General features: G+C 73.5%; 46 protein-coding genes and 2 pseudogenes (2 of these 48 cut by a window edge). 30 read left to right on the forward strand and 18 right to left on the reverse strand.

Features of this window, described 5'->3' with window-relative positions; translation table 11 throughout:
- Positions 1–748: the 3' portion of an ABC transporter ATP-binding protein gene (locus O7606_RS24290; RefSeq protein WP_281596311.1), read on the forward strand. The gene continues 290 nt to the left of window position 1, outside the view; the window shows 748 of its 1,038 coding nt (coding positions 291–1,038); its start codon lies off the left edge, out of view; its stop codon occupies positions 746–748.
- Positions 741–1,751, forward strand: a complete 1,011-nt coding sequence (locus O7606_RS24295; RefSeq protein ID WP_281596312.1) for a dipeptide ABC transporter ATP-binding protein — start codon at positions 741–743, stop codon at positions 1,749–1,751. The genes O7606_RS24290 and O7606_RS24295 overlap by 8 nt, the downstream gene beginning before the upstream one ends.
- Positions 1,752–1,941: 190 nt before the next feature.
- Here the strand turns inward: O7606_RS24295 and O7606_RS24300 are convergent, their stop codons facing one another.
- Entirely contained in the window at positions 1,942–2,289 is a 348-nt protein-coding gene (locus O7606_RS24300) for a chorismate mutase (RefSeq protein WP_281596313.1), read from the reverse strand.
- A 283-nt stretch (positions 2,290–2,572) separates the two neighbouring features.
- Between O7606_RS24300 and pcrA the strand changes: the two genes are divergently transcribed.
- Complete coding sequence (gene pcrA / locus O7606_RS24305) at positions 2,573–4,990, forward strand: DNA helicase PcrA (protein ID WP_281596314.1); 2,418 nt, start codon at positions 2,573–2,575, stop codon at positions 4,988–4,990.
- 24 nt (positions 4,991–5,014) lie between these two features.
- On the opposite strand, the gene O7606_RS24310 is transcribed toward pcrA, so the two are convergent.
- Together O7606_RS24310 and O7606_RS24315 are read right to left on the reverse strand one after the other, a co-directional pair.
- Entirely contained in the window at positions 5,015–5,758 is a 744-nt protein-coding gene (locus tag O7606_RS24310; RefSeq protein ID WP_281599857.1) for a M23 family metallopeptidase, read from the reverse strand.
- Between the two features lie 349 nt (positions 5,759–6,107).
- Entirely contained in the window at positions 6,108–6,824 is a 717-nt protein-coding gene (locus O7606_RS24315; protein ID WP_281596315.1) for a M23 family metallopeptidase, read from the reverse strand.
- 409 nt (positions 6,825–7,233) lie between these two features.
- On the opposite strand from O7606_RS24315, the gene O7606_RS24320 reads away from it, so the two are divergent.
- The 3 genes from O7606_RS24320 to sucD all read left to right on the forward strand — a co-directional run bounded on the left by O7606_RS24320 (position 7,234) and on the right by sucD (position 10,225).
- Positions 7,234–7,638: a cobalamin B12-binding domain-containing protein gene (locus O7606_RS24320; RefSeq protein WP_281596316.1), complete on the forward strand. Its 405-nt coding sequence runs from the start codon at positions 7,234–7,236 to the stop codon at positions 7,636–7,638.
- Between the two features lie 518 nt (positions 7,639–8,156).
- Positions 8,157–9,335: an ADP-forming succinate--CoA ligase subunit beta gene (gene sucC / locus O7606_RS24325; RefSeq protein ID WP_281596318.1), complete on the forward strand. Its 1,179-nt coding sequence runs from the start codon at positions 8,157–8,159 to the stop codon at positions 9,333–9,335.
- Between the two features lie 2 nt (positions 9,336–9,337).
- A complete protein-coding gene (gene sucD, locus O7606_RS24330) occupies positions 9,338–10,225 on the forward strand; it encodes a succinate--CoA ligase subunit alpha (protein WP_281596319.1) in 888 nt (295 codons plus the stop codon).
- Between the two features lie 60 nt (positions 10,226–10,285).
- On the opposite strand, the gene O7606_RS24335 is transcribed toward sucD, so the two are convergent.
- Positions 10,286–10,543 carry a DUF4190 domain-containing protein gene (locus O7606_RS24335; protein WP_281596320.1) on the reverse strand — a complete coding sequence of 86 codons (258 nt, stop codon included), beginning with the start codon at positions 10,541–10,543 and terminating at the stop codon, positions 10,286–10,288.
- Between the two features lie 159 nt (positions 10,544–10,702).
- On the opposite strand from O7606_RS24335, the gene O7606_RS24340 reads away from it, so the two are divergent.
- The gene (locus O7606_RS24340) at positions 10,703–12,079 is read left to right on the forward strand and encodes a DUF6350 family protein (protein ID WP_281596321.1); all 1,377 of its coding nucleotides are present in this window, start codon (positions 10,703–10,705) and stop codon (positions 12,077–12,079) included.
- Between the two features lie 135 nt (positions 12,080–12,214).
- Here the strand turns inward: O7606_RS24340 and O7606_RS24345 are convergent, their stop codons facing one another.
- Positions 12,215–12,826 carry a hypothetical protein gene (locus tag O7606_RS24345; protein WP_281596322.1) on the reverse strand — a complete coding sequence of 204 codons (612 nt, stop codon included), beginning with the start codon at positions 12,824–12,826 and terminating at the stop codon, positions 12,215–12,217.
- A 31-nt stretch (positions 12,827–12,857) separates the two neighbouring features.
- Complete coding sequence (locus tag O7606_RS24350) at positions 12,858–13,148, reverse strand: CD225/dispanin family protein (RefSeq protein ID WP_281596323.1); 291 nt, start codon at positions 13,146–13,148, stop codon at positions 12,858–12,860.
- A 207-nt stretch (positions 13,149–13,355) separates the two neighbouring features.
- On the opposite strand from O7606_RS24350, the pseudogene purN reads away from it, so the two are divergent.
- From purN to O7606_RS24365, 3 genes and pseudogenes are all read left to right on the forward strand, one after another.
- Positions 13,356–13,970 (forward strand): annotated as a pseudogene (purN, locus tag O7606_RS24355) (phosphoribosylglycinamide formyltransferase); the annotation flags it as partial.
- Positions 13,971–13,973: 3 nt separating this feature from the next.
- Positions 13,974–15,545, forward strand: a complete 1,572-nt coding sequence (purH, locus tag O7606_RS24360; protein ID WP_281599858.1) for a bifunctional phosphoribosylaminoimidazolecarboxamide formyltransferase/IMP cyclohydrolase — start codon at positions 13,974–13,976, stop codon at positions 15,543–15,545.
- A 185-nt stretch (positions 15,546–15,730) separates the two neighbouring features.
- Positions 15,731–16,021 (forward strand): hypothetical protein, encoded by a 291-nt coding sequence (locus O7606_RS24365; protein ID WP_281596324.1) that lies wholly within the window; start codon positions 15,731–15,733, stop codon positions 16,019–16,021.
- Positions 16,022–16,095: 74 nt separating this feature from the next.
- Here the strand turns inward: O7606_RS24365 and O7606_RS24370 are convergent, their stop codons facing one another.
- Positions 16,096–17,694, reverse strand: a complete 1,599-nt coding sequence (locus tag O7606_RS24370) for an ABC transporter substrate-binding protein (protein ID WP_281596325.1) — start codon at positions 17,692–17,694, stop codon at positions 16,096–16,098.
- 274 nt (positions 17,695–17,968) lie between these two features.
- Between O7606_RS24370 and O7606_RS24375 the strand changes: the two genes are divergently transcribed.
- The 3 genes from O7606_RS24375 (at position 17,969) to O7606_RS24385 (ending at position 21,309) form a co-directional block, all read left to right on the forward strand.
- Complete coding sequence (locus O7606_RS24375) at positions 17,969–18,826, forward strand: bifunctional methylenetetrahydrofolate dehydrogenase/methenyltetrahydrofolate cyclohydrolase (RefSeq protein WP_281596326.1); 858 nt, start codon at positions 17,969–17,971, stop codon at positions 18,824–18,826.
- Between the two features lie 122 nt (positions 18,827–18,948).
- Positions 18,949–19,899, forward strand: a complete 951-nt coding sequence (mdh, locus tag O7606_RS24380; protein WP_281596327.1) for a malate dehydrogenase — start codon at positions 18,949–18,951, stop codon at positions 19,897–19,899.
- A gap of 192 nt (positions 19,900–20,091) precedes the next feature.
- Positions 20,092–21,309, forward strand: coding sequence for an NADP-dependent isocitrate dehydrogenase (locus tag O7606_RS24385; RefSeq protein WP_281596328.1), 1,218 nt, complete (start codon positions 20,092–20,094; stop codon positions 21,307–21,309).
- 244 nt (positions 21,310–21,553) lie between these two features.
- Here O7606_RS24385 and galT read toward each other — a convergent pair whose 3' ends face one another.
- The 4 genes from galT to O7606_RS24405 form a co-directional block, all read right to left on the reverse strand.
- A complete protein-coding gene (gene galT / locus O7606_RS24390; protein WP_281596329.1) occupies positions 21,554–22,678 on the reverse strand; it encodes a galactose-1-phosphate uridylyltransferase in 1,125 nt (374 codons plus the stop codon).
- Entirely contained in the window at positions 22,675–23,499 is an 825-nt protein-coding gene (locus O7606_RS24395) for a DeoR/GlpR family DNA-binding transcription regulator (RefSeq protein ID WP_281596330.1), read from the reverse strand. The genes galT and O7606_RS24395 overlap by 4 nt, the downstream gene beginning before the upstream one ends.
- A 285-nt stretch (positions 23,500–23,784) precedes the next feature.
- On the reverse strand, positions 23,785–25,314 hold the full coding sequence (gene cysC / locus O7606_RS24400; RefSeq protein WP_281596331.1) for an adenylyl-sulfate kinase: 1,530 nt from the start codon (positions 25,312–25,314) through the stop codon (positions 23,785–23,787).
- A gap of 86 nt (positions 25,315–25,400) precedes the next feature.
- Entirely contained in the window at positions 25,401–25,994 is a 594-nt protein-coding gene (locus O7606_RS24405; protein WP_281596332.1) for a DM13 domain-containing protein, read from the reverse strand.
- 145 nt (positions 25,995–26,139) lie between these two features.
- Between O7606_RS24405 and O7606_RS24410 the strand changes: the two genes are divergently transcribed.
- The 4 genes from O7606_RS24410 to O7606_RS24425 are packed head-to-tail and all read left to right on the forward strand — an operon-like array spanning position 26,140 to position 29,602.
- Positions 26,140–27,054, forward strand: coding sequence for an ABC transporter ATP-binding protein (locus tag O7606_RS24410; RefSeq protein WP_281596333.1), 915 nt, complete (start codon positions 26,140–26,142; stop codon positions 27,052–27,054).
- The gene (locus O7606_RS24415; protein WP_281596334.1) at positions 27,047–27,979 is read left to right on the forward strand and encodes an ABC transporter permease subunit; all 933 of its coding nucleotides are present in this window, start codon (positions 27,047–27,049) and stop codon (positions 27,977–27,979) included. Before O7606_RS24410 ends, O7606_RS24415 begins: the two co-directional genes overlap by 8 nt.
- Complete coding sequence (locus O7606_RS24420) at positions 27,979–28,890, forward strand: ABC transporter ATP-binding protein (protein WP_281596335.1); 912 nt, start codon at positions 27,979–27,981, stop codon at positions 28,888–28,890. Before O7606_RS24415 ends, O7606_RS24420 begins: the two co-directional genes overlap by 1 nt.
- A 1-nt stretch (position 28,891) precedes the next feature.
- Entirely contained in the window at positions 28,892–29,602 is a 711-nt protein-coding gene (locus tag O7606_RS24425; RefSeq protein ID WP_281596336.1) for an ABC transporter permease, read from the forward strand.
- A gap of 62 nt (positions 29,603–29,664) precedes the next feature.
- Here the strand turns inward: O7606_RS24425 and valS are convergent, their stop codons facing one another.
- The 5 genes from valS to O7606_RS24450 all read right to left on the reverse strand — a co-directional run bounded on the left by valS (position 29,665) and on the right by O7606_RS24450 (position 38,772).
- Entirely contained in the window at positions 29,665–32,229 is a 2,565-nt protein-coding gene (gene valS, locus O7606_RS24430; protein WP_281596337.1) for a valine--tRNA ligase, read from the reverse strand.
- 655 nt (positions 32,230–32,884) lie between these two features.
- On the reverse strand, positions 32,885–34,717 hold the full coding sequence (locus tag O7606_RS24435) for an ABC transporter ATP-binding protein (RefSeq protein ID WP_281599859.1): 1,833 nt from the start codon (positions 34,715–34,717) through the stop codon (positions 32,885–32,887).
- A gap of 77 nt (positions 34,718–34,794) precedes the next feature.
- Positions 34,795–36,693, reverse strand: a complete 1,899-nt coding sequence (locus O7606_RS24440) for an ABC transporter ATP-binding protein (RefSeq protein ID WP_281596338.1) — start codon at positions 36,691–36,693, stop codon at positions 34,795–34,797.
- A gap of 37 nt (positions 36,694–36,730) precedes the next feature.
- Entirely contained in the window at positions 36,731–37,237 is a 507-nt protein-coding gene (locus tag O7606_RS24445) for a methylated-DNA--[protein]-cysteine S-methyltransferase (RefSeq protein WP_281599860.1), read from the reverse strand.
- A 14-nt stretch (positions 37,238–37,251) separates the two neighbouring features.
- The gene (locus tag O7606_RS24450) at positions 37,252–38,772 is read right to left on the reverse strand and encodes an AlkA N-terminal domain-containing protein (RefSeq protein ID WP_281596339.1); all 1,521 of its coding nucleotides are present in this window, start codon (positions 38,770–38,772) and stop codon (positions 37,252–37,254) included.
- Positions 38,773–39,037: 265 nt separating this feature from the next.
- Here O7606_RS24450 and O7606_RS24455 point away from each other — a divergent pair.
- The 4 genes and pseudogenes from O7606_RS24455 to O7606_RS24470 all read left to right on the forward strand — a co-directional run.
- Positions 39,038–39,376: pseudogene (locus O7606_RS24455) on the forward strand (hypothetical protein); the annotation flags it as partial.
- A 199-nt stretch (positions 39,377–39,575) separates the two neighbouring features.
- Positions 39,576–40,310, forward strand: a complete 735-nt coding sequence (locus tag O7606_RS24460) for a peptidase E (RefSeq protein ID WP_281596340.1) — start codon at positions 39,576–39,578, stop codon at positions 40,308–40,310.
- A gap of 294 nt (positions 40,311–40,604) precedes the next feature.
- Positions 40,605–41,690: a redox-regulated ATPase YchF gene (ychF, locus tag O7606_RS24465; protein ID WP_281596341.1), complete on the forward strand. Its 1,086-nt coding sequence runs from the start codon at positions 40,605–40,607 to the stop codon at positions 41,688–41,690.
- 155 nt (positions 41,691–41,845) lie between these two features.
- Positions 41,846–42,727, forward strand: a complete 882-nt coding sequence (locus O7606_RS24470) for an LPXTG cell wall anchor domain-containing protein (RefSeq protein WP_281596342.1) — start codon at positions 41,846–41,848, stop codon at positions 42,725–42,727.
- Positions 42,728–43,272: 545 nt separating this feature from the next.
- Here the strand turns inward: O7606_RS24470 and O7606_RS24475 are convergent.
- Positions 43,273–45,459 (reverse strand): N-6 DNA methylase, encoded by a 2,187-nt coding sequence (locus tag O7606_RS24475; protein WP_281596343.1) that lies wholly within the window; start codon positions 45,457–45,459, stop codon positions 43,273–43,275.
- Between the two features lie 93 nt (positions 45,460–45,552).
- On the opposite strand from O7606_RS24475, the gene O7606_RS24480 reads away from it, so the two are divergent.
- Positions 45,553–45,720, forward strand: a complete 168-nt coding sequence (locus tag O7606_RS24480; RefSeq protein ID WP_281596344.1) for a hypothetical protein — start codon at positions 45,553–45,555, stop codon at positions 45,718–45,720.
- A gap of 160 nt (positions 45,721–45,880) precedes the next feature.
- On the forward strand, positions 45,881–46,456 hold the full coding sequence (locus tag O7606_RS24485) for a hypothetical protein (protein WP_281596345.1): 576 nt from the start codon (positions 45,881–45,883) through the stop codon (positions 46,454–46,456).
- Here O7606_RS24485 and O7606_RS24490 read toward each other — a convergent pair.
- Positions 46,404–47,690 carry a protein kinase gene (locus O7606_RS24490; protein ID WP_281596346.1) on the reverse strand — a complete coding sequence of 429 codons (1,287 nt, stop codon included), beginning with the start codon at positions 47,688–47,690 and terminating at the stop codon, positions 46,404–46,406. The two genes, O7606_RS24485 and O7606_RS24490, sit on opposite strands and share 53 nt — an antisense overlap.
- A gap of 183 nt (positions 47,691–47,873) precedes the next feature.
- Between O7606_RS24490 and O7606_RS24495 the strand changes: the two genes are divergently transcribed.
- The 7 genes in view from O7606_RS24495 to cas6e are tightly spaced (at most 48 nt apart) and all read left to right on the forward strand, a layout consistent with a single transcriptional unit that may run on beyond the window.
- Positions 47,874–49,976 (forward strand): UvrD-helicase domain-containing protein, encoded by a 2,103-nt coding sequence (locus O7606_RS24495; protein WP_281596348.1) that lies wholly within the window; start codon positions 47,874–47,876, stop codon positions 49,974–49,976.
- Entirely contained in the window at positions 49,973–52,816 is a 2,844-nt protein-coding gene (locus O7606_RS24500; RefSeq protein WP_281596349.1) for a CRISPR-associated endonuclease Cas3'', read from the forward strand. The genes O7606_RS24495 and O7606_RS24500 overlap by 4 nt, the downstream gene beginning before the upstream one ends.
- 48 nt (positions 52,817–52,864) lie before the next feature.
- Positions 52,865–54,541, forward strand: coding sequence for a type I-E CRISPR-associated protein Cse1/CasA (gene casA / locus O7606_RS24505; protein ID WP_281596350.1), 1,677 nt, complete (start codon positions 52,865–52,867; stop codon positions 54,539–54,541).
- The gene (gene casB / locus O7606_RS24510; RefSeq protein WP_281596351.1) at positions 54,538–55,248 is read left to right on the forward strand and encodes a type I-E CRISPR-associated protein Cse2/CasB; all 711 of its coding nucleotides are present in this window, start codon (positions 54,538–54,540) and stop codon (positions 55,246–55,248) included. The genes casA and casB overlap by 4 nt, the downstream gene beginning before the upstream one ends.
- Positions 55,245–56,369: a type I-E CRISPR-associated protein Cas7/Cse4/CasC gene (gene cas7e, locus O7606_RS24515; protein WP_281596352.1), complete on the forward strand. Its 1,125-nt coding sequence runs from the start codon at positions 55,245–55,247 to the stop codon at positions 56,367–56,369. Before casB ends, cas7e begins: the two co-directional genes overlap by 4 nt.
- Positions 56,366–57,067 (forward strand): type I-E CRISPR-associated protein Cas5/CasD, encoded by a 702-nt coding sequence (cas5e, locus tag O7606_RS24520; RefSeq protein ID WP_281596354.1) that lies wholly within the window; start codon positions 56,366–56,368, stop codon positions 57,065–57,067. Before cas7e ends, cas5e begins: the two co-directional genes overlap by 4 nt.
- A 2-nt stretch (positions 57,068–57,069) precedes the next feature.
- Positions 57,070–57,671 carry the 5' portion of a type I-E CRISPR-associated protein Cas6/Cse3/CasE gene (gene cas6e / locus O7606_RS24525; RefSeq protein WP_281596355.1) on the forward strand. It continues 76 nt past the right edge of the window, so 602 of the gene's 678 nt are visible here — the first part of the coding sequence; its start codon is at positions 57,070–57,072; its stop codon lies off the right edge, out of view.

A 57,671-nucleotide genomic window follows, 5' to 3' on the forward strand; every position in this document is an offset into this window, starting at 1 on the left:
CCCCGAGGCGCAGCGGCGCAAGGTCCGCGCCAACCGGATCGCCATGATCTTCCAGGACGCGCTGTCCGCGTTGAACCCGGTCTTCACCGTCGGGTTCCAGCTCGGCGAGCTGTTCCGCAAGCACCGGGGCATGTCCCGCAAGGACGCCAAGGCGCGCGCGATCGAGCTGCTCGACCTGGTGAAGATCCCGGCCGCGAGGCAGCGGGTCAACGACTACCCGCACCAGTTCTCCGGCGGCATGCGGCAACGGGTCATGATCGCCATGGCGCTGGCCCTCGACCCCGAGGTGCTGATCGCCGACGAGCCCACCACGGCGCTGGACGTGACCGTCCAGGCGCAGATCATGGCCCTGCTGGCCGAGCTCCAGCGGGAACGCAACATGGCCCTGGTGCTGATCACCCACGACATGGGCGTGGTGGCCGACGTGGCGGACCGGATCTCGGTCATGTACGCCGGCCGGGTCATCGAGGAGGCCGGGGTCGACGACATCTACGGCAGCCCGGCCCACCCGTACACCAAGGGCCTGCTGGAGTCGATCCCGCGGCTGGACATCAAGGGCCAGGAGCTCAGCGCCATCAAGGGGCTGCCGCCGATGTTGACGAACATCCCGCGTGGCTGCTCGTTCAACCCGCGCTGCCGGTACGCGCAGAACGTCTGCCGGGCCGACCCGCCGCCGCCGCTGTACACGGTGTCACCGGACCGGACCGCCGCCTGCCACTTCTGGAAGGAGGTCAAGGGCGATGAGTGATCTCGTACTCGAGACCCGTGACCTGGTCAAGCACTTCCCGCTGACCCGGGGCATCGTCTTCAAGAAGCAGGTCGGCGCGGTCCGCGCCGTCGACGGGGTCAGCATCGAGCTGCGCCGGGGGGAGACCCTCGGCATCGTCGGCGAGTCCGGCTGCGGCAAGTCGACGCTGGCCCGGCTGCTGGTCGGCCTGGAGACGCCGACCTCGGGCGACCTGTTCGTCCAGGGGCGGAACATGTCCACGATGGGCGCGACCGAGCGGCGGAAGGGTCGCCGCAACATCCAGCTCGTCATGCAGGACCCGTACACGTCGCTGAACCCCCGGATGACCGTCGGCGACATCGTCGGCGAGCCGTTCGAGGTGCACCCGGACGTGCTGCCGAAGGCGAAGCGGCGGGCCCGGGTGCAGGAGCTGATCGACCTGGTCGGGCTCAACCCCGACCACATCAACCGGTACCCGCACCAGTTCTCCGGCGGTCAGCGGCAGCGGATCGGCATCGCCCGGGCGCTGGCGCTCAACCCGGAGATCATCCTCTGCGACGAGCCGGTCTCGGCGCTGGACGTCTCCATCCAGGCCCAGGTGGTCAACCTGCTGGAGAAGCTCCAGGCGGAGTTGGGGCTGTCGTACATCTTCATCGCCCACGACCTGTCGGTGGTCCGGCACATCGCCGACCGGGTCGCGGTGATGTACCTCGGCAAGATCGTCGAGATCGGCACCGAGGACGAGATCTACGAGCAGCCGACGCACCCGTACACCCAGGCGCTGCTCTCGGCGGTGCCGGTCCCCGACCCGAAGCTGCGCGGGCTGCGGGACCAGATCGTGCTGACCGGCGACGTGCCGTCACCGGCCAACCCCCCGTCCGGATGCCGGTTCCGCACCCGATGCTGGAAGGCGCAGGACATCTGCGCCGAGCAGCCGCCGGCCCTGGAGGCACGGGAACACTCCGCTCACCCGAGCGCGTGTCACTTCGCGGAGCCGCGCGACGTGGTCCACGCCAACGGGTAGCCCGTGACGCCGCCGGCCCGGCCACCCGTACCAGGTCGACGGTGAAAGGAAGTGCCTCCTCAGTGTCCGGGGCGTCGGTCGAGACTCGGCCGGCGCCCCGGACCTGTTGGGCGCCCCCGGCGCGGGCGGTCGACGACGGGCCCGCGGGGCGTGCCGAACGACCGGGCCGCCGCGCCCCACGCGCCGCGGGTCAGAGCGGGCCGCGACCGGCGCGCAGCAGCAGCAGCGCCAACTGGACGCCGTCGGCCCCCAGCGCGGCGCGGAAGCGCTCCAGGATCGCCTGCTCCCGGGAGAGCACCAGCCGGGTGCCGCCGGAGGCCATCCGGGTCCTGCCGACCTGCTGCGACAGCCCGGCCCGTTCCTGCCAGAGATCGATCAGGGCCTGGTCGATCTCGTCGATGCGTTCCCGGATGGCGACGATCCGGGCCGCCGCGTCCGGCTCCTGCGTCCCGGTGCGTACGTCCAGCGGGTGCTCCTGGACGTCGGAGCGCTCTGTCCGGACCGGTTCGCCGTTCTGCTCCATCACGTCTGTCATCATCGGGTACCTCTCGCACGGTGGTGCCCGGTGCCCGGATCCCGGGACGAAAAAGCCCCGGACTCCAGGAGCCGGGGCCTTCGTAGGTCTGATCGATCAGGCGCTACCTACGGCTGCCGGACTCCCGCAGCCGTAGTAAAAGGAGAAGCGCTGGTCGAACACGTCGTCGAGTATGCCCAGCCGGCGACGCGCCGCGCAAGCGTTTCCCGGCGGCCCGGCGGGGAAGCGGGCCGCCGGAGAGCCGACGGGCGGGAATGTCGGGCGGTCGGCATAGACTCGCCGTGCGATGCATGCTCTCTTCGAAATCCCGCCGTCCCAGTCCGCGTCGGAGTCTCCGGCCGCCGTGCCCCGTCGGGCCGGCGCCGGCGCCGCCCGGCCCGATCCGCAGGCCCTCCTCGCCGGGCTGAACGGGCCGCAGCGGGAGGCGGTCACCCACGCCGGGTCACCACTGCTCATCGTCGCCGGCGCCGGCTCGGGCAAGACCCGGGTGCTGACCAGCCGGATCGCCTACCTGCTCGGCGCGCGGGACGTCCACCCCGGCGAGATCATCGCGATCACCTTCACCAACAAGGCCGCCGGCGAGATGAAGGAGCGGGTGGCCCACCTGGTCGGCCCGCGCGCCCGGCTGATGTGGGTGTCGACGTTCCACTCCGCGTGCGTACGCATCCTGCGGGCCGAGCACGAGCACGCCGGGCTGAAGTCTTCGTTCTCCATCTACGACGCCGACGACTCCCGCCGGTTGATGCAGCTCGTGGCCCGTGAGCTGGATCTCGACCCGAAGCGCTACCCGGCACGCGGGCTGGCCGCCCAGGTCTCCAACCTGAAGAACGAGCTGGTCGACCCGGAGGAGTTCGCCGGCCGGGCCAGCGGGCCCAACGAGCGGGCGCTGGCCGAGGCGTACACGCTCTATCAGCGGCGGCTGCGCGAGGCGCACGCGTTGGACTTCGACGACCTGATCATGACGACGGTGCACCTGCTCCAGTCGCACCCGCACGTGGCGGAGAGCTACCGCCGTCGGTTCCGGCACGTGCTGGTCGACGAGTACCAGGACACCAACCACGCCCAGTACGTGCTGATCAAGGAGTTGGTCGCCGGCACCGAGGGGATCGCGCCGGCCGAGCTGTGCGTGGTCGGTGACGCCGACCAGTCGATCTACGCGTTCCGGGGCGCGACGATCCGCAACATCCTGGAGTTCGAGCGGGACTTCACCGACGCCCGCACCATCCTGCTGGAGCAGAACTACCGCTCCACCCAGACCATCCTCAGCGCCGCCAACGCGGTCATCGACCGGAACACCTCCCGCAAGCCGAAGCGGCTGTGGAGCGACGCCGGGGCCGGCGAGCAGATCGTCGGGTACGTCGCCGACACCGAGCACGCCGAGGCGGACTGGGTGGCCCGGGAGATCGACCGGCTGGTCGACGCCGACGAGACCCGCCCCGGTGACGTGGCGGTCTTCTACCGCACCAACGCCCAGTCGCGGGTCTTCGAGGAGGTCTTCATCCGGGTCGGCCTGCCGTACAAGGTCGTCGGCGGGGTGCGCTTCTACGAGCGCAAGGAGGTCCGGGACGCGCTGGCCTACCTGCGCGCGGTGGCCAACCCGGACGACACGGTGAGCGTACGCCGGATTCTGAACACTCCCCGCCGGGGCATCGGCGACCGGGCCGAGGCGTGCCTGGAGGCGCTGGCCGGGCGGGACAGGATCTCCTTCGGGGCGGCGCTGCGCCGGGCGAAGGACGCCCCGGGCATCTCCACCCGGGCGGCCAACGCCGTCGCCGACTTCGTCGCGCTGCTCGACGGGGTACGCGAACTCGCCGCCACCGGCGCCCCGGAGGAGGTCCTGGAGGCGCTGCTGACCCGCTCGGGTTACCTGTCCGAGCTGGAGGAGAGCCTGGACCCGCAGGACGCCGGCCGGGTGGACAACCTCCAGGAGCTGGTCAGCGTGGCCCGCGAGTACACCGAGCGGATCGAGGCCGGCGGCGCGGAGGACGAGCGGCCCACCGTGGCCGGTTTCCTGGAGCAGGTCGCCCTGGTCGCCGACGCCGACCAGGTGCCCTCCGACGACCCGGAACACCAGGGCGTGGTCACCCTGATGACCCTGCACACCGCCAAGGGGCTGGAGTTCCCGGTGGTGTTCCTCACCGGCCTGGAGGACGGCGTCTTCCCGCACCTGCGCACCCTGGGCGACACCCGGGAGCTGGAGGAGGAGCGGCGGCTGGCGTACGTTGGCATCACCCGGGCCCGGCAGCGCCTCTACCTGTCCCGGGCGGTCACCCGGACGGCCTGGGGGCAGCCGGCCTACAACCCGCCGTCGCGCTTCGTGGCGGAGCTGCCGACCGAGCTGGTCCGCTGGGAGCGCACCGAGGGCTCGTACACCTCGTGGGGTGGTGGGGGCGGCGGGGTCGGCGGGCGCGCGGACGCCGCGGACCGCTTCGGCCCCGGTCGGGGCGGCGGCTTCACCGGCGGTACGCCGCGGGCGGCGCAGCTCGCCAAACGGCTCGGCGTGGACGCCAGTCGACTCACCACCGCCAGCGAGTTGCCGCAGGGCCCGAAGGTGGCGGTCGGCGACCGGGTCAACCACCAGCGGTACGGGCTGGGGCGGGTGGTCCAGGTCGAGGGGCACGGGCCGGGCGCGCGGGCGCAGATCGACTTCGGTGACCAGAAGATGTGGCTGGTGCTCCGGCACGCCCCGATCGAGAAGCTCTGAGGCGCGCCGGAGCGCCGTCGCCGGTCAGCAACCCAGGTCGACGCCCCGGGCACGCATGAACGGTGCCGGGTCGATCTGGTTCCACATGCTGCCCTCGTGCACCTCGAAGTGCAGGTGCGGGCCGGTGGAGTCGCCGGTGGAGCCCTCCCGGCCGATGGTCTTCCCGGCGTCGACCTTCGCGCCGACCGCCACGGTCGCCTGGCTGAGGTGGGCGTAGTGCGTCAGGTAGCCGTTGCCGTGGTCGACGACGACGGAGGTGCCGTACCCGTCGCCGGCGTCGCCGGCCTTGGTCACCGTGCCGGCCGCGACGGCGCGGACCGGGGTGCCGGCCGGCAGGGCCAGGTCGATGCCGGCGTGCAGCACGCCCCAGCGTGGCCCGTAGCAGGACGTGACGGCCGCGCCGGGCATCGGGTTCACCCAGGCGGCTTTCGGCTTGCTGGTGGCGCTGCGGGTCGGCTTGGGGGCCGCGGTGGCCTTGCGGGTGGCCCGCGGCTTCGTGCGGGCGCTGGCGCTCGGGCTCGGGCTCGGGCTCGGGCTGGCGGTGGTCGGGGCGGGCGTCGGGCTGGTCGTGGTCGCCGAGGGGCTGGGGCGGGTGGCCCGGTCGGCCCGCGCGGCGGCTTCGGCCCGTTCCTCGGCGTCGATCGCGACGGCCGACGGGGCGGGGGAGTCGTCGTGGCGGGCCACGGTGACGGTCACGCCGGTGAGGCCGAGGGCGACCAACGCCGCCGCGCCGGCCACCAGGTGCCGGTTGCGGGGCCGCCGGGCCAGCCGGTGCCGGGCCGTCCGGGGGTCCTTTCCGGCGCTGGCGGTGGTCTGCTCGTTCTGGGTGATGTCGTCTTCCTGCACGGTTGACCTTCGAGTCGTCGGCTACGGGACCTGAAAATCCTGAGGTCGACGGGTCGGCTGGGCGTGCCCGGGGCCGGTGGGCCGGACGAGGGTCGCCGGTCGGCTGTCCGGTTCCGTGCCGCTCTCGGGAGTTCCGTCCAGAAAGGTGATCATGCGGTCTGGTGACACCTGCCACATCTGATCAGGTGACGCAGGACACTGTTTCGCCGGGCCGCGCACAGCAAACCGCCCGGATCGGATGATCCGGGCGGTCAACGGGCGATACGGTGGGTCAGGAGGCGGACACGTCGCTGTAAAGTGCCTCGACTTGCAGCTTGATGTCCACTCCGCGTTCCTGGAGCCAGGGCACCGGGTCCAGCGGCTCGCCCTTGACGTGCACCTCGAGGTGCAGGTGGGCGCCGTAGGAGTGGCCGGTGTTGCCGACCAAACCGAGCTGGTCACCCGCCTTGACCTGCTGGCCCTCCTTGACGCTGAGCGCCGAGGAGTGGCCGTAGATGGCTTCGCTGCCGTCGGCGTGCCGAACGATCACCGTGTTGCCGTAACCGCCGTACCAGCCGGCTCTGGTGACCGTGCCGTCGTGGATCGCGACGTACGGGGTGCCCTCCGGGGCGACCAGGTCGATGCCGGTGTGCAGCTTCCCCCAGCGCATGCCGTACGGGGACTTGAAGTCGTAGCCCTGTAGGGGCAGCAGCCAGACCTCGGGCTCGGCGGCCTCGTCGGCGGCCATCCGGGTGGTGTCCCGACTGGCGCGCTCGTCGGCCCCGGCCCGGTCGGCGAGATCCTGGCTGGAGATGGAGGCCTGGCGGAGCTCGTCGAGCACCGACGGACTGACGCTCTTGGCGTCGGGCATCGCGCCGGCGCCGAGGGCGACGATCCCCGCGCCGACGAAGGCGCTGGTGACGACGGCGGCGTAGCGGCTACGGGGTGGGGTGGGTACTCGGCGACGGCCGCGATATCGATCGGGCTCATCCAACAGGCGCTGGCGCACGCACACCCTCCGTTGTCGGGTTTCGATGCGATCGGCCGGGTTCGTGACGCTGACGTGAACTCCGGCTGGCCGCGTCGTCACCCGTCCGTGGACCTGATGACAACCGTGGACACGGTAGCCAACGCCCGGACGCCCCACAAGCCGGAGCGCCACATTGCTAGTCAAATTTGTCCGATTGAAAGGCGACTTGCCCAATTTCGTCACCTTTGCCATTCGTCCTCGTTACCGGCTTTTCGTCGCTCTCCGTAACCACTACGCACCGTGTGTCCGCCTCGCGTTCCACTCGCGTCCGACTCGGTCGGAGTCATGCCGCCCGTCGATGGGACGACAGGCGGATTTCCGGCCGGGGCCCGGCCGGGTTACCGTTCGTTCAGGCAGCGTGTCGCAGAGCCGGGAAAGGTGTGCGCTGATGAGCTCTCGGATTCGGGTCGTCGTCGCCAAGCCCGGCCTGGACGGGCACGACCGCGGCGCCAAGGTGGTCGCGCGGGCCCTGCGGGACGCCGGCATGGAGGTCGTCTACACCGGCCTGCACCAGACCCCGGAGCAGATCGTGGAGACCGCCATTCAGGAGGACGCCGACGCCGTCGGGCTCTCCGTCCTCTCCGGCGCGCACATGACCCTCTTCCGCCGGGTGCTGGAGCTGCTCTCCGAGCGGGACGCGCGGGACATCGTCGTCTTCGGCGGCGGCATCATCCCGGACGCCGACCTGCCCGAGCTGGAGCAGCTCGGCGTGGCGAAGATCTTCACCCCGGGCGCGACCACCCAGTCGATCGTCGAGTGGGTCCGCGAGAACGTCGCGCAGCCGGTCGGCTGACTACCGGGCGGGTCGCGGAAACCGGTGGGCCGCCGAACCCAGTCGGTGGCGGGCCGGTCCGGCCGGCGGGCGACCCCGCAGACGGGGGGAGGGACCGGACGCACCCCTCACACGTCCGGCCCCTCTATGCACGATGCCCCGCCGCCACCCCTCGACCGACAGGGCATCGGCCGTCTCCCGTCATCGCGCCACCAGCGCTCCGACACTTCACCTAACGACGGCTTCCCGCGCCGGTTACGCCCTCCCGCCCGACTGCTTTCCCCGTCCGCGCGGCGGCCGTTCCTCCGCCGCGCGGCGGCCGTCGCCACCGCGGCGGCCGGAAGCCTTCCCGGGCCCGGCCGGGCGGGCCGGAGCGCTGTGCGTTTCCGCACACCACGCACCCGCTCGGTTGCCGGTCGTGCCCTTCTCGTTAGGCTGCCGCAAACAGGCCTGTCTTCTGTGACGACAGGTGTCAGGCACTTTCCAACGCTGGTGGCGGCGCGACGGCGCGCCGCGGAGACGGGACGGGACGCGCAATCGTGGACCTGTACGAGTACCAGGGGCGGGACCTGTTCGAGCGGCACGGGCTCCCCGTGCTCGCCGGCGGCGTCGCCACGACCCCGGAGGAGGCCCGCGCGATCGCCGAACGCCTCGGCGGCCGGGTGGTCGTCAAGGCTCAGGTGAAGGTCGGTGGCCGTGGCAAGGCCGGCGGCGTCAAGCTGGCCGAGGGCACGGACGAGACGGTGGCCCGGGCCACCGACATCCTCGGCATGGACATCAAGGGGCACACCGTCCACAAGGTCATGATCACCGTGACCGCGGACATCGCCGAGGAGTACTACTTCTCGTACCTGCTCGACCGCGCGAACCGTACCTTCCTGTGCATCGCCAGCGTGGCCGGCGGCATGGACATCGAACAGGTCGCCGCCGAGACCCCGGACAAGGTCGTCAAGACCCCGATCGACGCCACCGTCGGCGTGGACGAGGCGAAGGCGCGGGAGATCGTCACCGCCGCCGGCTTCCCCGCCGAGGTCGCCGACCAGATCGCCGGCATCGCCACCCAGCTCTGGCAGGCGTTCGTCGCCGAGGACGCCACCCTGGTCGAGGTCAACCCGTTGGCCCGCACGGCGGACGGCACGGTCCTGCTGCTCGACGCGAAGGTCACCCTGGACGCCAACGCGGACTTCCGGCACCCGGACCACGAGGCGCTCGTCGACCAGGCCACCGTGGACCCGCTGGAGCAGCGCGCCAAGGAGAAGGACCTGAACTACGTCAAGCTCGACGGCGAGGTCGGCATCATCGGCAACGGCGCGGGTCTGGTCATGTCGACCCTCGACGTGGTCGCGTACGCCGGTGAGCGGCACGGCGACGTCAAGCCGGCCAACTTCCTCGACATCGGCGGCGGCGCGAGCGCCGCGGTGATGGCCAACGGCCTGGAGATCGTGCTCTCCGACCCGTCGGTGCGGAGCGTCTTCGTCAACGTCTTCGGCGGCATCACCGCCTGCGACGAGGTCGCCAACGGCATCATCCAGGCGTTGGCCCTGCTCGAGGAGCGGGGCGAGCAGGTCACCAAGCCGCTCGTGGTCCGCCTCGACGGCAACAACGCCGAGGCCGGCCGGGCGATCCTGGACGGCGCGAAGAACCCGCTGGTCGAGCGGGTCGACACCATGGACGGCGCGGCCGAGCGGGCCGCCGAGCTGGCGGCTGCGGGGGTCTGACGATGGCGATCTGGCTGACCAAGGACTCGAAGGTCATCGTGCAGGGGATGACCGGCTCCGAGGGGTCAAAGCACACCCGGCGGATGCTCGCCGCCGGCACCCAGGTGGTCGGTGGCGTGAACCCGCGCAAGGCCGGCACCACCGTCGACTTCGACGGCACCGAGCTGCCGGTCTTCGCCAGCGTGGCCGACGCCATGAAGGAGACCGGCGCGGACGTCACGGTGATCTTCGTGCCGCCGCAGTTCACCAAGGGCGCGGTGGTCGAGGCGATCGACGCCGGCATCGGCCTGGCCGTGGTGATCACCGAAGGCGTCCCGGTGCACGACACCGCCGCCTTCTGGGCGTACAACGTGGCGCAGGGCGAGCGGACCCGCATCGTCGGGCCGAACTGCCCCGGCATCGCCTCGCCGGGCGCGTCCAACGCCGGCATCATCCCGGCCGACATCACCGGCTCCGGCCGGATCGGCCTGGTCAGCAAGAGCGGCACGCTGACCTACCAGATGATGTACGAGTTGCGCGACATCGGCTTCTCGACCTGCGTCGGCATCGGTGGCGACCCGATCATCGGCACCACCCACATCGACGCCCTGGCGGCGTTCGAGGCCGACCCGGACACCGACGCGATCGTGATGATCGGCGAGATCGGCGGCGACGCCGAGGAGCGGGCCGCCGAGTTCATCAAGTCGAACGTGACCAAGCCGGTGGTCGGCTACATCGCCGGCTTCACCGCCCCGCCCGGCAAGACCATGGGTCACGCCGGCGCGATCATCTCCGGCTCGGCGGGCACCGCCGAGGCGAAGAAGGAGGCGCTGGAGGCGGTCGGCGTCAAGGTCGGCAAGACCCCGACCGAGACCGCCAAGCTGATGCGGGAGATCATGTCCGCCGGCTGAGCCCGACGTACCCGGCGAAGGGGACCGACCGCCTGGTCGTTCCCCTTCGCCGTCTGTCGGTCAGTTCCAGCCGGGGTAGTTGCCGGTGGCCCGCAGGACCGCGCTACCGATGATGTTGATGACGCCGAAGGCGATGGCCAGCCAGCCGAGGACCTGGGACTGGCCGTAACGGCGGGCGTCCCGGATCGACAGGTAGCCGAAGACGATGCCCAGCAGACCGCAGCAGAACAGACCGAAGACGATGCCGAGCACCCCCCAGAGGGTGGTGCGGTCCCGGCCGGCGGCGGCCGGCGGAGGTGGGGCGTAGGGAGCGGACACGGCATCCTCCGTACGGTCCTGCGGCGACGACCGACCGGCCGCGCCTGCGCCGAGGCTAGACCGGATGGGCCGTCCGGGGCGGAAGGATCACCGAACTCACCACGATCCGACGGGTTATCGGACTGCCGCCGCCGGTCGGGCGTGCCAGAGTAGAACCCGATGTCCGCCAGCGCCCCTGATCAGCCCCGCCGTTCCGCCGGTGCCGACACCGACACCCGGCCCGACCGGCGTGCCGGCCGCCGGCCGCCGGCGCGGCGGCCACCCACCCGGCCGCCGGGGCGGACCGGGGCCGGGCGGGCCCCGCTCGCCGTCGCCGCCGCGGTGGCCGCCGGTTGGGCCGCCCTCACCTCGTACCTTCCGGTCGTCGTCGTGCTCGGGCTCGTGCAGGTCAGCGAGGACGCCGGCTCGCTGGGCGGGGCGGCGCGCGCCGGCCTGGCCGGCTGGCTGCTCGGCCACGGCGTCCCGCTCGCCACCGCCGCCGGCCCGTTCGGGCTCGCCCCGCTGGCGCTCACCGGCCTGGTGGTGTGGCGGCTGATCCGGGCCGGCGTGCACGCCACCCGGGCGCTCGGCGCGCGGGGCAGCGGGGAGACCCGTCCGGCGTTCGTCGCCGCGGGCGCGGTCGCCCTCGGGTACGCGCTGCTCGGCGTGCCCGCCGCGCTGCTCGCCACCCCGGGCGCGGATCCGGTGCGGGCCGTCGGGGTTTTCGGGGCGGTCGCCGGGGCGGCCGCGCTGGCCGGGGCGTTGCGCACCACCGGCGCCGCCGGGGCGTGGGCCCGGCAGGCGCCCGCCGTGCTGCGCGACGGGGTCCGCACCGGTCTGGTCGCCGGGCTGCTGCTGGCCGGCGCGGGCGCGGGCGTGGCCGGGCTGGCCATCGCCACCGGCGGCGGGGAGGCCGCCGACATGATCGGGGCGTACCGGACGGGCGTGGCCGGGCAGGCCGGCATCACCCTGGTCAGCCTCGCCTACGCGCCGAACGCCGCGATCTGGGCGAGCAGTTACCTGCTCGGGCCCGGGTTCGCCGTCGGGGTCGACACGGCGGTCCGCACCAGCGAGGTGTCCGTCGGCGCGCTGCCGGCCGTACCCCTGCTGGCCGGGCTGCCGCGCGGGCCGGTCGACGGAGTGGGCGCGCTGCTGCTCGCGGCGCCGGTGCTGATCGGCATGGCGGCCGGCTGGCTGCTGGCCCGCCGGCTGCTCCGGTCGACCGGCGACGACCGGACGCCGCCCGGCTGGGGGCCGCTGCTCGGCGCGGCGACGCTCGCCGGCCCGGTGGTCGGGCTGCTGCTCGGCGCGGCGGCGGCGGCCTCCGGGGGGCCGCTCGGCGGTGGTCGCCTCGCCGACCTGGGGCCGGCCGCCTGGCAGGTGGCCGCCGTGGCCGCCGCGGTCGTCGCGGTCGGCGCGCTGATGGGGGCCGCCGCCACCCGCGCCTTCACCCGCCCGGACCGCCCCGCCCGCCCCACGTCGTCCCCGTCCGCGCGGCCACCGACCGAGGCCGACGCCCGTCCGCCCGCCCGCCGGGCCAGACCGGTCACCGACTGAGGCCGACCGTCATCTCTTCGATCGTCCCCGGCCACCGACCGGTCCCGGCCGGCGTGCGGGACGGGTGACCGACCGGCGGGTACGGCGACGGGGCGCCCGGCAGGCTCCGGACGCCCCGTGCGACGTGCGCCCCCGTCAGGGCAGGTTCAGCGAATCCAGGTTGAGCGCCGCCCCGACCACCACGTTGACCAGCCCGAGGACGATGCCGACCGCGCCGGTGACCAGGCCGGTGGTGGCCTGACTGCGGTTGTTGGCCAGCCCCTGGGCGGCCTTCTTCTGGCCCAGCACGCCGAGCACCACGCCGGCGATGCCGAGCACGATGCCGAGGGCCGCGCAGCAGATCGCGAACACGATCGAGGTGATGCCGACGATCATGGCGGCCAGGCCGAGCGTGTTGTTCTGCGGCGCCGGCCCCGGACCGTACCCGCCGGCCGGGTAGCCCGGCGCCGCGCCGTACGGCTGCTGCGGCTGCTGCCCGTACGGATCGGAGTACTGCTGCCCGTACGGCTGACCCGAGGTGGGCTGCTGCCCGTACGGGTCGTGCGGCTGCTGCCCGTACGGCGTGCCCGAGGTGGGCTGCTGCCCGTACGGCTGACCCGAGGTGGGCTGTTGGCCGTACGGGTCGTGCGGCTGCTGGCCGTAGGGCGCCTGCGGCGGCTGGGCGTACGGGTCGGAGTACTGCGGCGAGGTCGGGTCCTGCGGCGGCTGCTGGCCGTACGGGTCCTGACCGGGGTTACCGGGCTGCATGTGAACTCCCTTTATTGGGGCTGAGGACGACTCAGACGGTCGTGTCGGCGCTCATGATCGACCCGAGACCGCCCAGCAGGCAGCAGACGAGCGAGATGGCGTACCAGACGAGACCGACGATGAGGGCCCACTTCGACCACTTCTTGCTCTCCGCGGCCGCCGCCTGCGCCCCGGCGTAGTCACCCTGCTGGAGCAGCGGGTTGACCTTCGAGGCGTTGATCAGGGCGGGGATGGCCAGCGGCCAGAACAGGAAGATCGCGACGATCGACATGGTCATGTTGTTGTCGACCTGGGGCGGCTGGGAAGGGTATCCGGGCTGCATCGAGTATGACTCCTTGTTCGGGTGACCGGACCGGTTGCGTGACGTGCGGGGAAGCCACCGGCACGGGTCGAGGTTCGAGCGTCGGCAGAGTACCTGTTCGGTGCGACTTCTGCTGGCGCTGACCTGCGGTCGTCCCACGGTCGGGGCCGACCGGCCCGGATGCCGGCCAGCGGAAGGGCCGCACGGGTTGCCCGATAGGGTGACCGGGTGACCGAGCCCGCGTCCGTCGCCCGCATCGTCGTCCTCGTCTCCGGCTCCGGCAGCAACCTCCAGGCGTTGCTCGACGCCGCCGCCGACCCGGCGTACGGCGCCCGGGTGGTCGCGGTGGGCGCGGACCGGGACGGCATCGCCGGCCTGGACCGGGCCGCCGCCGCCGGCGTGCCCACCTTCGTGGAGCGGCTGAAGGACCACCCGACCCGCGAGGAGTGGGACGCCGCGCTCGCCGCCCGGGTCGCCGCGCACCGCCCCGACCTGGTGGTCTCCGCCGGTTTCCTGAAGCTCGTCGGCGCGCGTTTCCTGGCCGCGTTCGGCGACCGCTACCTCAACACCCACAACACCCTGCTGCCGGCCTTCCCGGGCATCCACGGCCCCCGCGACGCCCTCGCGTACGGCGTGCGGATCACCGGGGCCACGCTGTTCTTCGTGGACGCGGGCACCGACACCGGGCCGATCGTGGCCCAGGTCGCGGTGCCGGTCCGGCCCGACGACGACGAGGAGACGCTCACCGAGCGGATCAAGGTCGCCGAGCGGCGGCAGCTCGTCGAGCAGGTCGGCCGCCTGGTCCGCGAAGGTTGGACGATCACCGGAAGAAAGGTCACCATCGGAGTGAACACCCCCGAGGACGGGCGTCGGCCGATCCGGCGGGCGCTGGTCAGCGTCTACGACAAGACCGGGCTGGCGGAGCTGGCCCAGGCCCTGCACGCCGCCGGGGTCGAGATCGTGTCGACCGGCAGCACCGCGGCGACGATCGCGGCGACCGGCGTTCCGGTGACCGCCGTCGAGACGGTGACCGGTTTCCCGGAGATCCTCGACGGCCGGGTGAAGACCCTGCACCCGTCGATCCACGGCGGCCTGCTGGCCGATCTGCGCAAGGAGTCGCACGTCGACCAGCTCGCCGCGCACGGCATCACCGGCGTCGACCTGCTGGTCTCCAACCTGTACCCGTTCCAGGCCACCGTGGCCTCCGGCGCGGGCCTGGACGAGTGCGTCGAGCAGATCGACATCGGCGGTCCGGCGATGGTCCGCGCCGCCGCGAAGAACCACGCCTCGGTGGCCGTGGTGACCGACGTGTCGGCGTACCCGCTGGTGCGCGCCGCCCTCGACGGCGGCGGCTTCACGCTGGCGCAGCGTCGCGCGCTCGCCGCCCGCGCGTTCGCCGACATCGCCGAGTACGACGTGGCCGTGGCGAACTGGTGCGCCACCCGGCTCGCCCCCGAAGGCGAGGAGTGGCCCGCCTTCACCGGGCTGGGGCTGCGCGCCCAGCGGGCGCTGCGCTACGGCGAGAACCCGCACCAGCGGGCCGCCCTCTACACCGACCCGGACGCCCCGGCCGGGCTGGCGCAGGCCGAGCAGTTGCACGGCAAGGAGATGTCCTACAACAACTACGTCGACGCGGACGCCGCCTGGCGGGCCGCGAACGACTTCGCCGACCGGCCGGCCGTGGCGATCATCAAGCACGCCAACCCGTGCGGCATCGCGGTCGGCACGGACGTGGCCGACGCCCACCGCAAGGCGCACGCCTGTGACCCGGTGTCCGCGTACGGCGGCGTGATCGCGGTCAACCGGCCGGTCACCGTCGAGCTGGCCGGGCAGGTCGCGGAGATCTTCACCGAGGTGCTGGTGGCGCCCGAGTTCGAGGCCGGCGCGGTCGAGGTGCTCCGGGCGAAGAAGAACCTGCGCCTGCTGCGCGCCCCGGCCTGGGCCCCGCCGCCGGCCGAGTGGCGGCAGGTCGGTGGCGGCGTGCTGGTGCAGCTCGCCGACCGGGTGGACGCCGACGGCGACGACCCGGCCGCCTGGCGGCTGGTGTCGGGCGACCCGGCCGACGACGACCTGCTGCGCGAGCTGGCGTTCGCCTGGCGGGCGGTCCGCTCGGTGAAGAGCAACGCGATCCTGCTCGCCGCCGACGGCGCGACCGTCGGGGTCGGCATGGGCCAGGTCAACCGGGTCGACTCGGCGCACCTCGCGGTGAGCCGGGCCGGCGCGGACCGGGCCAAGGGCGCGGTCGCCGCCTCCGACGCGTTCTTCCCGTTCGCCGACGGGCTCAGGGTGCTCGTCGACGCCGGGGTCCGCGCGGTGGTCCAGCCGGGCGGCTCGATCCGCGACGACGAGGTGATCGCCGCCGCCGCCGAGGCCGGCGTCACCATGTACCTCACCGGTACCCGGCACTTCTTCCACTGAGCGTGCCGATACCACCGGCTCCCTCCGGCAGCCACCTGTCGCCGTCGGAGGGAGCCGTGGTCGTTATGCGTGGAGTATCGGCGGCATGGACGTACGGTGACGCGGTGGTTAGGCTCTGATCTGTCGTCCGACCACTCCGGTCGGGAGCCGCGTACGCCGACGGTCCACAGTGGACAGGAGCCGAGATGATGATCAGCCGATCGAGGGTCGCCCGGACCGCCGCCGGCCTGGCGGCGGTGGCCGCCACCCTCCTGGTGTCGCCGGGTCCGGCGCAGGCGTTCTCCTCTCCGGCGCCCCGCTGGGACCCGATCTATTCCGAGGGGCCGTTCGGGAGCCAGGAGGAGTGCCTCCGGATCAGGGACGAGTTCCGGGCGATCGGCTACGTCACCGGCAAGTGCGGATACCGTGACCTCTCCGGCACCGTCAACGACGGGTGGTACTTCAACCACGCCGGCACGCCGCCCCGCCCTGAGTGATCCCTGACCAGCGACGCCCCGCGCTCCCGTGTCCCGTGCCCACGTCGGCGGGAGGGCGGGGCCGGGCGGCACGGCTAGCGCAGGGCCTCGACGGTGAGCAGGTCGACCCGGTCGAACAGGTCCATCTCCACGTTGCGCACCCTCGTGGAGTGGCCGAAGACGTTCTGCCCGTGCCGCAGCGGGATCACCGGCAGGTCCCGGGCCAGCAGGTCCTCCGCCTGCTGGTACTTCCGGATCGCCGCCTCCTCGGTGGCCGCCCGCGCCCCCTCGGCCAGTAGCCGGTCGAACTGCGGGTTGGCGTACCCGTAGTAGTTGGCCGAGCCGGTGCTGCTGTAGAGCGGCCCGAGGTAGTTCTCCATCGACGGGTGGTCCATCACCCAGCCCATCCGGAACAGCCCGACCGGCTCCCGCCGTTCCACCGCGGTCAGCAGGTCGGTGAAGCGGGGCACCGCGCTGCCCACGCACTCCACCCCCAGGTTCGACCGGAGCTGTCCGCAGGTCGCCTCGATCCACGCCTGGTGTCCGCCGTCGTTGTTGTACGACAACTCGATCCGCGCCGGCCCGCCGGCCTCCTCGTACAGCTTGCGGGCCTGCGCCGGGTCGTGCTCGCCGGCGGACCGGATGGTGTCCTCCCGGTAGCCGGCGACCACCGGCGACACGAACGAGCGGGCCGGCGGCTCGGACCCGTGGAACACCGAGTCGCTGATCGCCTCCCGGTCGATCGCCATCGAGATGGCCCGCCGGACCCGGGGGTCGGCGAACTCCTTCTCGAACGTGGGGAAGGCCAACAACTCCAGCGACGAGGCGGGGCTCTGCCGGAACCGGTCGCCCAGCTCCGCGCCGGCGGTGGCGAGCCGGTCGGTCGGGATGGTCTTGATCACGTCCAGGTTGTCCGAGAGGACGTCCTCGTAGGCCGCGCCGGGCTGCTGGTAGATCCGGAAGTCCACGCCGGCCACCCGGGGCTGCTGCCCGGGGAACGCGTCGTACCGCTCCACGGTGATGCTGGCGTCGTGCTGCCAGACCCCGCGCATCCGGAACGGGCCCTGACCGATCGGCGCCTGCCCGTACCCCTCGTCGAGCACGCCGGGGGCGGTGAACGCCGCCGCCGGCAGCGGGTAGAAGGCGGTGTAGCCGAGCATGCTCCGGAAATCCGCGTACGGCTCGGCGAGCGTGACGGTGAAGGTCAGCTCGTCGACCCGGGCCAGCCCGCGCAGCTCCCGGGCCTTCGGCCGCTCGCCCTGCAACTCGGGGTAGCCGAGGATCTTCTCGAAGAAGTAGCTGCTGTTCTGCTCGTTCGGCCCGTACGCCCCGTAGTTCCACGCGTCGAGGTAACTGTCGGCGGTGACCGGCTCGCCGTCGTGGAAGGTGTAACCGGGCTTCAGCCGTACCGTCCAGACCCGGTTGTCGGTCGAGGTGACCGACTCGGCCGCCTCCTCGTACGGCTTGTTCTGCCCGTCGTAGTCGACAAGCGGGCTGAACAGCGCGCTGAGCACCTGCGACCCGCTGGTCTCGACGGTGTTCGTCGGCACCAGGTGCTGCGGCTCGGCGATCTCGATCCGTACCGTGCCGTCCGGGTCGCGTTCCCGGGCTGTTTCCCGGCTGCCGCAGGCGGCCAGCCCCAGGGTCAACGCGAGCGGCACGACGGTCAGGGCGGCGAGCCCTCGAAGCTGCATGGCTCCTCCTCGTCCTCCGGCCCGGGTTCGTGGACGGGCGCGGTGGTTCCCGCCCTGGTCCGCTCGACGTGGGCGGACGTGGGCGGCGGTCTGACGCCGCGTCTGGTGGACGCGCGCGCCTGGGGGAACCTAGGCCATCCCACCTGCGAAAGTGACGGAGGGTGAACAATCCCACGTTCCGATGCGCCCGCGTCCGCGCAGGTCAGGCGGGACACGCCGGCCGGCGCGGCCGGGTCGGCGCAACGGCGGGTGCCGGGCGTGAGACGATCGGGGCGTGACGGCGACGATCCTGGACGGCAAGGCGACCGCGGCGGAGATCAAGGACGAGCTGCGGGTACGGGTCAAGGCACTGGCGGAGCGGGGCATCACCCCCGGGCTGGGCACCGTCCTGGTCGGGGCGGACCCGGGCTCCCAGGCGTACGTCAACGGCAAGCACCGCGACTGCGCCGAGGTGGGCATCGCCTCGCTGCGGCGGGAGCTGCCCGCCGACGCCAGCCAGGAGCAGGTCGACGCGGTGCTGGCCGAGCTGAACGCCGACCCGGCCTGCCACGGCTACATCGTCCAGCTTCCGTTGCCGGGCCACCTGGACACCCAGCGGGTGCTGGAGCTGATCGACCCGGACAAGGACGCCGACGGTCTGCACCCGGTCAACCTCGGTCGGCTGGTGCTCGGCTACGACGGGCCGCTGCCCTGCACCCCGCGCGGCATCGTCGAGCTGCTGCGCCGGCACGAGGTGCCGCTGCGCGGCGCGAACGTCGCCGTGGTCGGCCGCGGCAACACGGTCGGTCGGCCGCTCGGTCTGCTGCTGACCCGGCGCAGTGAGAACGCCACCGTCACCCTCTGCCACACCGGCACCCTCGACCTGACCGCGCACACCCGGGCCGCCGACGTGGTGATCGTGGCCGCCGGGGTGCCCGGCCTGCTCACCGCCGACATGGTCCGGCCCGGGGCCACCGTGGTCGACGTGGGCATCACCCGGGTGATCGGCACGGACGGCAAGGGCCGCTACACCGGCGACGTCGACCCGGAGGTCGCCGAGGTGGCCGGCAAGCTGGTCCCGATGCCCGGCGGGGTGGGCCCGATGACCCGCGCCATGCTGCTGACCAACGTGGTCGAGCGGGCCGAAGGCTGACCTCCGGCCCGGTTCGCGCGGTCGGTGCCTACTGCGTCATATGCCTCCGCCCCTGCCCTGCCCGGTGTCACGATGACTGATACGGTCCGGAAAACCGACTGGTAGCAGGGAGTGGGACGACCATGGGTAAGAAGGTCACTGTCGTCGGGGCCGGCTTCTACGGCTCCACCACCGCGCAGCGCCTGGCCGAGTACGACGTCTTCGACACCGTCGTGATCACCGACATCGTCGAGGGCAAACCCGCGGGTCTCGCCCTCGACCTGAACCAGTCCCGGGCGATCGAGGGCTTCGAGACGAAGGTCGTCGGCGTCTCCACCGGCCCGAACGGCGAGGGTTACGAGGCCATCGAGGGCTCGGACGTCGTGGTGATCACCGCCGGTCTGCCCCGCAAGCCGGGCATGAGCCGGATGGACCTGCTGGAGACCAACGCCAAGATCGTCCGGCAGGTTTCGGAGAACGTCGCCAAGTTCGCGCCGAACGCCGTGGTCATCGTGGTGTCCAACCCGCTGGACGAGATGACCGCGCTGGCTCAGATCGCCACCCAGTTCCCGCGCAACCGGGTGCTCGGCCAGGCCGGCATGCTCGACACCGCCCGGTTCTCCAACTTCGTCGCCGAGGCGCTCGGCGTGCCGGTGCGGTCGGTGAAGACCCTCACCCTGGGCTCGCACGGCGACACCATGGTGCCGGTCCCGTCGCGCAGCACCGTCGACGGCAAGCCGCTGCGGGACGTGCTGCCGGCCGAGCAGATCGAGGAGCTGGTGGTCAAGACCCGCAACGGCGGGGCCGAGGTGGTCGCCCTGCTCAAGACGGGTTCGGCGTACTACGCGCCGTCGGCCGCCGCCGCCCGGATGGCCAAGGCCGTCGCGGAGGACTCCGGCGAGGTCATGCCGGTCTGCGCCTGGGTCGACGGCGAGTACGGCATCTCCGGCGTCTACCTGGGCGTGGAGGCCGCGCTGGGCGCCGACGGCGTCAAGCGGGTCGTCGAGACCGACCTGGACGCCGACGAGCTGGCCAGCCTCAAGGAGGCCGCCGAAGCCGTCCGCGCCAAGCAGTCCGACGTAGCCTCCATGTAACCCCCACCCCACCCCCTCACCTCGTCGGTCCAGGGCAGATCGTCGTTAGTTGATCTCCAGCGACGACGATCTGCCCTGGATCGTGTCAGGGAGGGGCGGGGAGGGGGACGGGGGGTGGGGAGGGTGGGTGGGTGGAGATTGCCGTACGCTCGTACTGCTTGAGCACGTGTCCCCTGAGAGGAGCGCCGGCCGATGGCGAAGATCAAGGTGAACAACCCGGTCGTGGAACTCGACGGCGACGAGATGACGCGGATCATCTGGAAGCAGATCCGAGAGCAGCTGATCCTGCCCTACCTCGACGTCGACCTGCACTACTACGACCTGTCGATCCAGTACCGCGACGAGACCGACGACCAGGTGACCGTCGACGCCGCCAACGCCATCAAGGAGCACGGCGTCGGTGTCAAGTGCGCCACCATCACCCCCGACGAGGCCCGCGTCGAGGAGTTCGGCCTGAAGAAGATGTGGCGGTCGCCGAACGGCACCATCCGCAACATCCTCGGCGGCGTCGTCTTCCGCGAGCCGATCATCATGTCCAACGTGCCGCGGTTGGTCCCCGGCTGGACCAAGCCGATCATCATCGGCCGGCACGCCCACGGTGACCAGTACAAGGCCACCGACTTCGTCGTTCCCGGCCCGGGCACGGTGACCATCACCTACACCCCGTCCGACGGCGGCGCCCCGGTCGAGATGGAGGTCGCCAACTTCCCCGGCGGCGGCATCGCGATGGGCATGTACAACTTCGACGAGTCGATCCGGGACTTCGCCCGGGCCTCGTTCCGGTACGGCCTGGACCGCAACTACCCGGTCTACATGTCGACCAAGAACACCATCCTCAAGGCGTACGACGGCCGGTTCAAGGACATCTTCGCCGAGGTCTTCGAGAACGAGTTCAAGGCCGAGTTCGACGCCGCCGGCCTCACCTACGAGCACCGGCTGATCGACGACATGGTCGCCGCCGCGCTCAAGTGGGAGGGCGGGTACGTCTGGGCCTGCAAGAACTACGACGGTGACGTGCAGTCCGACACCGTCGCGCAGGGCTTCGGCTCGCTCGGCCTGATGACCTCGGTCCTGCTGTCGCCCGACGGCCGCACCGTCGAGGCCGAGGCCGCCCACGGCACCGTCACCCGGCACTACCGGCAGTGGCAGAAGGGCGAGAAGACCTCCACCAACCCGATCGCCTCGATCTACGCCTGGACCCGGGGCCTCGCCCACCGGGGCAAGCTGGACGACACCCCGGCGGTCACCGAGTTCGCCAACACCCTGGAGCAGGTCATCGTCGACACCGTCGAGGGCGGCCAGATGACCAAGGACCTCGCGCTGCTCATCGGGCGGGACGCCCCCTGGCTGACCACCGACGAGTTCATGAACACCCTGGACGAGAACCTGGCCCGCCGCCTCGCCGCCTGAGGCGGCAGGAAGAGTCCCTGCCCGGACGCCGTGACCCGGCCTGGCGTGACGACACGCCAGGCCGGTCGCGTCACCTGGGCCCGGCGCGCCCCGTTGACCTGTTCGGACGCGACGCCAGTCGCGCCAAGCGCCCTGTCCGCTTCGAGAGCCGGGGTCCGTGCCGGCCCAGGTGGCCGGGACCCCGGCCACCGCCGTACCGGCCCAGGTGGCCGGGAACCCGGCCACCGCCTTACCGGCCCAGGTGTCAGGGCACGGCCACCGCCGTACCGGCGGCGTCGACCGTCCCCGCCGGCCCGGCGGCGGCGCGGAGCAGGGCGGCGGCGCGCTCCGGGGCGACGTCGTTGATGAAGACGCCCATCCCCGACTCCGAGCCGGCCAGGTACTTCAGCTTGTCCACCGCCCGCCGGATGCTGAACACCTGAAGGTGCAGGTACCCCAGCTCGCGGTCGACGCGTACCGGCGCCTGGTGCCAGGCGGCGATGTACGGCATCGGCATGTCGAAGAGCGCGTCGAACCGGCGCAGCACGTCCAGGTAGAGCGGGCCGAAGGCGTCCCGTTCCGGGCCGGTCAGCGCCGGCAGGTCGAGCACCGGCCGGTGCGGGGCCAGGTGCACCTCGAACGGCCAGCGCGCCGCCGCCGGCACGTACGCCGTCCAGTGCTCGTTGGCCGCGACCACCCGCTCCCCGGCGGCCCGCTCAGCGGCCAGCACGTCCGCGTAGAGGTTGCCGCCGGTCCGCTCGGCGTGCCGGCGGGCGGCGGCCAGCATCGCCCGGGTCCGGGGGGTGACGAACGGGTACCCGTAGACCTGACCGTGCGGGTGGTGCAGCGTGACCCCGATCTCCACGCCCCGGTTCTCGAAGCAGAACACCTGCTCCACGTCGGGCAGCTCGTACATGGCGGCGGTGCGGTCGGCGAGCGCGTCGAGGACGGTCCGGACCCGGCGTGGTGGCAGGCTGGCGAACGAGGCGTGGTGGTCGTCGGTGAAACAGACCACCTCGCACCGTCCGGCGCCGGGCCGGATCTCGGTGAACGGGGTGACCGCCGTCGGCTCGTCGACGATCCGTTGGCTCAGCGCCGGGAAACGGTTCTCGAAGACGGCGACGTCGTAACTGCCCGCCGGGATCTCACTGGGCCGACCCTCCCGGGAGGGGCAGAGCGGGCACTGGTCGGCGGGCGGGAGGAAGGTCCGGGTCTGCCGGTGTACGGCCACCGTCACCCACTCGTCCAGCAGCGGGTCGTAGCGGAGCTGGGACGCGGGCGGGGGTGGCGGCAGGTCCCGCCGGTCCGGCTCGTCCCGTACCGCGTCGTCCCGCTCGTCGAAATAGATCAGCTCGCGTCCGTCGGCCAGGGTGGTGACCGTACGTCTCATGTCGCTGTCCCTTCTGTCGCCGTCGCGCCCGTCGCGCGGCCTCCCGCCGACCGCGTCACGACGATCAGCTCCTCCACCTGCTCCGCCAGCGTCCGCTGGCCCTCGTCGGGTAGCCGGTCGTCGACCACCACCACGTCGGCGCTGCCCAGCTCACCGATCGAGCAGAGGCCGACCAGCCCCCACTTGGTGTGGTCGGCGAGCACCACCAGCCGGTCGGCGGCGGCGACCAACGCCCGGTTGGTTTCCGCCTCCATCAGGTTGGGCGTGGTGAACCCGGCCCGTTCGCTGATCCCGTGCACGCCGAGGAACAGCAGGTCCAGGTGCAGCGAGCCGATGGCGGCCACGGCGAGCGGGCCGACCAGGGCGTCGGACGGGGTACGGATCCCGCCGGTCAGGATGACGGTCTGGTCCGACCGGTCGGCGCCGTGGAACACCTCGGCCACCCGCAACGAGTTGGTCACCACGGTCAGCCCCGGCACGCCGACCAGCCGGCGGGCCAGCTCGGCGGTGGTGGTGCCGGCGGACAGCGCGACCGCCGAGCCGGGGCGGACCAGCCGGGCGGCGTGGGCGGCGATGGCCGCCTTCTCGGGGAGCTGCCGGACGGACTTCGCGTCGAAGCCGGGCTCGTCGGCCGACGACGGATCGGTCACCGTCGCTCCGCCGTGCACCTTGGCCAGTCGGCCCTGGGCGTGCAGGGTGTCCAGGTCACGCCGGATGGTCATGTCGGAGACCCCGAACTCGGCGGCCAGTTCGGTGACCCGTACGCCGCCGGTCGCCCGGACCCGTTCCAGGATGACCGCCTGTCGCTGCCGCGCCAGCATCGCCGACCTCCGCTCCGCACCACTCCGACGCTCTCGAACGTGTTCCAACAAAGACGAACACTAGCGCGTACGGCACGCAACCCGGAAGGCACGCCTCCGCGCGCGGCTTCCCGCGCGGCTTCCCGCGCGGCTTCGCGGAAACAGGGGTGTCCCGGCCGGAGCATGCCCCGATTTCAGGCAAACGGCAGGCCCGCCCGCCCGGGCGAGGGGCGGGCGGGGTGAGGGGCGGGCGGGGTGAGGCGCGGGACCGAGGGGCGGGTCCGGAAAGAGAGGAGGGAGAGAGGCTCAGGCGGGTTGGAGACGGGGTTCCACCCAGCCGGTCTCGGTCAGCAGGCGCAGCACCTGCTGCACCCCCTCCTCGATCGACATGGTCGACGTGTCGAGCACCAGGTCGGCGTCGTCCGGCGCCTCGTACGGGTCGTCGATCCCGGTCATCCCGGTGAGCAGCCCGGCCCGCGCCCGTGCGTACAGGCCCTTGCGGTCGCGCTGTTCGCACACCTCCAGCGGGGTGGCCACGTGCACCAGCACGAACCCGGCGCCGGCCGACTCGGCCATCTCCCGGGCGGTCGCCCGGGCCTGCGCGTACGGGGCGATCGGGCAGCAGATCGCCAGCCCCCGGTGTCTGGCGATCTCGGCGGCCACCCAGCCGATCCGCCGTACGTTGAGATCACGGTCGGCGCGGCTGAACGTCAGGCCGGCGGAGAGCTCCCGGCGCACCACGTCCCCGTCGAGCAGGGTGATCGTCCGGTCCCCGGCCTCCCGGAGCGCGTCGGCCAGCCCGGAGGCGATCGTCGACTTGCCCGACCCGGAGAGCCCGGTCAGGAAGACCACCAGCCCGCGGTGCCGGCGTGGGGGACGGGCCCGGGTCAGCTCCTTCGCCACGGCCGGCGGGGTGTGCCACTCGGGCAGCGGGAAGCCCCGGTCCAGGTGGTCGTCGATCTCCTCCTGGCGCAGCGGCAGCTTGCGGTTGCGCGGCGGGATGTCGTCCCGCCACCGCCACTGCCCGTCCCGGTTGTCGTAGGCCAGCTCCCGGGGGACCACCACCCGCAGCCCCGCCCCGGAGAGGGTCTCGCTGGTGGAGAGGAGATGGGTCACCCCGTACGCGGCGGAGACCCGGGCCCGCAGCACCGCGTCGCTGATCTCGTCGTGCCGCCGGGCCAGCGGAACGGTCACCACGGTCACCGGCGGCATCCGGTCCCGGGCGGCGAAGATCGTCCGGACCAGGGCCTCGGGTGGCAGCCCGCCGGTGGCTTCCTCGCTCACCGGGATCATCACCAGCAGGTGCGCGCCGAGCGTCCGGGAGGTGTGCGCGATCTGGGCGAGCTGCGGCCGGTGCAGCGGCCGGTCGGCGATCACCCCGAGCACCCGGCCCGGTGGCAGCAGCGCCCTGACCTCCTCCGGGGTGCGGCGCAGCCGTCGGAACGGGGCGTGCCCGCCGTCTCCGAGCCGGTGCACCGGGCCGCCCAGCCCGGCGGCGCCGTCCCGGCCCGGCCAGACGTCCTGCACGTCGAGCGCGGCCAGCGGGGCCCCCTCGCCGTCGGTGAGCACCAGCACCCGCGCCGCCGGGTCGTCCGGGCGCAGCCCCTCGGCCACCGCCGCCGGCACCTGGAGGGTCACCGGCACCGGCCAGGACGTCCCGTCGGCGAGCCGGCCGCGCCGGCTGAGCGAGGTCAGGTCGGCCCGGGTCATGAAGCCGGTCAACGGCGCGTACGCGCCGCTGAGCAGCAACTCCAGGTCGGCCAGCTCGGCCGGACGTGGTGTGTGCACCGGCGCGTCCCGGAGCACGTCGTCGGGCAGCACCCAGCCGTTGCTCATCACACCCCCCACTCGCTGACGGCTCACAGTTTCGCAGCCGACCGGCGATCGGTCGAGAGCGCCACCCTACGATCGTGGCCGATTGCTCACCCGACGGCGTCCAGCGGGGCCGCGCCGAACGAGACGGAGAACCGCTTGCACCAGACGGAGACGCTGGTCAGGTCGGTCAGGTCGACGTCCGGGGGGATCAGGTACGACTGGTCGCCCCGGTTCCCCTTCAACCGGCCCAGCTCCACCCATCGGCCGTCGTCGAATACGCGCCAGCCGGCCACGCCGGTCTTCACCGGCTGGTCGGTCAACCACACCCGCAGATCCGGTCCGTTCGAGGTGTCCAGGTCGACCAGCTCGAGCCGGTGCGTCCCGTCGGGCAGCCGGACGATCCGGGCCGTACCCGAGGTGGCGTGCTCGTGGGTGACGAAGCTTCCCTGCCGTACCAGCGTGGGGGTGGCCGGGGCGGCGGACGGTGATCCGGCCGGCGACGGTCCGGCCGACGGCGATCCGGCCGGCGGTGGCCCGGCGGGCGGCGGCGTGGTGGTGTCGACGGCGGACAGCGGCTCGGCGACCTCGGTGTCGGTGACCAGCTTCCACGGCTGGAACCAGTACAGGCCGAACGCGGCGCCGGCGGCGAGCAGGACGACGGCGACCCAGGTCACCGGGGAACGCGACAGACGGGCGATCATGAGTCGAAGTCTGCTCGACCGGTCGCCGCGCCGGCAGGGGTTCCGGCGTTACGAAAGCCTTACCGCCCCCTAGTGGCTCGGGCCGGCCGAGATCGGGGGCGTGCCCGATGTCGCGCTGGTGCGTCCGCTTTCTAGGCTGGTCGGCGTGACACTGCTCGCGACCGAGTCGCTGACCAAGACCTACGGTGGACGGGTCACCGCGTTGGCCGACCTGACCGTCACCGTCGAACCGGGAGTCGTCGGGCTGGTCGGGGCCAACGGCGCCGGCAAGTCCACTCTCATCAAGATCCTGCTGGGGCTGCTCGCCCCGACCAGCGGCCAGGTCCGGGTGCTCGGCCTCGACCCGACCGACGACCCGGAGGCGGTCCGCGCCCGGGTCGGCTACATGCCGGAACACGACGCCCTGCCGCCCGACCTCTCCGCCGCCGAGCTGGTCACCCACCTCGGCCGGATCAGTGGACTGCCGCGCACCGTCGCCCGGGAACGGGCCTCCGAGGCGCTGCGGCACGTCGGCCTCTACGAGGAACGGTACCGGCCGGTCGGCGGCTACTCCACCGGCATGAAACAGCGGGTCAAGCTGGCCCAGGCGTTGGTGCACGACCCCGACCTGCTGCTGCTGGACGAGCCGACCAACGGGCTCGACCCGGCCGGCCGGGACGCCATGCTCACGCTGATCCACCGGATCGGCACCGAGTTCGGCATCTCCGTGGTGGTCTGCTCGCACCTGCTCGGCGAGGTCGAGCGGATCTGCGACACCCTGGTCGCCATCGACGGCGGGCGGCTGCTGCGCGCCGACCGGATCTCCGCGATGACCTCCGCCACCGACCTGCTCGCCGTCGAGGTCAGCGAGGGCACGGAGGAGCTGGCCGCCCGGCTCGCCGCGCTCCACCTGACGGTCGGGCGGGACGGCCGGATGCTGCTGGTGCCGCTCGCCGACGAGGGCACGTACGACCTGATCCTCGGCGTCGTCGCCGAGCTGGACCTGCCCCTGCACCGGCTCGACCAGCGCCGGCACCGGGTGGCCGAACTCTTCGCACCGAGGGAGCCGAGCAATGCCTGACCCGACCCGCCGCGTGGCGGCGGCCCCCACCGGCCGGGTGGCGGCGGCCCCCACGGGTGTCATCCACGACATCGGCTACCAGCGGTACACCGGGCCGCGACTCGGCCGGTGGCACGTCTTCGGCGCGCTCTACAGCCACGGTCTGCGGACCGCCTTCGGGCTCGGCCGCAGCGCCAAGGCCAAGATATTCCCCTGGATGATCGTGGCGATCGTGGTCGTGGTCGCCGCCGGGCTGGCCGCGGTACGCACCCAGATCGGCCAGCCCGTGCTGACGTACGCGCAGTTCGCCGACTCGATGAGCTGGCTGGTGATCTTCTTCGTCGCGGTGGCCGCGCCCGAGCTGGTCTCCCGCGACCTGCGCAGCGGGGTGCTACCGCTGTACTTCTCCCGGCCGCTGCCCCGCGCCGACTACCCGCTGGCCAAGCTGGCCGCCCTGGTCACCGCGCTCTGGCTGCTGCTCGGCGCCCCGCAACTGGTGATGTTCGTCGGGGCCGCGTTCACCACCGGCGACGGCCTGCGCGGCACCTGGGACGAGCTGCTCGACCTGCTCCCCGGACTGCTCTACGCCGGGCTGTGGGCGGTGGTGTTCGCCTCGATCGGGCTGCTGGTCGCCTCGCTCACCGGCAAGCGGGCGTTCGCCGCCGGTGGGGTCGTCGCGGTGTTCCTGATGACCACCCCGATCGTCGGCACGTTGTCGGTGATGCCGTCGCAGACCCTCAACGAGCTCGCCCTGCTCGCCTCCCCGTCCACCATGGTCTCGGCGGCCGGCGGCTGGGCCCTCGGCGACCTGCTCACCGACGGTGACGGCGACAGTCTGGCCAACCAGATCGGCCGCTTCGGCCCGGTGTACCTGGTCGCCGTCGTCGCCGTGGTCGCCGGCGCGGTGGCGCTGCTGCTCGCCCGTTACCGGAAGGTGGCCTCCTGATGAGCGACCTGACCCTGACCGGCGTCTCCCGCTGGTACGGCAACGTGGTGGCGGTCAACGACGTCACCATGACCCTCGGTCCCGGGGTGACCGGCCTGCTCGGCCCCAACGGCGCCGGCAAGACCACCCTGCTGCACATGATGGCCGGTTTCCTCGCCCCGTCCCGGGGTCGGGTCGTCCTCGACGGCCGGCCCACCTGGCGCAACCCGGACGTCTACCGTCACCTCGGCCTGGTCAGCGAACGCGAGGCGGTGCAGACCTACCTCACCGCGTACGAGTTCGTGCTGGCCAGCGCGAAGCTGCACAAGCTGCCCGACCCGGCGGCGGCGGCCCGACGCGCGATCGACCTGGTCGAGCTGGAGACCGCGCAGGACCGCCGGATCGGCACCTACTCCAAGGGCATGCGGCAGCGGGCCCGGGTGGCCGCCGCCCTGGTGCACGACCCGCAGGTGCTGCTGCTCGACGAGCCGTTCAACGGCATGGACCCGCGGCAGCGGCTGCACATGATGCAGCTCCTGCACCGGCTCGGCGACGCCGGCCGGACCATCCTGTTCAGCTCGCACATCCTGGAGGAGGTCGAGCAGGTCTCCGGCACCGTGCAGGTGATGGTCGCCGGCCGGCTGGCCGCCTCCGGCGACTTCCGCACCATCCGCCGGCTGATGACCAACCGGCCGCACGTGTTCGCCGTGCAGTCCACCGACGACCGGGCGCTGGCCGTGGCGCTGATGGCCGAGCCGTCCGTCAACGGCGTCGAGCTGGACCGGGCCGGGCTGACCGTACGGGCCGGCGACTACGGCGCGTTCACCCGGGCGCTGCCCCGCATCGCGCTCAAGGAGGGCATCCGGGTGCGCCGGCTGCTCCCCGAGGACGAGTCCCTGGAGAGCGTCTTCTCCTACCTCGTGGAGGCCTGACATGTCCACCGTCACCTGGATCACCGCCCGGGGCCTGTTCGGCCGCCGCCGGTTCCTGATGCTCGTCCCGCTGCCGGCCCTCCTGGTCGGGTTGGCGGTGCTCTCCCGGGCGCTCGGCGTCGCCCCCGACGCCTGGGGGCCGCCGGTGCTGGTCGGGCTCGGCCTGGCCGTGGTGCTGCCGGTGGTCGCCCTGATCGTCGGCACCGGCGTGCTCGGCGCGGAGATCGACGACGGCACGGTCGTGCACATCCTGACCAAGCCGCTGCCCCGCTGGCAGATCCTGCTGCCGAAGCTGGGCGTGGCGGCCGGGGTCAGCGCGGTCACCGTCGCCGTGCCGCTCTACGTCGCGGGCGTGCTGGCCCACTCGGTACGCCTCGGTCTGGCCCTCGCCCTGGCCTCGGCGATCGGCGCGCTGGCGTACTCGGCGTTGTTCGTGGCGCTCAGCCTGGTCACCCGCCGGCCGGTGCTGCTCGGCCTGGTCTACGTGCTGGTCTGGGAGGGGCTGCTGGGCAACTTCGTCAGCGGCACCAAGGTGCTCTCCATCCAGCAGTACGTGCTCGCGTTCGCCGACCGGATCGCCCCGACGTCGCTGCTGACCACCGACGTCTCGCTGACCGTGTCGGTGGTGATGACCGTCCTGGTGACCGTCGGATTCACCGTCCTGGCCGTCGACCGGCTGCGTTCCTTCTCGGTCGCCGGCGAGACGAGCTGACCCACGTCGGGTGACGGGCCCGCCCCGACGTCCACGCGGCGTCGGGGCGGGCCCGTCCCTGCTCAGAACGCGCAGGCGACGACGAGCTCGGGAGTACGGTCGGGCAGCGGGTCGAGCCGGGCGATCCGGCCGGCGGCGCGGACGTCGTCGGCGACCAGGGCGAGCTGGTCGAGGACGGCGGCCGGGCCGAGCGCCTCCGCCAGCGGCACCTCGGCCCGCATCGACAGTTTCCGCTCGGACTTGGCCCGACGCACCTGACCGAGGGCGTCACCGGCCAGCCGCAGCAGCGCCGGATCGCCGTCGCCCCGGATCGCCCGGTCCACCTCGTACGTGGTGGGCCACGGCGCGCGGTGCACCGATCCGTACCGCCACCACGACCAGACCTCCTCGGTCACGTACGGCAGCACCGGGGCGAACAGCCGCAACTGCGTCGACAGGGCGGTGGCCAGGGCGGCGCGGGCCGAGTCGGCGCCCGGCCCCTCCCCGTACGCGCGGTCCTTCACCAGCTCGATGTAGTCGTCGCAGAACCGCCAGAAGAACGCCTCGGCCGCCTGCAACGCCGCCGTGTGGTCGTACCCGTCGAAGGCGGACGTGGCGGTGGCGACCACGCCTGACAGCTCGGCGAGCATGGCGGTGTCCAGCGGGGTGGTCGCCGGGGCGCGCAGCGCGTCGGCGGCCCCCAGCCCGAGCGCGAACCTGGACGCGTTGAGCAGCTTGGTGGCCAGCCGCCGCCCGACCCGGATCTGGGCCGGGTCGAAGGCCAGGTCCATGCCGGGCCGCCCGCTGGCCGCCCAGTACCGCACCGCGTCCGAGCCGTGCTGCTCCAGCAACGCCATCGGGGTGACCACGTTCCCCTTGGACTTGGACATCTTCTTGCGGTCCGGGTCGAGGATCCAGCCGGACAGCACCACGTCCCGCCAGGGCAGCAGGCCGTGTTCCAGGTGGGCGCGGACCACCGTGGAGAACAGCCAGGTCCGGATGATCTCCTGCCCCTGCGGGCGCAGGTCCATCGGGAAGACCCGGGCGAACAGGTCCGGGTCGGTCTCCCAGCCGCCGACGATCTGCGGGGTCAGCGACGACGTCGCCCAGGTGTCCAGGACGTCCGGGTCTGCGATGAAACCGCCCGGCTGGCCGCGTTGCGCCTCGTCGAAGCCGGGCGGCGGCTCACCGGACGGGTCGACCGGCAGCGCGGACCCGTCGGGTGTGAGAGGGTGGGAATGGTCCGGCTCGCCAACGTCGTCGAGCCGGTACCAGACCGGCACCGGCACGCCGAAGAACCGCTGCCGGCTGACCAGCCAGTCACCGGTGAGGCCGCCCACCCAGTGCTCGTAGCGGTGGCGCATGTGCCCCGGCGTCCAGGTCAGCTCCCCGCCCCGGGCCAGCAGCTCCGCCCGCAGGTCGGCGTCCCGGCCGCCGTTGCGCAGGTACCACTGCCGGGTCGAGACGATCTCCAGCGGCCGGTCGCCGCGCTCGTAGAACTTCACCGGGTGGGTGATCGGGCGGGGCTCGCCGACCAGCTCACCGGCGTCGGCCAGCAACCCGACCAGGGTCCGTCGGGCGGCGGCCACGGTCTGCCCGGCCAGCGCCGCGTAGGGCGCCGCCGGCACCCCGGCCGGCGGCTCGGGCAGCAGCCGACCGTCCCGACCGATCACCACCCGGGTGTCCAGCTGAAGCTCCCGCCACCAGGTCACGTCGGTCAGGTCACCGAACGTGCAGACCATCGCGACCCCGGTGCCCTTCGCCGGGTCCGCCAGCGGATGCGCGCGCACCGGCACCTCCACCCCGAACACCGGGGTACGCGCGGACGTGCCGACCAGGTCCGCGTACCGCTCGTCGTCGGGGTGGCAGACCAGCGCCACGCAGGCCGGCAGCAGCTCCGGCCGGGTGGTGTCGACAAGCGCCTCCCGGCCGTCCGGCCCGGTGAACCGCAGCCGGTGGTACGCGCCGGGCCGCTCCCGGTCCTCCAGCTCCGCCTGGGCCACCGCGGTGGCGAAGCCCACGTCCCACAGCGTCGGCGCCTCCGCCTGGTACGCCTCACCGCGTGCCAGGTTCCGCAGGAACGCCCGCTGTGAGACGGCCCGCGCCGCCGGCCCGATCGTCGTGTACGTCAGGGACCAGTCCACCGACAACCCGAGCCGCCGCCACAGCGCCTCGAAGACCTGCTCGTCGTCGGCGGTCAACCGCTCGCACAACTCGACGAAGTTGCGCCGGGAGACCGGGGTCGGGTCCCTCCGGGCGGCGTCGTCCACCGGGGCGGGCGGCGGGGTCCACGCCGGGTCGTACGGCAGCGACGGGTCGCAGCGCACCCCGTACACGTTCTGCGCCCGACGCTCGGTGGGCAGCCCGTTGTCGTCCCAGCCCATCGGGTAGAAGACCGTCCTGCCGCGCATCCGCTGGAACCGGGCCACCGTGTCGGTGTGCGTGTACGAGAAGACGTGCCCCATGTGCAGCTCGCCGGATACGGTCGGCGGCGGGGTGTCGATCGCGTACACGTTCGCGCGCTCCTTCGAGCGGTCGAACGCGTACGTGCCCTCCTCCTGCCAGCGGCGCGCCCAGGTCTCCTCGATGCCGTCCAGGGTGGGACGCTCGGGGACTCCGGCGCGGGCCGTCCTCGCCGTGTCGGTCATCGCACGATGGTAGGGCGACCTCGCGGGTCCCGCCCGGGGTATTCGCCGCGCCTGCCGGACGGTCACGGGTGCGTGACCGTGGGTGTGTCGTGCCCCCTGATCCTGCTCCGGTCGCCTGTACGGGCCCGCTCCCGTCGGTTGTGGACGGACGCCTCCCTCGCCCCGTCGGAGCGCTCGGCCGGCCGGGCGAGGGATGCGCTGTTCGGAGACTGTCGAGCTGCCCCAGATATGGGGCAGGCACCCCCGACCACCGCCACCGCCCCCGGCGACGGCGACGGGTGGCGCCGGTCCGGTGGTGGTGATCTTGTGATGCTGGTCTGGGTGGCGCCCTCGGCTGTCGGGTCTGTTCTCGGCGCGCCTGGCGAACGCCGCCGCGTCGTGCGCGGTCGCCCGGGCGACGTGCGATCAGGCCGGGGCGTCGCCGCCGGCTGCCCCGGATCTGGGGCAGCTCGACAGTCTCCATCCACCTAATCGTCTCTGCTCGGGCCCTCGGCCTCCGAGCACCGGGCCCTCGGCCTCCGAGCACCCGGCCCGCATGCCCGGCCCGAACGCCCGGCCTCCGGCCCCGGACGCCCCGCGTCCGGCGTCGTGAACCGGGGTCGGCGGCAGCAGCGAACGAGAGCACGTCCGGGGGGCTGGGCGGGTCGGTCCGGGCTCAGGCCAGGGAGTCGCGCCACTGGCGGTGCAGGGCGGCGTACCGGCCGTCGCCGTCGACCAGCTCGGCCGGTGAGCCGTCCTCGACGACCCGGCCCCGGTCCAGCACCAGCACCCGGTCGGCGATCCGCACCGTGGACAGCCGGTGCGCGATCACCAGCGCGGTGCGGTCCCGCAGGATCGTGTCGAGCGCGTGCTGCACCACCCGCTCGGTCGGCACGTCCAGACAGGAGGTCGCCTCGTCGAGGATCAGCACCCTCGGGTCGGCCAGGAACGCGCGGGTGAACGCGACAAGCTGCCGTTGCCCGGCGGAGAGCCGGCCGCCCCGACGGCGCACCTGGGTGGCGTACCCGTCGGGAAGCGCCGCGATGAAGTCGTGCGCGCCTACCGCGCGGGCCGCCGCCGTGACGGCCCCGTCGTCGGCGTCCGGGCGGCCGAACCGGATGTTCTCCGCCACCGTGCCGGTGAACAGGTGGTTCTCCTGGGTGACCAGCACCACCGCCCGGCGCAGGTCGGCGTCGGCGAGATCCCGCAGGTCGATCCCGTCCAGGGTGACCCGCCCGGCGTCCGGGTCGTGGAAGCGGGCGAGCAGCTTGGCGATCGTCGACTTGCCCGCGCCGGTCGCCCCGACCAGGGCGACGGTCTGCCCGGCCGGCACGTCCAGCTCAAGGTCGGTGAGGATCGGCGGGCCGGTACGGTAGCCGAACCCGACCCTCCGGAACCGGACCGCGCCGGTCGGGCCGCCCGCAGGCAGGGGCCGGGGACGTTCCGGCTCGGGCACCTCCGGTCGCTCGTCGAGGACCCCGGCCAGTTTCTCCAGGCCGGCCGTGGCGGACTGCAACGAGTTGTAGAACTGGCTCAACTCCTGCATCGGCTCGAAGAAGCGCCGCAGGTAGAGCAGGAACGCGGCGAGCACGCCGAGGTCCATCCGGCCGCCGAGCACCCGCCAACCGCCGTACGTCAGCACGACCGCCACGGTGACGTTGCCGACCAGCTTGATGCCGGGGGAGTAGACCGCGATCAATTGGAACGCCCGCACGCTGGACCGTCGGTAGTCGTCGTTCACCGCCTCGAAGATCTGCTGGTTGCGCCCCTCCCGGCGGTACGCCTGCACGGCCCGGATGCCGCGCAGCGACTCCACGAAGTGGACGATGACCAGGGCGACCGCCTCGCGGGTGCGCCGGTACGCGGCGGCCGAGGCGTGGGCGAACCAGCGGGACAGCCAGATCAGCACCGGGAAGGCGAGCAGCGTCACGGCGGCCAACGGCAGATCCAGCCAGAGCAGCACCCCGGCCACCGACAGGATCGACAGGGCGGCCAGGACCAGGTTGTCGACGCCGCCGTCGAGCAGCTCGGCGATCGAGTCGAGGTCGCTGGTCAGTCGGGACACCATCCGACCCGAGGTGTACCGCTCGTGGAAGGCGACGGACAGCCGCAGGAAGTGCCCGTACACCCGTTGCCGCAGGTCGAGCAGGACGGCCTGGCCGATCCGCGTGGAGAGGGTGAGGAAACCGCGCTTGGTCGCGTACTCGATCAGGGTTGCCGTGGCGAACGCGCCGGCGACGGCGACGAGCGGGCCGGCGTCCCCGGCCCGCAGCGGCCCGATCGCGTGGTCGATGCCGTACATGACCAGGTACGGGCCGACCAGCCCGGCGGCGTTCTGGGTCAGCAGCAGCCCGACGGCCACGGCGAGCCGACGCCGGTGCGGGCGCAGCAGGTCGGCCAGCAGCGCCCGGCTGCGCGCCCGGAGCCGCGCCACCGCGGCCGGGCTGTCCTCCTCCGCCCGGCTGCGGTCGGCGTCCGGATCGGTGGCGACGCCCTGCCAGCGTCCCACGTCGACCCGTCGCCCCGGGGCGGCCCGTCCGGCGCCGGTCGCCCGCTGGTCGCCTGTCCCGCCGACCGCGGCCCCGGTCACCCGCGGGTCGCCGGTTCCGTGCGTTCCGGCCCCGCCGCCAGCCCGACCAGCCCGGCGCCGGGCGACCCGGCCGTCGCCGGCCCCTGGTCGACCGGACCGGCGTCGGGTGGCCCGGCCGTCGACGGCTGCCGGTCGTCCGGGCAGAGCAGGAGCCGGTACGCCGGCTCGGTGGCGAGCAGCTCCGAATGGGTGCCGACGGCGGTGACGCGTCCCCGGTCGAGCAGGGCGACCCGGTCGGCGAGGGCCACACTGGACGGGCGGTGCGCCACGATCAGCGCGGTGGTGCCCCGCAGCACCTGACGCAACGCCCGCTCCACCAGGGCTTCCGTGTGCACGTCCAACGCGGACAGCGGATCGTCGAGCACCAGCACGGCCGGCCGGCCGAGCACCGCCCGGGCCAGGGCGAGCCGCTGCCGCTGCCCGCCGGAGAGCGACAGCCCCTGCTCGCCGACCCGGGTGGCGAGCCCCCACGGCAGCTCGTACACGAAATCGGCCTGGGCCAGCGCGAGCGCCGCGGCCACCTCGTCCTCCCCGGCGTCCGGGTGGCCCAGGGTGAGGTTCTCCCACACCGACATGGAGAACAGCGTCGGCTCCTCGAAGGCCACCCCGACGAGTCGACGCAGCGTGGCCAGGCGCAGGTCCCGCACGTCGTGCCCGTCCAGGGTGATCCGGCCGGAGCCGACCTCGTGCAGCCGGGGGACCAGCGACAGCAGCGTGCTCTTGCCCGAGCCGGTCGCGCCGACCAGAGCGAGCGTCTCGCCCGGCTCGACGGTCAGCTCGACGTCCCGCAGCACCGGCGTGCCGCCGCCCGGGTAGCCGAAACCGACCCGCTCGAAGCGCAGCCGGCCACGGGCGGAGCCCCGGCTCAACGTCACCGCGTGCGGCCGGTCGGTGATCGCCGGGGAAGTGTCCAGCACCTCCTGGATCCGGTCCGCGGCGGTGGCCGCCTCCTGACCGTTGGCGATGATCCAACCCAGCGAGTTCACCGGCCAGATCAGCATCAGTTGCAGGGTGACGAAGGCGACCAGCTCACCGATGGTGAGGGCGCCCCGGGCGGCGGCGGCCACCCCGGCCACCAGCACCACCCCGAGGGTCAGGTTCGGCACCAGGTCGAACGACGCCGAGGTACGGGCCAGCAGCCGGCCCTTGCCGACGGCGGTGTCGTGCAGCGCCCGCGCGCCGACGCCGAACCGCTCGGCCAGCTCCGGCCCCCGGCCGAACGCCCGGGTGGTGCGGATGCCCTGCGCGGACTCCTCGACCAGCGTGGTCACGTCGCCCTGCTGCTCCCGCATCCGCCGGGCGGCGGCGTGGTAGGCGCGGGCGAACCGCCGACTGATCAGGAACAGCGGCGCCGCGCTGGCCGCGACCAGCAGCCCCAGCGGCGGGTGCAGCCGCACCAGCAGCGCCACCACCGCCAGGTAGGTGGCCAGGTTGAGGATCAGGAACAGCAGCCCGAACGACAGGAACCGGCGGATCATCGACAGGTCACCGGTGGCCCGCGCGATGAGCTGCCCGGACTGCCACCGGTCGTGGAAGCTGGCCGGCAGTCGTTGCAGGTGGGCGTAGAGGTCGGCGCGGATGGCGGCCTCCATGCCGACCGACGAGGAGGTCTGCGTCCACCGTCGTACGAAGATCAGCACGGCCTCCACCAGGCCGAGCAGCAGCGCCAACCCGCCGAGCTGGAGCAACCCGACCGGATCCCGCCGGGCCACCGGCCCGTCCACCACCTGCTGCACCACAAGCGGTACGGCCAGCCCGGCCGCGGTGGCCGTCAGCGCGGCGGCCAGCAGCCAGCCGAACTCGGCGGCGTGCGGGCGCAGGTAGCGGCGCAACCGCCACAGGTTGCGCAGCGTGCTCCCCCTGGTGGCCGGAGCGCTGACCCGGTCCGCCGCCACCCCCCGACCGTATCGGTAAACGTCGCTTTCATGTCGGTCAACTTGTCGTCAACCGCCGTTCGTGACCGAGAAGCCACTTTTTCACGTCCAGCCCCCACCGGTAGCCGCCCAGGCTCCCGTCCGTGCGCAGCACCCGGTGACAGGGGACGAAGAGGGCGGCGGCGTTGCGCGCGCAGGCCGCCGCCGCGGCCCGGACCGCAGCCGGCCGACCGGCCAGCGCGGCGTACCCGGTGTACGTCACCGGCTCACCGGGCTTGACGTCCCGCAGCACCTGCCAGGCGTGCGCCAGGAACACCCCGCCGGTGTGCTGCCGGACCGGAACCTCGTCGACGGCGGTCAGCTCACCGTCGAGGTAGGCGCGCACCGAGGCGGTCACCCCGCCCAGCTCGGCGCGTCCGCGCAGCGGGCCGCGCAGGGTCGGGTGGGTCAGGGCCAGCAACGCCGGGGCGTCGGTGGTGAAGCCGGCGGCCCGGACCGCGCCGTCCGGGTCGACCAGGACCGTGAACGGGCCGGCGGGCGTGTCCACGGTGGCGCTGTCGATCATGGTGGTCGTCCTGTTCACGTTGCTGCTCTCCAGAGTCGGATCACCGCGTACGAGCGCCAGGGGCGCCACCGTCCGGCGTACGCGTCGAGGGTTCCGGGGTCGTCGGGCAGGCCGAGGGCGCGCGCCCCCCGGCGGACGGCGAGGTCGGTGGGGAGGAAGACGTCCGGGTCGCCGAGGCCGCGCATGGCCACGTAGCCGGCGGTCCACGCGCCGACGCCGGGCAGCGCGAGCAGGCCCCGGCGGGCCTGCTCCCGGTCCCCGCCCGGCGCGAGGTCCAGCGTGCCGTCGACGACCGCCCGGGCCAGCGCCCGGACCGTCTCCCGTCGCCCCGCCGGCATCCCGAATCCCGCGTCCGGCACCCGCAGCACCTCCTCCGCCCCCGGAAACCCCCGCAACCCCACCCCCGCCCGCACCCCCGCTTGATCAAGAGCTTTTCGCGCCGGAACGGACTCCGCCGGCGCCCGTTCCTCTTGATCGACTCCGGCGGACGGGTGGGCGACGGGGAGGTGGGCGAGGAGACGGGTGAGGGTGGCGCGGGCGGTGGCCACCGAGACCTGCTGGCCGACGACGGCGCGGACGGCCGCCTCGAAGCCGTCCACCGTCCGGGGGAGCCGGACGCCGGGCTCGGCGGTGGGTGCGGGCGGGAGGGTCGCGTCGATGGCGACCGGGTCGGCGTCCAGGTCCAGCAGGCGGCGGCACCTGGCCACCGCGGGGGCCAGATCCCGCAGGTCCGTCAGGCGCAGCGTGGCCGCGACGTGCCCGGCCGCCGGGGCCAACGCCACCTCGGCGGGACCGTGCGGCAGGGACAACCCCCGGTGGTACGTGCCGTCGTGTACCGCCTCCACGCCGGGCAGCGCCCGCCGGGCCAGGAACTCCAGCAGGGACGCGGCGTGCAACGGCGGCCGGTACGCCAGCCGTACCGTGATGGCGCCGGGGCCGACGGCGGGCGGGTCCGCGCCCCGGGCGGCGCCCGGCTCCGACGGGGCGCGCAGCTCCGACGGGGCGCGACCGAACACCTCCCGTACCGTGTCGTTGAACTGCCGGACGCTGCCGAAGCCGGCGGCGAACGCGATCTCGGCCAGTCCCAGCCCGGTCGTCTCGATCAGGACGCGGGCGGTCTGCGCCCGCTGCGCGCGGGCCAGGGCCAGCGGGCCGGCGCCCAGCTCGGCGGACAACATCCGGTGCAGGTGCCGTTGCGTGTAACCGAGCCGGGCGGCGAGTCCGGGCACCCCGTCCCGGTCCACCACCCCGTCGGCGATCAGGCGCATCGCCCGGCCCACCACGTCGGCCCGGACGTCCCACTCGGGCGAGCCGGGCGCGGCGTCCGGCCGGCACCGGCGGCAGGCCCGCAGACCGGCCCGCTGGGCGGCCGCGGCGGACGGAAAGAACCGGACGTTGCGCCGTCTCGGCGTGACCGCCGGGCAGGACGGCCGGCAGTAGATCCCGGTCGAGGTCACGCCCGTGTAGAACCAGCCGTCGAACCGCTGGTCACGGCTGTCGACCGCCCGGTAGCACCGCTCGAACTCCAACTCCACGCCACGATCCTGCCCCCTCGCCCGCGCCTCCGGCTCGCGGAAATCGGACCTCGCCCTGCGGTCGGGCCCGCCCCGGCCGGCGGAAGTTGTCGGAGGGGGCGGGTACCGTCCCGGGGCTGATCGACGAAGGAGTACGTCCATGGGGAGCGTGGCCGGGCCGGAGCGGGTGGGGGCGTGGTCCGTCCCCGCCGAGCCGGATCGGGTGGTGGCGCCGGATCGGGCGGTGGCGCCGGATCGGGCGGTGGTGCAGGGTTTCTACGACCGGATGCGGGCGGTCGCGCCGGCCGCCGTCGGGGCGATCGAACGGGACCGCGCCGCCGGGCCGGGCCGGGAGTTCGGGGCGACCGCCTGCGGCCGGCTGGTCCGGTCGCTGGACGCCGCCGGGGTGCGGGCGCTGGGCATGTGGGCCCACCACTGGTGCCTGCGCTTCTACGACGACGACACCCGCCCCGGTCGCCGCCTGGTACGCGAGATCGCCGGCCGGCGCGGGCTCGGCTGGACGCCCGACGAGGTGCGCTGGATGCTCGGCGAGTCGTACGCGGCCCCGCCCGCCGCCGACGACCGGTTCGCCCTGCCGCTGGCCGCCGCCACCGAGCTGCCCCCCGCCGAGCGGGCCGCCGTCGAGCGGGCTGCCGTCGAGCGGGCTGCCGTCGAGCGGGCTGCCGTCGAGCGGGCTGCCGTCGAGCGGGCTGCCGTCGAGCGGGCCGCCGTCGAGCGGGCCGCCGTCGGTCGGGTGGGGCACGGCCAGCGCCGACCGGCCGGTACGGCAGGATGATCAGGGAACCGAGCGGAGGGAAGGCGCCATGCCCGCCAGCGAACCCACCATCCTCGCCACCAGCATCGGCTTCTTCAGCCGCCGCCGTGGCCCCTGGGACTGGCGTCCCGGCCCGGTCTTCGACCTCGCCGCCGAGCTGGCCGGGGCCGGGCCGGAGCCGAGGATCTGCTTCCTCGGTCAGGCCGAGGGAGACCAGCCGACCACGCTGACCGCCCTGTACGGGGCGTTCGCCGGCACCCGGTTCCGGCTGTCCCACCTCAACCTGTTCCCGATGCCGAACGTCGAGGACGTCCGCGCCCACCTGCTCGCCCAGGACGTGATCTGGGTGGGTGGCGGCAGCGTCGCCAACCTGGTGGCCGTCTGGCGGGCGCACGGGCTGGACGAGATCCTGCGCGAGTGCTGGGAGGCCGGCGTGGTGCTGGGCGGGGTGTCCGCCGGCTCGCTCTGCTGGCACGTCGGCGGTGCCACCGACAGCTTCGGCCCGACGCTGCGCCCCTTCACGGCCGGGCTGGGCTTCCTCCCGTACGGCAACGGGGTGCACTACAACAGCGAGGAGCAGCGTCGGCCGCTGATCCACGAGCTGGTCGGCGAGGGCGCCATCCCGACGGCGCACTGCACCGACGACGGGGTGGGCCTGGTCTACCGGGGCGCCACCCTGGTCGAGGCGGTCGCCGACCGGGACGACGTGTCCGCGTACGAGGTGCGGCGGGCCGAGGACGGCACGGTCGTCGAGACCCCGATCACCCCCCGCCGCCTCCCCTGACCCACCCCCCACCCCACCCCATCCCACCCCATCCCGTCCCATCCCGTCCCACCCCGCGCCGTCCCGTCCCGCCATGATCCACTCCGTTTCGGCGAAGTGGCGGTGTCCCCGCCCGTCGACGCACCCGTTTCCGCGATACGGCGTCGGGCACGGCGGTCCGGGCGGGCACGGCGGTCCGGGCGGGCACGGCGGGTGGGGCGGGCACGGCGGGTGGGGCGGGTCGGGCGGGCCGAGGGCCGGGGGCGGTCCGCCCGGCGGGGTGCGGGCGGGGGCAGCGGCGTAAGCTGGCTCGTCGTGAGTCTGACCATCGGGATCGTCGGCCTGCCCAACGTCGGCAAGAGCACCCTGTTCAACGCGCTGACCAAGAACGACGTGCTGGCGGCGAACTACCCGTTCGCCACCATCGAGCCGAACGTCGGCGTGGTCGGGCTGCCCGACGAGCGGCTGCACAGGCTGGCCGAGATCTTCGACTCGCAGAAGGTGCTGCCCGCCCCGGTGTCGTTCGTCGACATCGCCGGCCTGGTCCGGGGCGCCTCGAAGGGGCAGGGCCGCGGCAACGCGTTCCTGGCGAACATCCGGGACGCCTCGGCGATCTGCCAGGTGGTGCGGGCCTTCTCCGACCCGAACGTGGTGCACGTCGACGGCAAGGTCTCCCCGGCCGACGACATCGAGACGATCAACACCGAGCTGATCCTGGCCGACCTCCAGACGCTGGAGAAGGCGCTGCCGCGGCTGGAGAAGGAGGCCAAGCTCCGCAAGGACCGGGCCGCCGCCGTCGAGGCCGCCCGGAAGGCCGTCACGGTGCTCGACGGCGGCACGACCCTGTACGCGGGCGGGCAGGCCGCCGGGGTCGAGCTGGAGCACCTGCGTGAGCTGCACCTGCTCACCACCAAGCCGTTCCTGTACGTGTTCAACGTCGACGAGGCGGAGCTGGCCAACGCCGGGTTCCTCGACGAACTGCGCGCCCTGGTCGCCCCGGCCGAGGCGGTCTTCATGGACGCCAAGATCGAGTCCGAGCTGGTGGACCTGCCCGAGGCGGAGGCCCGCGAGTTGTTGGAGTCGATCGGGCAGTCCGAGCCGGGGCTGGACCAGCTCGTCCGGGTCGGGTTCCGCACGCTCGGCCTCCAGACGTACCTGACGGCGGGGCCGAAGGAGGCGCGGGCCTGGACGGTCCCGGTCGGCGCGACCGCCCCCGAGGCCGCCGGGGTGATCCACTCCGACTTCCAGCGCGGCTTCATCAAGGCCGAGGTGGTCTCGTACGACGACCTGGTCGCGGCCGGTTCGATGGCGGCGGCGAAGGCGGCGGGCAAGGTCCGCATCGAGGGCAAGGAGTACGTCATGCAGGACGGCGACGTGGTGGAGTTCCGCTTCAACGTGTAGGGCTCGCTGCCCGGCGACCGCGCTGTGGCACTACCGTCGGCTGCGCGACGTGTTCAGGTAGGCGACGTCGTAGCTTCCGGTGTGGACGTCGGCGGCGTTCCCGCGCGCTGTATGGTGACGCGGCTGTTGTCGTACCACACGGGGGTTTCCTTACCATGCGCCGACACGCCGGGCTCACCACGAGCGCCATCCTTCTCGCGGCCGGGTTCGCCGCCGCCACACCTGCCGCCGCGGCGGCCCCGACACCGTCACCTACCGACTCGGCGCGGCTCGCCGCCGGCACCGAGGACCGCCCGCCGGTCGACGGCCGCCGAGGCTACCGGGTCGGGCAGGGCGCGGACGTGCCCGCGCTGATGGCTGTCACGAACAAGAGCGACACGCCGGTGGACGGGCTGGTCGTCCACGTCCGGATCCTCAACGACCTCGACTTCACGAAGACGTACGAGAACTGCTGGTACGCCGTGGACAGCAACCAGGAGTCGGCCTGGTGCGAGTTCGACGTCACGCTCGCCCCCGGCGCGAGCCTGGCCGCGACCGGTGTCGGCATCGCCACCAGGGCGGACGCCCGGCCGGAGAACATTTCCTCGATCGTCCACCACTGGCGCAGCAAGGAGTTCGTCGACCGGCTCGGCGGCGTCCAGAAGCGGGCCGACGACTGGGCCACGGAGGGTCGCGCGGTGCGGGGCACGGGCGGGACGCTGACCCTGACCACCCCGTCGGGGCCGCTGGTCGGGCTGGAGCCGCCGAACCCGATCGGCTTCGTCGGCGTCGTCCTCGTCCTGCCGGCCACCCCGACGCCCACCCCGACCGCGACGCCGACGGCCACCCCGACGCCGACGGCGACCCCGACCGCCGCGCCCACCGTCAGCCCGGCCCCGCCCGGCGCGCCGGCTGACGATGACGGCGGCCAGGGCGGCGGGCTGCCGGTGACCGGCGCGCAGACCGTGGCCGTGGCCGGCGTCGGCGGCGTGCTGCTGCTGCTCGGCGGAGGCGGCTACCTGCTCGCCCGCCGCCGCCGGACCCGGTTCGTCGCGTAGGCCCGCCCGACCAGCTGACCGGCCGGCGAGCGGGTCACCCCGAACAGCCACTTCGAACAGTCGCCCCCAGCAGTCGCCCCGACCGGACGACTGCTGGGGCGTGCGGCGTAGGGCAGGGGAAGGCCGGCCGCTGATCGTGTTACGCGCCGTGTCGGCGCGCTGGTGAGCGCCCGTTCTCACTTTCGGTGACCGCCGGCCGGGTGAAGAGAGACCATCGCGTCCCTTTGCTCTGCACCCATCACCGCGCCATGCGCCACGAGCAGGGAATTGTGCTTCTCGCCCGAGGGCTGGAACGGAGCGTTGGTCACCATGAGTGCCTGGCGCGTTCGTGGGTGCAGAGCAAAGGGTGCGAAGAATGTCTGCTCGTCGGCCCTGCGAACACGAAGCGTGAGATGAGTATGGGCTGATGGAATCGACCAGTATGAGTTCAGCGACGGTCGGGGTCGTCGAGGACATGCCCAGGCGGGGCGTGCCCAGGCGGGGTTCGGGTCGGGTCTGGGGGCGGGGCCGGAACGCCGGGTGTGGCGTGGCCCTTCCGGGCGGGGCTACCCGTGGTGGTCGGGCAGGCCGAGGGCGCCCTCGGTGAGGCCGTCGCCGATGTCGCGGGCCAGGGCGGCCCCGGTCGTCGCGGCCTGCTCCAGGACGTGGCGGAACTCGACGAGCTGGCGGAACGCCTCGCCGTACGCCTGCTGCTGGCGCAGCGGCAGGACGGGGATGCTCAGCCGCCGGATGTCGATGCGCAGGGCGCCGGTCGCGCTGCTGGACGCCCGCCCGGCGATGCGCAGGTTGTCGGTGCGGGAGAGGACACCGGCGACGAACCACGGGTCGAAACGGGCCGGGTCGACGCGGATCAACTGCACGCCGGGCCCGAGTTCCGCGCCTACCTGTTCGGGCGTGGCCACCCGGGCGTTGATCCGGCGGCCGACGAGCGGCACCAGGATGTCGCCGGCGCGTACCCGTGGCGCCGGCTCGTCGTCGGCGGCGCGGGTCGTCGAGCCGGTGGCCGGGCCGCCGGAGACGACGTCGGCGGTGGTCAGCACGGCGGCCCCGGCGGTGGTCGACGCGGTGGCTCCGGTGGTCGACCCGGTGGCCCCGGTGGTGGTCGACAGGGTTGCTCCGGTGGTGGCGTCACCGGTTCGGCCGCGGGAGGGGGCCCGGGTGACGGTGACGCTGCCGGACCGGATCAGGTCGGTGACGTCGGCCTGGGGGGCTTCCCGTAGCGGGGTGTGCGGGGTGTCGCGCACCGCCGGCAGACTGCGGCGGACCCGCGCGACGAGCTGGTCGAAGTCGTCGATCCGGGCGATGATCTCGGCCGGGTCACCGGCAAACGCGCCGGCCTGCGGCAGGTGTCGTTGCGGCGTGAGGTCGACCTGGTCGTCCAGCAGGTCGATGGCGGGCACGGTGCGGTGGACGCCGGGCAGCTCGGTGTAGCGGGCCGAACGGTAGGCGCTCCACGCCGCCTCGACGGTCTCGACGGGAGAGCAGCCCTCCGGCGCGGCCGTCGTGTCCACCATGAGCAGCTCACCGGCGTGCGGCTGGCGTGAGCCCGGCTGGGTGAGGACCCAGATGTGCAGCCCGACGCCGACCGGGGGCATCAGACCGGCGGGCAGGGCGACGACCGCGCGGAGCGCGCCGTGCCGGATCAGCTCCGCGCGGATCCGCCGCCCGGCGGGACGCGACGCGGCGGCCGGGGGCATGAGCACCACGGCGGTGCCGTCGGCGGAGAGGTGCGCCAGGGCGTGCTGCACCCAGGCGAGCTCGGGTTCGGTACGGGGCGGCAGACCGTACGCCCAGCGGGGATCGTAGGCGAGGCGGTCGTGCCCCCAGTCGTGGATGCCGAACGGGAAGTTCGCCACGACCACCTCGGCCCGCAGCTCGGGCAGCGCGTCGGCGAGCAGGCTGTCACCGATGTGCACCACGGGGGCCGGTGGCTGGTGCCCGGACCGTCGGGCCCGCAGGTGCACGAACCACAGCCGTAGCAACGTGATCACCGCGTACTGCGGGTTGATCTCCTGGGCGTGGCAACTGGTCGGCGCGCCGGCGCGCAGGGCCCGGTCGGCGGCCATCCGCAGGATGGAGCCGGTGCCGCTGGTGAAGTCGAAGGTGCGGGGGCCGGTGCCGGCCAGGGTCAGCATCACCTCGGCGACGACGTCCGGGGTGCCGGCCAGGCCGGACATCGAGTGCGCCGAGGTCGCGTACTGGTTGTGCAGGTGCTCGAAGGCGGACTCGGCGCCCTGCTCCGAGCCGAGCTGGTCGACGGCGCGCAGCAGCGCGTCGAGGGACGCCGTCCACTGCCCCGGCACCAGGTCGGCGATCAGCCCGGCCAGGCCCGGGTCGAGGTCGCGCAGGTGGCCGACGAGCTGGTCCGGCGTGGGCAGCCCGTCGCCGGCCGCGTCGCCGGCCGCGTTCCCCTGGTCGGCGCGGACCAGCAGGAGCGCGCCGGCCACGCCGAGCACGTCGCTGATCTGCGCCGCCGGCTGGTGGCTCTCGATGTGTCGCCAGGCCCACCGGGCGGCGTCCGCGTGCTGCGTCCGGCCGTGGCGGCGCAGCCACTGCTCGACCTCGTGCGCGTCGAAGGACGGGCTGGTGGGGCTGCCGCCGACGGGCGCGGGGAAGTCGGCGTACCGGCGACGCCAGTTGCTGACCGCCGCCCGGCCGACGTTGGCCAGCCGGGCGATGCCGCTGGCGGTCAGGGTGGCCTCGCTCGGGGCGATGCTCGGCTCGCTGCTCACCCGTGAACGCTACCACAAAGTGTGGAGTTGTGTACACGATTCACAGCGGCTATCTTCGTGGCTGATCGAGCCACCGGCCTGTTTGGAGGAACGATGCCGCGTCGAGGGCGCAGCACCACCATCGGCAAGTTCGCCCAGTTCCACCAGGACCGTCGGGTCTCCGAGATCAGGATGCTCGGCGAGCTGCTGCGCAGCGAGCGACACCCGACGCCCGGCGATGGCGTGCCACCCCGACCGGGGGAGCGCCCGTCCGCCCGCTGAGCACGACCGTCCAACCCCGACGACCTGAGGAGGACCATGAACACCCTTGCTCGTACCCGCGTCGCCCACCCGCGTTCCACCGGTCGGCTACGTCTGGCACGGCGCCCGGCGGTACCGCGGCGGCTCCGCCGCCGGTCCACCCGCCCAGGCGTACGCGCGAGTGCGCCTTGACCCCGTCGTCGGCGCGGCCATCGCCGAGGCGTACCAGGCCGCGCCGGTCCGTGACGAGCGGGCCGGGCCCGCGTACGCGGCGTTCCGCCGGGAGACGGCGCGGCAGTACCACTTCCTGGTGGGCCGGACGGAATTCGGCGGCCTCGGCGTGACCGTGCGGTTCGTCGACGCCGACCCGTACCCGGACGTCACGTCGATGGTCGACGACGTGCGGCGGCGTCGGCTGCTGAAGGTCTGGGCGAGCGCCGCCACCGGCAACCCGCACCCGTACCTCAGCGACCCGGAGAACGACATGTTCCGGGCCGTCCACGACGTGTTCGGGCACGCGGCGACCGGCTGCGGCTTCGACCGGCACGGCGAGGAGGCGGCCTGGCTGAAACACCGCACCATGTACTCGCCGCTGGCCGTCCGGGCGCTGACCACCGAGACCCGCGGGCAGAACTGCGCCCAGATCTTCCACTACGGAGGTGGACGGTTCCCGCCCCAGAAGGCGGCGCTGCTGCCCGCGTCGTTCAGTCACCCACGTCCGGCGCGTACCGGGGGACCTGCGACGGCTCCGCGCTGAACCGGGCGATCTCCCGACGTAGCTGCCGTACCGTCGGGTGGCCGGGGCCCACCGCCCGCTCCCAGTCGCCCAGGGCGCTCTGGAACAGGCGCAACGCCCGGGCGTGCTCGCCCAACGCGGCGTGCGCGCGAGCGACGTTCAGCCGGAACCCGAACGCCTTCGGATCACCCTCGCCGTACCGCTGGACGCGGTCCTCGGCGAGCCGACGCCACTGCCGGGCGGCGGCCCGGTACTCGCCGGCGGCGTGCGACCGCGCCGCGTGGGCGGCGGTCGGCTCCCCGGCCGGCTCGGGCGGCTCGACGGTCGGCGGCGTGGGGCGGGTCCGCAGCGGCGCCCGCCCCACGATCGCGGCCCAGGCCCGGACCGGGGTGACGGCGTCGGTGAGCACGCCGGGGATCGGCGGCAGGTCCTCGGCGAGCGGGGCCAGCGCGGCGTAGACGTCGGCGGCGCTGGCCGGCCGTTCCCGTGGCTCCGTCGCCAGTAGCGCGTGCACCAGGTCGTCCAGCCCGGCGGGGGTGTCCGGCCGGGAGTCGCCGGGGCGCGGCGGTGGGCCGTCCAACTGGCGGCGCACCGTGGTCAGGGTGGTCGCGCCGTCGAACGGCGGACGGCCGGTGAGCAGGTCGAAGAGCGTCGCGCCGAGCCCGTACAGGTCGGTGCGGTGGTCCGTCGGCCCGCCGACGATCTGCTCGGGCGCCATGTAGCCCACCGTGCCGAGGGCCTGCCCGGTCCGGGTGATCCGCGAGTAGCGGTCGTCGTCCCGCACCACCGCCAGCCCGAAGTCGAGCACCTTGACCGCGCCGTGCCGGTCCAGCATGACGTTGGCCGGCTTGATGTCCCGGTGGACCAGGCCGAGCTCCCGCGCGGCGAGCAGCACGGCGCTGATCTGCGCCCCGATGGCGGCGACCCAGCCGAACGGGATCGGCCCCTGCTCCGCGACCAGGTCGGCGAGCGTGATCCCGTCGATCCGCTCCAGGACGACGTAGGGGCGGCCGTCGTGGCTGTCGAGGTCGTACACGGCCGGCACGCCCGGGTGCTCCAGCCGGACGGTCAACAGCGCCTCGCGCCGGAACCGGCGCAGCAGGTCGGCGTCCATCCGGGCGGAATCGACGACCTTGACGATGACCTGGCGGTCGAGGAGGACGTCCCGGGCCGGCCAGACCTCGCCCATGCCCTTGTGCGCCAAGGGGTACCGGCCCAGTGTGTACCGGTTCTTCAGGTTCGTGCCGGGCCCCACGTGGCCCAGCATAACCGTCGATCGGGCGGTCGGGGTGGCCGGCTGCCCGTCCGGGCCGGACGGTATGGTGAACGTTCGACACAAAGATCAAGTTGCAAACAGAGTTCACAAGCTGATTCAATGCGGGTCGGCTTCGTTCACCGCCCTGGCGCACCGCCAGGCGTCAGGCGACAGGGGACTGGTATGGCCGAGTTGGCCCTGGGTCGGGACTTCCTCCCCGCCTACGCCCGGCTGCAACGCCGGGTGCAGCAGGCCGTCGTCGCGGCCATCAGCAAGTTCGCCGAGCACACCCACGCCGGCCTGCGTCTGGAGAAGCTGACCGGGGCGCGTGACCCCAACATCCGCACCATCCGGATCGACCGCTTCTACCGTGGAGTGGTGCTCGCCCTCGGCGAGGAGAAGTACGCGCTGCTCGACGTCCGGCCGCACGACGACGCCATCGCCTTCGCGGTGAGCCGCCGGTTCACCGTCAACCAGGTGCTCGGCGTGCTGGAGATGCGCGACCAGGAGGCGATCGAGGAGTTCGCGCGCGCCGAGCCGGCGGCCCCGCCGAGCGGCGGCCTGTTCGACCACGTCACGAACGCCGACTTCGTCCGACTGGGCGTGGACGCGGACCTGGTCCCGTTGCTGCGCGTCATCGCCACCGACAAGCAGTTGGAGAGCCTCATCGGCCGGCTGCCGGACGCGCAGCTCGACATCCTGCTCGACCTGTCCGCCGGGATGCCCGTGGCCGAGGTCTGGGCGGAGCGGGCCGACCGGATCGTGTCCGGCGTGGACCCCGACGACCTGGTGGCCGCCGCCCGCCGTACGCCCGACCGGATCGCCTTCGTCGACGGTCCGGTGGAGCTCGCCGCCATCCTCGCCCACCCGTTCGACGTGTGGCGCACCTTCCTGCACCCGAACCAGCGGGACATCGCCTACCGCGAGACCTACAGCGGCCCCGCGCTGGTGACCGGCAGCGCCGGCACCGGAAAGACGGTGACCGGCCTGCACCGCGCGGTGTTCCTCGCCAACCGGCTGCCGGACGGCGAGAAGGTCCTGCTGACCACCTTCACCCGCGCCCTCGCCGAGGCCCTCGCCCGGCAGCTCCACCGGCTCGCCGACGACCCGGCGGTCCGGGCCCGCATCGACGTGATCAGCGTCGACCGGCTGGCCTACGAGATCGTCGCCCGGGACGGCGGGAAGGTGTCGATCGCCGAGAACGAGCTCCTCGACCAGCTCTGGCAGGACGCCGCGCGGACCGCCCCCACCTTCGTCAACCGCGCCGGCCAGGTCACCACGCTCAGCCCCACCTTCCTGCGGCACGAGTTCGAGCAGGTGGTGCTGGCGCAACGGTTGACCACGGCGGAGGCGTACCGGGACGCGCCCCGCCGGGGCCGGGGCACCTCCCTGCGCGCGGCCCAACGCGCCCAGGTATGGGCCGCGATCGACACCGTGGCGCGGGAGCTGACCCGGCGACGCCTGCGCACCCACACCCAGCTCGCCGACGACGCGGCGGCCATCCTGCGCCGCTCGCCCGCCCGGTACCGGCACGTCGTCGTCGACGAGGGGCAGGATCTGCACCCGGCGCAGTGGCGGCTGCTGCGCGCGCTCGTCGCCCCCGGACCGAACGACATGTTCCTGCTGGCCGACCCGTACCAGCGCATCTACGACAACCAGGTCTCCCTGGCCCAGCTCGGCATCGAGGTCCGGGGCCGGACCCGCCGGCTCACCGTCAACTACCGGACCACCCACGAGATCCTGGACCTGTCGGTCAAGGTCCTCGGCGGCGACCCGGCGCTCGGGCTGGACGGGCAGGACGACACGCTGCGCGGCTACCGCTCGGTCACCCGGGGCGGCCCGCCGGAGCTCACCGCCGCCGGCAGCCGGGACGACGAGTTCGAGGCGCTGATCGAACGGGTCGGCACCTGGCTGGAGCAGGGCGTGGAGCCGCACGCCATCGGCGTCGCCGTCCGCACCGGGCAACTCGTCAGGACCGTCAGCCGGATCCTGGTCGAGGCCCACATCGACGTCGCCGACGACCGGCGCGGCGTCGACGGGGTGCGGGTGGCGACCATGCACCGGATGAAGGGACTGGAGTTCCAGTGCCTGGCGGTCGTCGGGCTGGACGCGGGCGTGCTGCCGGCCCCCCACGCGCTCACCTCGGCCGCCGAGGACCCGCACGCCCACCGGCAGGACCTCCAGCGGGAACGCTGCCTGCTCTTCGTCGCCCTGACCCGGGCCCGCGACGTGCTCTACCTGTCCCACAGCGGCACGCCCAGCCCGCTGCTGCCGGTGACCCGGTGACCGCCCGCGCCGTCCCCGACGGCCCCCGCCTCGGCGACGCCGCCCGCTCGGTGTGGGGCAAGACCGACCGCAAGGGGACCTCGCCGGTCGGCTGGCTGCCGCTGTGGCGGCACCTGGCCGACGCCGCCGACGTGGCCGGTCAACTGTGGGACCACTGGCTCAGCCCGGCGGTCCGCCGACGGATCGCCGACGAGCTGCCCGGCGGCGACCGGGACGCCCGTACCCTGGCGGTCTGGCTGGCCGGCGTGCACGACGTCGGCAAGGCCACCCCGGCCTTCGCCTGCCAGGCGTACGCGTTGGCGGAGCGGATGCGTGACCACGGGCTCGGCTACCACCGGGACCTCATCCGCGCCGACCGCCGCCACGCCCCGCACGCCACCGCCGGGCACCTCGTGCTCGCGGACTGGCTGGACGAGCAGGACTGGACCGACCCGCACCCGTACGCGGTGGTCGTCGGCGGCCACCACGGGACGCCGCCGACCGACGAGGGCCTGCGGGCGGCGCGGCTCCGTCCACACCTGCTCGGCGACCCGGCCTGGCGGGCGGCGCAGCGGGAGCTGCTGACCTGGATGACCGAGCGTTCCGGCGCGGCGGACCGCCTCGTCGACTGGCGGGACGTCCCGTTGTCGCAGCCGGCGCAGGCCGCCCTCACCGGCCTGGTCATCGTCGCCGACTGGATCGCCAGCAACGAGGAACTGTTCCCGTACCTGCTGGACGGCACGGACGCCGGTCGGCTGAGCTTCGGCTGGGAGACGCTCGACCTGCCCACGCCCTGGCAGCCCACCGCGTCGACGCCCGGCGTGGACGAGCTGTTCGCGGCCCGTTTCGCGCTGCCCGACGGGGCGACCCCGCGTCCGGTCCAGCGGACGGCCGCCGAGCTGGCCACCACCATGCCCACCCCCGGCATGATCATCATCGAGGCGGCGATGGGGGAGGGCAAGACCGAGGCGGCCCTGGCGGCGGTGGAGATCCTGGCCCGGCGGACCGGGGCGGCCGGCTGCTACCTGGCCCTGCCCACCCGGGCCACCAGCGACGCCATGTTCGGCCGGATGCTGTCCTGGCTCCGCCGACTGCCCGACGCGCAGAGCGGTCGGGGTGGCCGCGACGTCCGGCTGGCCCACGGCAAGGCGGCGCTCAACCCCGAGTACGACCGACTCCGGACGACCATGCTGCCCAGCGGCATCGCCCAGGACGCCGGCGGCACGGACGTCGGCGTGCACCGCTGGCTCGCCGGCCCCAAACGCACCCTGCTCTCCAGCTTCGTCGTGGGCACCATCGACCAGCTCCTCTTCGCGGCGCTGCGCGGCAGACACCTCGTGCTGCGGCACCTCGGCCTGGCCGGCAAGGTCGTCGTCATCGACGAGGCGCACGCCTACGACGTCTACATGGGATGCTTCCTGGACCGGGCGCTGGAGTGGCTCGGCGCGTACGGCGTGCCCGTGGTCGTCCTGTCGGCGACCCTGCCGGCGGGCCGGCGGGCCGAGCTGATGGCGGCGTACGACACCGGTCGGCTCGGGCCGCTGCCCAAGCCCACCTGGCGCGACCGGGGCAGACCGCGCGTCGACCCGTACGCGGCGCTCCGCGCCGACCTGCGGTACCCCCTGGTCACCGTCTCCACGCCCGGGCGGGGGGCGACGGCCGTCGACTGCGCCGACTCCGGCCGGGGCGTCGAGGTCCAGGTGCGGCGGCTGCCCGACGACCTGCCGGTGCTGGTCGAGGCGCTCCGGGGCCAGTTGGCGGACGGCGGCTGCGCCCTCGTGGTCCGTAACACCGTGGCCCGGGTCCAGGAGACCGCCGCCGCGCTGCGGGCGGCCCTCGGGCCGGACGTTCCCGTTTCGGTGGCGCACTCCCGCTTCCTGGCCGTCGACCGGGCCACGAAGGACCGCTGGCTGCGTGACACCTTCGGGCCGCCGGGCGGCGCGACCCGCCCGGCCCGGCACGTGGTGGTGGCCAGCCAGGTCGCCGAGCAGTCCCTGGACATCGACTTCGACCTGCTCGTCACCGACCTCGCCCCGGTCGACCTGGTGCTGCAACGCGTCGGCCGACTGCACCGGCACCCGCGCGCCGACCGTCCGGCCCGGCTGGCCGCCCCGATCTGCTGGATCACCGGCGCGGACTGGGCCACCGAGCCACCCGAGCCGGTCGCCGGATCCCGTCGCGTCTACCAGCCGGCCGCCCTGCTGCGCAGCGCCGCGGTGCTGCTGCCGCACCTCGACGGCACGCCGCTGCGGCTGCCGGCGGACATCGCCCCGCTCACCCAGGCCGCCTACGGCGACACGCCCGTCGGCCCGCCGTCCTGGCAGCCGACGCTTACCGAGGCGGAGGCGAAGCAGCGTGACGAGATGGTCACCAAGGAGCTGAAGGCCGACGGCTTCCGCCTGGCCGGCGTCGCCGAGCCCGGCACGCCGCTGATCGGCTGGCTCTCCGGTGGCGTCGGCGACGCGGACGAGCGGGTGGCGAAGGGCCACGTCCGCGACACCGACGCCGACTCCTTCGAGGTCCTGCTACTGGTACGCGCCGACGCCGGCCTCGTCGTCCCCCCATGGATCGACGGCGGCGGGACGCCCGTACGCACCGACAGCGTGCCGCCCTGGCCGCTGCCCCGGCTGATCGCGCGCTGCGCCCTGCCCCTGCCCCGGGCGATGACCTCGGCGGACGTGGTCGACGAGGTGATCGCCGAACTGGAACGGCGCACTGACCTCAGTGCCTGGCAGGGCAGCCCGTGGTTGGCCGGCGAGCTCCTGCTCGACGTCGATTCGGACGGCACGGCCACCGTCGCCGGATTCGACCTGCGCTACGACCCGACCGAAGGTCTGCGCGTCACCCGCGCCACGACCTGACCATCCTTCGAGCCGACCACCCTTCGAGTCACCTGAGGAGGTGACGCCATGACCGGAGCACCGCGCCGGACCGGCTTCTCGCTTGTCGACGAGGCGTGGATCCCGGTGTTGGACACTGCGGGCCAGCGGCGCGACGTGTCGCTGCTCGGCCTCTTCGAGCAGGCCGGCGAGGTACGCGTGATCGCCGCTGAGCTGCCCACGCAGACCTTCGCGATCCTGCGGCTCGCCCTGGCCGTCCTGCACCGGGTCACCGGCGGGCCGCCCGGCGAAGCCGCCTGGCGGGGCATGTGGCGGCACCGGCAACTGCCGACCGCCGACGTCGCCGACTACCTCGGGGAGTTCCGGGACCGCTTCGACCTGTTCCACCCGGAGCGCCCGTTCTACCAGGTCGCCGACCTGCGGGCCGGCAAGGACAACACGTACGGGCTGGAACGGATCATCGCCGACGTGCCGAACGGTCTGCCGTTCCTGACCACCCGTGCCGGGCCGGGGATGGAGTCGGTCACCCCGGCCGAGGCGGCCCGCTGGCTGGTGCACTGCCAGGCGTACGACCCGTCCGGCATCAAGACCGGCGCGGTCGGCGACCCCCGGGTCAAGGGCGGCAAGGGCTACCCGATCGGCGTCGCGTCGCTCGGGTCGCTGGGCGGCGTGCACCTCGAAGGCGCGACCCTGCTGGAGACCCTGCTGCTCAACCTGGCGCCGGTCGCGCCCGGCTGGCAGCAGGCCGACGAGCGGGACCTGCCGGTCTGGGAACGCGCGCCGCAGACCGCCGCCGAGGAGGCCGACGCCACCCGTGGCCCGTACGGGGTGCTGGGCCTCTACACCTGGCAGTCCCGCCGGATCCGGCTCTTCGGTGACGTCGGCGGCGTCACCGGGGCGATGATCTCCAACGGTGACCGGATCGAGTGGCAGGACCGGCACCTGCTGGAGCCGATGAGCGTCTGGGGACGCAGCGGCCCCCGGGAGCAGAAAGAGAAACGTACCCCGATCTACCTGCCCCGGCCGCACGACCACAGCCGGGCGTTGTGGCGGGGGTTGCAGACCCTGCTGCCGTCGCCGCCGTCCGGCGGGGACGCGCCGCAGCGGCTGTCGCCGATGGTGGTGCGGTGGCTGGCCCGGTTGACCGTGACCGGGGTGGTCGGCGCGGACTTCCAGGTCCGTACCCGGGCCACCAGCGTCACCTACGGCACCCAGCAGGCGGTCGTGGCCGAGGTGTTCGGCGACGCGCTCACCATGAACGTGTTGCTGCTGGTCGACGACTCGGCGCTGCGTACCACGGCGGTGGACGCCACCGCCGACGCGGAGGACGCGGTGAAGGTGCTGCGCCGGCTCGCCGACAACCTGGCCCGCGCCGCCGGTGACCGGGCCACCGACGTCGGTGAGGCCGACCGGGCGGCCGAACGCGCGTACGCCCTGCTGGACCGGCTCTTTCGGGACTGGCTGGCCCGGCTCGGTCCGGGCAGCGACCCGGTGGCCGAACGCGCGACCTGGCAGCGGAACGTCAACGAGGTGGTCCGTCGGCTCGGCGCGGACCTGGTCCGGGAGGCGGGGCCGGCGGCCTGGGTCGGCCGGGCCGGCAGGGACCGCGCCGGCCGGGAGGCGCACTACTCCAGCTCGCAGGCGGAAGCGTGGTTCCGCGCCGGCCTGGCCAGGGCGCTGCCGATGGCAGTCGACCGGGAGCCGGACACCGGTTCACCACAGCAGAGGCAGGAGGCAACAGCATGACCATGGTGGACACCGGGCCGCCGGAGCGGGTCGACCTCGACCAGCCGCCCGGCCCGACCCGCAGACCGTGGCGGCGGCGTCGCACGGACCTCGGCGACCACGTCGCCCGGACGGTCGGCGGGCTCCAGGCGCGGGCGCTGCGCACCGTGCCGGTGCCCGAGGCGGTCAGCGCGCTGGCCCGGCTCCGGCGCGGGATCGGCCGGACCCCGGGCTTCGACTTCACCCTGGAGTCGTATCTCCAGGTACCGCCGGACCTGCTCGGCCGGCTGCCGGACGACGACACCGAGGCGGCGGACACCGAGTACGCCACCCACGACGCGGTGACCCTGTACGCGCTGCACCAGCAGTCCCGCCGTGAGCGGATGCACATGGACGGGCGCGGGCTGGGGCTGGCCCTGGCCGAGCTGGTCCGCCGGACCGCCGGCCCGGACGGGGTACGGCGGCGCTTCGCCGCGCTGGGCACCGCCAGCAGCTACCCCGAGAGCGTCCACCACCTGCGCAGCCTGATCACCATGCTGCGCGAACACCAGATCCCACTCGACTACGGCCTGCTCGCCGACGACCTGTGGACCCTGCGCCGGCCGCCGCGTCCCGGCCAGCCGGACGGCCGGTCGAAGGTCCAGGGCATCTGGGGTCGTGAGTTCTTCCGCAGCCGGCCCGGCCCGGCCGCCGCTGACACTGACCTTCCCGAGGAGGACCCGTCATGAGCCGTACCATCATCGACGTCCACGCGTTGCAGACCGTGCCGCCGAGCAACCTCAACCGCGACGACACCGGCTCGCCGAAGACCGCCGTCTACGGCGGCGTACGTCGGGCGCGGGTCTCCAGCCAGGCGTGGAAGCGGGCGATCCGGCTGGCCTTCGCCGGTCTGCTCGACCGGTCCCAGCTCGGCGAGCGGACCAAGCGGGTCGGCGAGTCGCTGGCCGCCCGGATCAGGGCGCTCGACCCGGACGTGACCGGGGAGGAGGCGTCGGCGCTGGCCGCCGAGGTCTTCGTCGCCGGTGGGCTGGCCAAACTCGACAAGAAGAAGGGCGAGCTGAAGGACGTCGAGTCCGGCTACCTGCTGTTCCTCAGCCACCGCCAGTCGGACAATCTCGCCGCCGCCGCGCTGGAGGCGTCCCGGGCCGGCGTCGCCCTCGACAGGGGCCGGTTCAAGGAGCTGGTCAACAGCGAGCACTCGGTCGACATCGCGATGTTCGGCCGGATGGTCGCCGACCTGTCCGACATCAACGTCGACGCCGCCTGCCAGGTGTCCCACGCGATAAGCGTGCACGCCGTGGACAACGAGTTCGACTACTTCACCGCCGTGGACGACCGCAAGGCGGACGCCGCCGAGACCGGCGCCGGCATGATCGGCACCGTCGAGTTCAACTCGTCCACGCTGTACCGGTACGCGACGGTCGACGTGGACGCGCTGCACCGTACCCTCGGCGACGCCGCCGCGACCCGGGCCGCCGTCGAGGCGTTCCTCACCGCGTTCGCCCGCAGCATGCCGACCGGCAAGCAGAACACCTTCGCGCACCGTACGCTGCCCGACGCGGTGCTGGTCCGGGTGCGCGACAGCCAGCCGATCAACCTGGTCGGCGCGTTCGAGACGCCCATCCGCGAGACGCACGCCGCCGGCCGGATCGAGCTGGCCGCCGAAGCCCTGGCCAAGCACACCCGGGCGGTCGAGAGCGCCTACGGTGAGCGGCCGGTCGGCGCCTGGGTCACCCAGGTCGGGGAGCAGACCGCCGTGCTCGCCGACCTCGGCAAGGCTGTCACCCTCAGCGAGCTGGTCACCGGAGTGGGGGAGCAGGTCGCCGTCGCCCTCGGACAGCCCGCATGAGCGTGCTGCTGCTGAAACTGGCCGGTCCGCTCCAGTCCTGGGGCTCGTCCAGCCGGTTCGCCCGCCGGGGCACCGAGCCCGCGCCCACCAAGAGCGGGGTGATCGGCCTGCTCGCCGCAGCCAAGGGCATCCGCCGCGCCGAGCCGCTCACCGAGCTGCTCGGTCTGGAGTTCGGGGTCCGCATCGACCAGCCCGGCCAGGTCCTGCGGGACTTCCAGACCGCCCGGCCCCTCGACGGCCGGTCCAGCGCCCCGCTGACGTACCGCTTCTACCTCTCCGACGCGGTGTTCCTGGCCGCCGTCGGTGGCGAGGCGGAGCTGCTGTACGGCCTCGCGGAGGCGTTGGACCGGCCGCGGTTCCCGCTCTACCTCGGGCGTCGGTCGTGCCCGCCGGTCGGCCCGGTCAGCCTCGGCGTGCACGACGGGACCCTCGACGGCGCGCTCACCGACTGGCCGTGGCTGGCCGCCGAGTGGCACCGCCGCAAGGCGGCCCGCACCGTCCGGCTGGAGATCGTCCGGGACGCCCGGCCGGGCGAGCCGGTGCACGAGACCGTGCCCGACGAGCCGGTGAGCTTCGACCCGGCGCACCGGCAGCACACCTGGCGGTCGGTGCTGCGGCGGCACGTCGACGTCACCAACGACCTCGCGGAGCGGGCCGGGGTCGTGGACCACGACCCGTTGAGCCTGCTGGGAGGCTGAGCATGTTCCTCACCCGATTCCCGATCAACCCGGCCCGCCGGGCCGCGCGCAAGCTGCTCTCCTCGCCGCACGCCATGCACGCGGCCGTCCGGGCCGCCTTCCCCGCCGTCGAGGACTACGAAACCGCCGACGCCCGTACGCTGTGGCGGCTCGACGCCCCGGCCGCGCACACCGTCCACCTGTACGTCGTCAGCCCCGGCCGCCCCGACCTCACCCACCTGGTCGAGCAGGCCGGTTGGCCGACCAGCGCGGAGAGCTGGGTGACCCGCGACTACGGCGGCCTGCTCGACTCCCTGGCCGCCGGCCAGCGCTGGGCGTTCCGGCTGACCGCGAACCCCGCCCACAGCGGACGCAAGACCGCCGACGCCAAGGAGACCCAACGTTTCGGCCACCTGCGCGAGCCGGAGCAGGTCGGATGGCTGGTCAGCCGGGCCGCCCGCAACGGGTTCGCCCTGGCCGAGCAGCAGGACGGCCAGCCCAACCTGCGGCTGCGCCGACGGCAGACGCAGTCCTTCAAGCGGGGGATGGGCACGGTCACCCTCACCACGGCCACCTACGACGGCATCCTCACCGTCACCGACGCGGACGCCTTCCGGCGGGCGCT

Origin of the sequence: Micromonospora sp. WMMD882, from assembly GCF_027497255.1 — a bacterium.
In the GTDB taxonomy this organism is placed as follows: Bacteria; Actinomycetota; Actinomycetes; order Mycobacteriales; family Micromonosporaceae; genus Micromonospora.

Excerpts from the sequence above, each read along its gene's own strand:
- casA (WP_281596350.1), top strand. The coding sequence starts at position 52,865 with ATGACCGGAGCACCGCGCCGGACCGGCTTCTCGCTTGTCGACGAGGCG.
- O7606_RS24345 (WP_281596322.1), bottom strand. The coding sequence starts at position 12,826 with ATGCAGCCCGGTAACCCCGGTCAGGACCCGTACGGCCAGCAGCCGCCG.
- O7606_RS24415 (WP_281596334.1), top strand. The coding sequence starts at position 27,047 with ATGCCTGACCCGACCCGCCGCGTGGCGGCGGCCCCCACCGGCCGGGTG.
- cas7e (WP_281596352.1), top strand. The coding sequence starts at position 55,245 with ATGAGCCGTACCATCATCGACGTCCACGCGTTGCAGACCGTGCCGCCG.
- O7606_RS24340 (WP_281596321.1), top strand. The coding sequence starts at position 10,703 with ATGTCCGCCAGCGCCCCTGATCAGCCCCGCCGTTCCGCCGGTGCCGAC.
- sucD (WP_281596319.1), top strand. The coding sequence starts at position 9,338 with ATGGCGATCTGGCTGACCAAGGACTCGAAGGTCATCGTGCAGGGGATG.
- cysC (WP_281596331.1), bottom strand. The coding sequence starts at position 25,314 with ATGAGCAACGGCTGGGTGCTGCCCGACGACGTGCTCCGGGACGCGCCG.
- O7606_RS24365 (WP_281596324.1), top strand. The coding sequence starts at position 15,731 with ATGATGATCAGCCGATCGAGGGTCGCCCGGACCGCCGCCGGCCTGGCG.
- mdh (WP_281596327.1), top strand. The coding sequence starts at position 18,949 with ATGGGTAAGAAGGTCACTGTCGTCGGGGCCGGCTTCTACGGCTCCACC.
- O7606_RS24445 (WP_281599860.1), bottom strand. The coding sequence starts at position 37,237 with ATGATCGACAGCGCCACCGTGGACACGCCCGCCGGCCCGTTCACGGTC.
- cas5e (WP_281596354.1), top strand. The coding sequence starts at position 56,366 with ATGAGCGTGCTGCTGCTGAAACTGGCCGGTCCGCTCCAGTCCTGGGGC.
- O7606_RS24480 (WP_281596344.1), top strand. The coding sequence starts at position 45,553 with ATGCCGCGTCGAGGGCGCAGCACCACCATCGGCAAGTTCGCCCAGTTC.
- casB (WP_281596351.1), top strand. The coding sequence starts at position 54,538 with ATGACCATGGTGGACACCGGGCCGCCGGAGCGGGTCGACCTCGACCAG.
- O7606_RS24425 (WP_281596336.1), top strand. The coding sequence starts at position 28,892 with ATGTCCACCGTCACCTGGATCACCGCCCGGGGCCTGTTCGGCCGCCGC.
- O7606_RS24295 (WP_281596312.1), top strand. The coding sequence starts at position 741 with ATGAGTGATCTCGTACTCGAGACCCGTGACCTGGTCAAGCACTTCCCG.
- O7606_RS24300 (WP_281596313.1), bottom strand. The coding sequence starts at position 2,289 with ATGATGACAGACGTGATGGAGCAGAACGGCGAACCGGTCCGGACAGAG.
- pcrA (WP_281596314.1), top strand. The coding sequence starts at position 2,573 with ATGCATGCTCTCTTCGAAATCCCGCCGTCCCAGTCCGCGTCGGAGTCT.
- O7606_RS24350 (WP_281596323.1), bottom strand. The coding sequence starts at position 13,148 with ATGCAGCCCGGATACCCTTCCCAGCCGCCCCAGGTCGACAACAACATG.
- O7606_RS24470 (WP_281596342.1), top strand. The coding sequence starts at position 41,846 with ATGCGCCGACACGCCGGGCTCACCACGAGCGCCATCCTTCTCGCGGCC.
- O7606_RS24395 (WP_281596330.1), bottom strand. The coding sequence starts at position 23,499 with ATGCTGGCGCGGCAGCGACAGGCGGTCATCCTGGAACGGGTCCGGGCG.
- O7606_RS24370 (WP_281596325.1), bottom strand. The coding sequence starts at position 17,694 with ATGCAGCTTCGAGGGCTCGCCGCCCTGACCGTCGTGCCGCTCGCGTTG.
- galT (WP_281596329.1), bottom strand. The coding sequence starts at position 22,678 with ATGAGACGTACGGTCACCACCCTGGCCGACGGACGCGAGCTGATCTAT.
- O7606_RS24320 (WP_281596316.1), top strand. The coding sequence starts at position 7,234 with ATGAGCTCTCGGATTCGGGTCGTCGTCGCCAAGCCCGGCCTGGACGGG.
- O7606_RS24495 (WP_281596348.1), top strand. The coding sequence starts at position 47,874 with ATGGCCGAGTTGGCCCTGGGTCGGGACTTCCTCCCCGCCTACGCCCGG.
- O7606_RS24385 (WP_281596328.1), top strand. The coding sequence starts at position 20,092 with ATGGCGAAGATCAAGGTGAACAACCCGGTCGTGGAACTCGACGGCGAC.
- valS (WP_281596337.1), bottom strand. The coding sequence starts at position 32,229 with ATGACCGACACGGCGAGGACGGCCCGCGCCGGAGTCCCCGAGCGTCCC.
- O7606_RS24460 (WP_281596340.1), top strand. The coding sequence starts at position 39,576 with ATGCCCGCCAGCGAACCCACCATCCTCGCCACCAGCATCGGCTTCTTC.
- O7606_RS24420 (WP_281596335.1), top strand. The coding sequence starts at position 27,979 with ATGAGCGACCTGACCCTGACCGGCGTCTCCCGCTGGTACGGCAACGTG.
- O7606_RS24405 (WP_281596332.1), bottom strand. The coding sequence starts at position 25,994 with ATGATCGCCCGTCTGTCGCGTTCCCCGGTGACCTGGGTCGCCGTCGTC.